Here is a 57671-nt window from a genome sequence, read left to right as displayed (position 1 = left end):
TCTCTTTACCGTGATGCTCCCAGGCGTACCGACGGGCCAGCTTGAACGCCGCTTCGTTGGCCTCGGCTCCGGAGTTGGCGAAGAACACGCGCTCGGCAAAGGTGAGGTCACACAGAGTTTTCGCCAGACGCAGGGCGGGTTCGTTAGTCATCACGTTGGACAGGTGCCAGATTTTCTCAGCCTGATCGTGCAACGCGCCCACCAGCCCCGGATGGGAATGGCCCAGGCAGGTCACTGCGATGCCGCCCTGGAGATCGATGAACTCGCGGCCTTCCTGATCCCAGATCCGGGAGCCCTCTCCTCGCACCGGAATGATGGAACCGGGAGCGTAGTTGGGCACCATGACTTCATCGAACAGTTCGCGGCTGACGGGTTCTTTATTCATAAATCTCTCTCGGGAAAGCGGCTAAGCAATTAAAAATAGTTGAGTGGCCGCACCAAACAAGTAAGTAGGTGTGCGGACTCTTGCACCATAATACGCCACTCACGGCATAAGAACATCCGGTTCCCCGATGGCAGGCAATTCGATCACCTGCTGCCGTTCGTGCCCGCCCTTTTTTCTGTCCATGAGGGCGCCGATCAGAAGTTTGTAGGAATCCAGGTCAAAGGTGACTGCCTGGCCACTGAGTGAGAGATCCGCCAGTTCCTCCTCTTCATGGAGGGTGGCTACATGCATCCAGTTATAAACCACCAGGATGTCCGTGCGCCCGGACCGCTCATCCCGCTCAACGATCCCGACCGGCCCTTTCCAGGGCCAGGTTTTCAGTCGCAGGCCGTGGAAGGCAATCTGCACCCTGAGGTTATAGCGCTCGACATTCTCGAGTTCCTCACAGGCGCCCTTGCAGCGCCCCAGTGCGCGCTGGAAACAAGGACCCTCGTGCTCCGGCTCCAGGCCGAGTAGCCGGTTGCACAATTCATTCTTGGCCGCGATGCCGCTCAATGCCCGCTCGGCATCCCGCTTGCTGCGAAACAACCCGAAATAGTCCCCCAACCGGTGGGGCTCGATTTCACGAACCAGGCGCGCCTGGAGATACCCCGCCTCGTTTTTCGACAGCTCAATGCTCACCAGATTCTTGGCCGCCCGGGAGCGACGGTTGAACAGAGGCTTCAGGGTCTTGATCTGCTTGAGTTCCAGCAGGAGCGCGCCAAGCTCGCCGGCAGTTTCCGTCCACTCAACACGGCGCAGACTCTCGGACATTCTTACACCACGGGCAGAGTTATGATCGCCGGAAAAGTGCGAGGCCACCCGCTGGGCAATATTGGTGCTTTTGCCCACATATAGAAGTACATCGTTTTCGCCGTAAAACCGATATACCCCAGGGCCCCGGGGCAGGTCCTGAAGCGTATCCGACGGAAGGTGGGAAGGAATACTCGGCCGTTGCAGCAGCTCTCGGAGAGCCTTATCTAACTTCCCGTCGCCTTTTTCCGAACGTGCATGCTCAAAGAACGCAAGCATGGCGGACACATCGCCCATGGCCCGGTGGCGCTGAACCCGGGCAAGGCCATGGCGGGCAATCAGCGCGTCCATGTTATGCCGCCGGAATTCCGGATACAGCCGCCGGGAAAGCTTTACCGTACACAACACCTTCGCTGAGAACAGGCGCCCCAGTCTGCGGAATTCGGATTTGATAAAACCGTAATCAAAGCGGGCATTGTGAGCGACAAACACCTTGCCCTTGAGTTGCTCCTCCAGCTCATCCGCCACCTCTTCAAACAACGGGGCATCGGCGACCATTTCATTGGAAATGCCGGTAAAGTTCTCGATAAACGGGGATATCCGCGTTTCCGGATTCAGCAGCGTCTGCCACTCACCCACCACCTCGCCGGCCTGCCAGAACCGGATACCAATCTCGGTAATCCGGTCCCGGGCTGAATTACCGCCGGTGGTTTCAATATCAAGAAACGCGAACGTGGCTGACTCAATAACTGTACTTTCGGACGTCATGGAACAACTTTACGCCTCATTGGCAACTGCAGATGTCTGTATATGAACGAAAAGCTGTTATAGACATTCGTCTAATTTCTGCATGAATTTATTTAAATTGTCACGAATTCGTAACTACCTTGTTTTTGGGTCCAACAACAAAAATGTGTAGAGACAACAACGATGCAAAGCAACAAACTGAGATTGACAAATCGACGAAGAAATTTCTAACGGCGGTCGCGCCGGTAACTTTGCCAAAATCACAAAAGGCGACGCTGACACAGCCGACGGCCATTTTGGCATGGACGCAAATACCAGCCGTGTCGGTCTTTCTGTGGTTAATCCGGAAGGGGTCAAAGTTGTTGTCGAATTCGACTTCAGCAATAGCGCCAGCCTTGATCCGCGCCTGCGCCACGCTTATGGCGAATACAACAATGTCAGAATTGGTCGGTACTGGTCCAACTGTAACTCCTGGGTCGGCAACACTGCTAACGTGGACTTCGATGGCGTTCCGGGTACTGCTGGTGCACAAGACCGTACCGAGCAAATCACCTACATGAGCGGCCCGTTCTCCGTTTCACTGGAGAATGCTATCGACTACGGCGGAGTAGTAGGCGTAGCTCCGGTTCTTACACTTCAACCCGACGGAACGCAACAGCTAGAGCCAACACCGGGCCAAGATAGAGGCACCGTCGCCAGCTCTCCTGCACTGACTGCAAAGTTTGAAGATTCACAGGGTGGATTTTCTTACGCAGCAGCCGTCATGGCCAAGCAAACAGCTTACGACACAGGTTCGGCCGATGATTCAGCCATCGGTTTTGCCGGTTTCCTGGCTGGTAAAATTGCCATTACCGATATGATCTCAATCCAGGGTGCGATCAACTATGCAGATGGCGCCAATGCGTATGTATATCGCGCGGGTAGCAACTTTGCCGGAGCAGACGCAGCAACCACGACTGAGCAGAACACGTCCATGTATATCAACTATATGTGGAGCCCGGTTGATAAGGTTAGCATGGGCGTACAGTTCGAGAATCTGGAAACTGAAAGCCAAGGCGGAGCCGACGGCGACGCAAATCGTCTCATGTACGTAGCACAATACAGCTTCTAATCCTTCCGTTAGAAGTTAGTTAACTCAGCAGAAACCCCGGCTCCGGCCGGGGTTTTTGTTTGTGCGAAAAAGCGATCAGGAAAGAGCCAGAACGACAAAGGCCGGTGCGGCTTTTCAGAACTGTAGAGGGCCAGGGATGGCCCGAAACAAGCGCACAGGGATGTGCTTGTAGCGTGTTCTGAAAAGCCGCACCGGCCTTTGTCGCGCCACCCAACCCTCAGGCTGGGTGACAACTAGCTTCCTATCACAGCAGAAGGGAACGAATATCCCCAAGAAGCTGACTGAGCACCGTGGTAAACCGGGCGGCATCCGCCCCGTTTACTGCACGGTGATCGTAAGACAGCGACAACGGCAGCATTAACCGGGGCTGGAACTCCTTGCCATCCCAAACCGGCTTCATCGCCGCCTTGGAAACCCCAAGTATCGCCACCTCCGGCGTATTCACGATCGGCGTAAATGCCGTGCCGCCAATACCACCCAGACTGGTGATGGTAAAACAGGCACCCTGCATCTCTGCCGGCTTCAACTGCTTGTCCCGGGCTTTCTGGGCAAGCTCGGCGCTCTCGGCAGCAAGCTCCCACAAGCCCTTCTTGTCCACATCCTTGATAACCGGCACCATCAGCCCGTTGGGCGTATCCACCGCAATCCCGATGTGAATGTACTTCTTGCGAACCACCTCCTTGCGCTCCATGTCCAGGGACACGTTGAACTGGGGCAGTTCTGCCAGCGCCGTGGCACAGGCCTTCAGCAGGAACGGCAACGGCGTCATTTTCACGCCCTTCTTCTCGCCGGCTGCCTTCTGGGCCTTGCGGAAATCCTCCATGTCGGTGATGTCCGCATCCTCGAACTGGGTGACGTGAGGCACGTTCAGCCAGCTGCGCTGCATGTTGTTGGCCGTAGCGAACATCATCCGCGACATGGCCTCACGCTTCACTTCACCAAACTGGCTGAAGTCTGGCAGCTTGACCCCGGGGATACCGGAGCCGGTGGCAACACCGCTACCCTGCTGAGCCTGCTTCAGCTGGCTCTTCACATAGGCGTGGACATCGTCCTTGATAATCCGGCTCTTCGGGCCAGAGCCCTTGATGCGGGCCAGATCGGCACCCAGCTCACGGGCCAGCTTGCGAACAGCAGGGCCAGCATGGACCTTCGCGCCAGGCGTGGGCGGCTCATAGGTTGCACCCTGAGGTTCAGGGGCAGACTCTACTTGCTGCTTTGGCTTCTCTTCGGACTCGGGCTCCGACTTCGCTTCCTTCGCCGGTTCTTCAGACGCCGGCTCGGAGTCGTCTTCCGATTCGCCGCCCTCTTCCTGAACGGTCATCTCCAGCAGCTCATGGCCCTCGGAGAGCTTGTCACCCTCGGACACCAGGATCTTGCCCACTTTGCCCGAGTACGGCGAGGGAATCTCCATGGTGGCCTTGTCCGATTCCACGGTAACCAGCGGATCGTCAGCCTCGATGGTATCGCCTTCGGCGACATTGATTTCGATTACCGGAACATTGTCGAAGCCATCCAGCGCAGGAACCTTCACGGTCTCCTTGCGTGAGCCACCGGAAGCCTTCTTCGGCGCCGGCTTGCTCTCTTCGGATTTCTCCTGCTCCTTGGCTTCGCTCTTTTCCTCAGCTTTTCCTTCCGGCTCTTTCTTGGAATCGTCAGAGCCACCACCATCGGCACTGGCTTCCATCATCCCTACGACGTCGCCTTCCTTGACCTTGTCGCCCACCTTAACGGTGATCTTGGTAATCTTGCCGGCTCCGGGCGACGGCAGCTCCACGGAGGCCTTGTCTGACTCTACGGTCAGAATCGGATCTTCTGCTTCAACCGAATCCCCTGCGCTGACGGTGATTTCGATAACCTCGACCTCATCCGCACCGCCGAGATCCGGAACCTTGATTTCCTGTTCACTCATGGCGGTCTCCTTAGCTCAGCACCGGGTTCGTTTTGTTGCGATCGATTCCGTACTTGCGCATGGCTTCGAGAACCACATCGTTCTTCACCTCACCGTCCTTGGCCAGAGCTGACAGCGCCGTGACTGTTACGTAGTAACGGTCGACTTCAAAGAAGCTGCGCAGCTTTTCCCGGGTGTCGCTGCGGCCAAAGCCGTCGGTGCCCAGGGTCAGGAAGGTTTTCGGGATGAACGCCCGGAGCTGCTCGGAGTGCAGCTTGATGTAATCGGTGGAAGAAACCACTGGCCCGGTCTGCTTCTCCAGACACTGGGTAACATACGCCTTCTTCGGCTTGTCATCTGGGTGCAGGCGGTTCCAGCGCTCTACGTGCAGGCCCTCACGGGCGAGCTCGTTGAAGCTGGTAACACTCCACACATCGGAGGCAACACCCCAGTCGTCTTTCAGCATCTGGGCGGCAGCGCGCACCTCGTTGAGGATAGCGCCCGCACCAAGCAACTGAACCCGAGGCGTCTTCTTGTTGCCCTTGGTTTCAACAGACTCGAACTTGTACATGCCCTTGATAATGCCGTCTTCGCAATCCTTGGGCATGGCAGGCTGTTCGTAGTTCTCGTTTTCGATGGTCAGGTAGTAGAAGACGTTCTGGTTGTCCTCGAACATCTCCTTCATACCCTTGCGGAGCACGACCGCCATTTCATAACCATAAGCCGGATCGTAGGCTTTACAGTTCGGAATGGTGTTGGCCAGCACGTGACTGTGGCCGTCCTGGTGCTGCAGGCCTTCGCCGTTCAGGGTGGTCCGGCCGGCGGTACCGCCGATCAGGAAACCACGGGCCTGGATGTCACCGGATGCCCACGCCAGATCGCCAACCCGCTGGAAACCGAACATGGAATAGAAGATGTAGAACGGAATCAACGGGAAGTTGTTGGTGCTGTAGGAGGTCGCTGCCGCCATCCACGCTGCCATGGAGCCGTCTTCGTTGATGCCTTCCTCAAGAATCTGGCCTTTCTTGTCTTCCCGGTAGTACATGATCTGGTCACGGTCTTCCGGCACATACTTCTGGCCCTCGGCGGTGTAGATGCCGAGCTGACGGAACATGCCTTCCATACCGAAGGTACGGGCTTCGTCGGGCACGATGGGTACCACACGCTTGCCGATGCGCTTGTCCTTGGTCAGAGCTGTCAGGATACGGACGAAGGCCATGGTGGTGGAGATCTTCCGGTCGCCGGAGCCCTCCAGTACCGCTTTGAAGATGTCCAGATCAGGAATCTGCAGCGGCTGGCAATCCTTGCGGCGCTTGGGATAGAAACCACCCAATTCCTGCCGGCGCTTCTTCATGTAGACGATTTCCGGGCTATCCGGCGCTGGCCGGTAGTAGGGAACGTCCTTGAGCTCCTCATCCTTCAGCGGCACTGCAAAGCGGTCGCGGAACGATTTAAGCTGCTCGATATCGAGCTTCTTCAGAGAGTGAGCGGTATTCTGCGCCTCGCCGGCCTCACCAAAGCCATAGCCTTTGATGGTATGAGCCAGTATGACGGTCGGACGCCCACCGTTCTTATTGATGGCATGATGGAAGGCTGCATAGATCTTGTAAGGATCATGGCCACCCCGGTTGAGCTTGTTGATCTCCTCATCCGACAGGTCCTCAACGAGCTTGGCTGTTTCGGGGTACTTGCCGAAGAAATTCTTACGGGTATAGGCCGGGCCATTACTCTTGAAGTTCTGAAGGTCGCCGTCACAGACCTCGTCCATGACGCGCTGCATCTTCCCTTCTTTGTCCCTCTCGAACAGGGGATCCCAGTGGCGACCCCAAACGACCTTCAACACGTTCCAGCCGGCACCGCGGAAGACACCCTCAAGTTCCTGGATAATCTTGCCATTACCACGGACTGGGCCGTCCAGACGCTGAAGGTTGCAGTTAACCACAAAGATCAGGTTGCTGAGGTTTTCCCGGCCGGCCATGGAGATAGACCCCAGGGTTTCCGGCTCGTCACACTCGCCGTCACCGACAAAGCACCAGACCTTGCGATCGCCCATCTCGATGAGCTCCCGGCTGTCCAGGTACTTCATTACGTGGGCCTGATAAATGGCCTGAATCGGGCCCAGACCCATGGAAACCGTGGGGAACTGCCAGTAATCCGGCATCAACCAGGGGTGCGGGTAAGACGAAAGGCCGGTGCCATCTACCTCTTCGCGGTACTTGTCGAGATCTTTTTCATCGAACCGGCCTTCAAGATAGGAACGTGCATAGATGCCCGGAGATGAGTGCCCCTGGAAATAAACCAGATCGGATTCGCGCTTTTCGTCGCCACCATGGAAGAAGTAGTTAAAGCCAACATCGTAGAGGGTCGCAGCCGACGAGAACGAGGAGACATGGCCGCCAAGATCTCCGGGACGCTGGTTGGCGCGCATAACCATGGCCATGGCATTCCAGCGGATCAGGGAGCGAATACGGCGCTCCATGAAGAGGTCGCCGGGCATCGGCGCCTGCTGGGACACAGGAATACTGTTCCGGAATGGCGTGGTAATGGAATATGGCAGTTCGGTTCCGTCACGGCTCGCCCGTTCAGAGAGCCTCTCAAGAATGTATTTGGCCCGGTCTACGCCTTCGTTCTCGATCAGAGATTCCAGCGCGTCCAGCCATTCACTGGTTTCAATGGGATCATCGTCCTGGTACATCAAACCCTCCCCTTGGCATCAAAAAGTGCAGCGCCGCCACGATCAGCAGCCGGGCGCGTTGCGGTGTCGATAAGCTGCGATGAAATGCAGTGTTTTGTTGTGGGTATGTCAGCCTGACAGGTGTACCGGCTCCCAGTACACAGAACCTGTACAAAGCATAGAACAGCTTTCACACTTTTCCTGCCCGATCGCACCCGATTTACGGGCTTTTGGCCCCACGAATGATCGGTATGCCGATGAAGCGCGCGGATCAGCCAACCCATTTTGTCGTCTTTTTACTACATTTTTAACGCTAAATTCAATTTACACCCTATCCAAATCCATTTCAGGGGCGCTCTTTGCGGTTACTTACGGAAGAATGACCGTTTTTGGACCATCAGACAACCAGACTGCGACCAATGTCGTAGCATTCTTATCAACCGGAAAATTGATTACCACGCTAAACGATATCCTCGCCGCAATTCGCTACACATTCGCCGCCGTTAGCGATTTTTGTTGAATATTCTGAGCCTTCAACTCTTCTACCCATCTAATTTACCGGAACTTTTTAATTAGACCTGAAAATAATCCCCCGTTTATGTATACTCGCCTGCCTGATTTTTAACCACCGAAAAGTGGTCGGACCACTTTTTCCGTCATTGGCACCAACAGAGGGCGATCTATGAACTCCATCGTCACCTTTCCGAACCGGATTCCCACTACCGAGTTCGAGGAACGGCGTTTCAAGGTCTACACAGACCGCCAGCTCGACAAGATTGAAGTTATTCAGAATCTCCCTGAGGAGACGCTGTTTGAAATGAAGGTGGTAGCCAGCGTGCTACCGTTCCGGGTCAACGAATATGTGATCAATGAACTGATCAACTGGGACAAGGTTCCCAACGACCCGATCTATCAGCTTGTCTTCCCCCAGAAAGGCATGTTGAAAGAAGAGCATTACGAGCGCATGGCAACAATGCACCGGGAAGGTGCCGACAAAAAAGAGATCCAGGCGGTTGCCAAGGAAATCCGGGATGAACTGAACCCGCACCCGGCAGGCCAGATGGAAATGAACATGCCGGAGCTCGACGGTGAGGTGCTGGACGGCGTTCAGCACAAGTACCGCGAAACAGTGCTGTTTTTCCCGGCCCAGGGTCAGACCTGCCACTCTTACTGCACCTTCTGTTTCCGCTGGGCACAGTTTGTCGGTGACAAGGACCTGAAAATGGCCAGCACCGAAGCCGAGAAGCTCCACGGCTACCTGCAGGAGCACACCGAGGTAACCGACCTGTTGGTGACCGGTGGTGATCCAATGGTCATGAAAACCAAGAACCTGGTGCAGTATCTCGAGCCACTGCTGCAGCCCGAGTTCGACCACATCCAGACCATCCGCATCGGCACCAAGGCCCTCACCTTCTGGCCCTACCGCTTTGTGACCGACAAGGATGCGGATGAGCTGATCGATCTGTTCGCTCGTCTCGTGGACGCCGGCAAGCACGTGGCCATCATGGCCCACTACAACCACTGGCAGGAAATCACCACCGAGATCGCCGAAGAGGCCATCCGACGTATCCGCGCCACCGGCGCCGAGATCCGAGCCCAGGGCCCGCTGATCAAGCACGTCAACGACGATGCCGACGCCTGGGCAAAACTGTGGAAGAAGGAAGTGCAGCTGGGCATCATCCCCTACTACATGTTTGTAGAGCGGGACACCGGTGCCAAAAACTACTTTGAAGTACCTCTCGCCGAAGCCTTCCACATCTATCGGGAAGCCATGAAAAAGGTCAGCGGCCTGGCCCGGACCGCCCGCGGCCCCTCCATGAGCGCCGGCCCCGGCAAGGTGGAGATTCAGGGTATAACTGAAATCAACGGCGAGAAGGTGTTCGTCCTGCGCTTCCTGCAGGGTCGTAATCCGGACTGGGTTCAGCGCCCGTTCTTCGCCAAGTACAGCGAGACGGCCACCTGGCTACACGAGCTGGAACCGGCCTTTGGCGAAGAGAAGTTCTTCTTTGAAGATGAGTATGAAGCCATGAAGAGGGGCAACGGCTAAAGGCCGGCCCTGGCGTGATAAAAAGCGGCCCCAGTGACGGGGCCGCTTTGCTTTTCAGCGATTGGAACGACGCGCTTTCCAGTTGGGAATAACCCAAAAGACCAGGGCTCCGAACACAGCCCCGATAATGCCAATCAACGCTACCTGCAGACCACCATTACCCAGAACCCCATCCTGGACGTTCTCCATCGCCAGCAAGCCGGCAATGAGGATCCATGGAGTGAGAAGAATAAGGGCGCTCAAAGCCAGAAATCGCTGAATTCGACGATCATCTTTTCGACTACGCATAATGACCTCTCCCAATAAATGAGCCTATGAATACTGCATCTATTAGTCATTGGATCAGGTTCGTTATTTTTGCCTCACAAACTTGGGCACAAACCCCTCTGGCTTGTCCCTGAGCCACTCAACAAACGTCCGCAACTCCTCCAGCTGCAGCAGCTTTTCCCGGGTGTTGAAGTACAGACCCAGTTCGTATTCCGAGCGAGCTTTATGAATGGCGTTATGACACGGCCTGCACACCCACAGGGTTCGGGTGATCAGATCTTCTTTGGTGAACAGTTTCTGGAAGCGCTTCTTCCGATGCAGGTGCTTGGGGATAAGGTGGTGCCGGGTGAGCCTGGCAACCGGGCGTTCGCAGAGTTCGCAATTGTCTGGCTGGGGTGGGAGCTTAAGCATTGTGTTTGCTTGAACGAGGGCCGGATGAAGACATTCACCCGGCCCCGGATTCAACCTCGGGTTCTGATCTCCCCGAGCAACCTAATCAGTGCATCAGGGTATAGAGCTTTCGCCGATAGGTCCGCACATCCGGGTTATTGTTACCCAGCTTGTCGAACAGCTCGATCAGCGTTGTCTTGGCCACTTCGTCCTTGTATTTACTGTCCACCTGCATCAAACGGATCAGAAGATCCATGGCCTCGGCGTTGTTCTCCTGTAATACGTGGTGGAGCGCCAACTGATGCAGAGCGTTCGGGTCTTTGGGATCCTGCTCCAGCGCCATTTCGAGATCCTTGATCGGTGGCAGCTCGGCAGACTGCCGGAGAAACTTCAGGCGGGCCGCCAACTGCTTTGCCTGGTGCTGCATCTTCTCCTCCGGCGGAAGGCTTTCCAGTACCTGTTCAGCCGTCTCAAGATCACCCATCTCCGCTTTCAGCTGGGCAAGATCAATCAGTACCTTCAGGTTCTCGGGATCCTCCTGGTTCATCTGCGACAGGATGGCCAGCGCTCCCTCAACATCGCCCTCTTCCCAGATCCGATGGGCCTTGTCATACGGATCCTCCTTTGGCGCTTCAACATGCTTGTCCAGAACCTTGCGGATTTCGTTTTCCGGCAGCGCACCGTTAAATCCATCCACCGCCTGGCCATTCTTGACCAGAATGACCGTTGGCAGACTGCGCACACCAAGGCTGGAGGTAAGCTGCTCTTGCTCGTCCGCGTTCACCTTGGCGAGCATGAACGCGCCCTGGTAATCCTCAGCGAGCTTTTCCAGCAAGGGCATCAACTGCTTGCACGGAGCGCACCACTCAGCCCAGACATCGACCAGAACGGGTGTGCTGGCAGAGGCTTCCATCACCTTCTGCTGAAAGTTTTCCATGGTAGCGTCAAAAATATACGGAGAGTTGCTCATGCAAGGCACCTGAAAAGTCGTATGAATCATCGGAAACTGCCAGAGACATGGGGCCAACTCCCGGAAATTCAAGCGCCAACAGCGCCAACCCAACTCCTTGAAATCACCGTATCTGCCGTTACATAGCTAATAAGCAACGCCCCGGGGCAACGACGCAGCAGCCCGTCCCGGGCAGATTCACAACCTTTCCGGATGGATACTCGCGGCATGAATGATGAGACGCAAAACGATTCACTAGAGGAATTCGAAGAGGACGTGACCGAATATATCGGCAAGGACGAGCACAGCAAGAGCCTTGCCCTGCCCCAGCAGATGATGCCCCGGCGCATGTACGTGCTGCCGGTTTCGAACCGTCCGTTTTTCCCGGCCCAGGTGCAGCCTGTGGTGGTCAACCAGAATCCGTGGCAGGAAACCCTGAAGCGGGTCGGCGAAACCGACCACAAGGTCATGGGTATCTGTTTTGTGGAAGAAGAGGATGCGGAGGCAGGCGTTCCTGCCAGCGAACAGCTGGAGACCGTCGGCTGCGCCGTGCGCGTACATCATGCCCAGAATGAAAGCGGCAAGGTTCAATTCATCGCCCAGGGGCTTCAACGCTTTCGGATTGTCCAGTGGTTGCGCCGCAAACCGCCTTACCTGGTTGAAGTGGAATATCCGGCAGAACCGGAAGAAGAGGCAGACGAACTCAAGGCCTACACCCTGGCCATTATCAGCGCGATCAAGGAGCTGCTGCGCACCAATCCGCTGTACGGCGAGGAGGTAAAACAGTACCTGTCCCGGTTCGGGCCGGATGACAGTTCTCCGCTTGCCGACTTTGGCGCCTCGATGACCAGCGCTCCGGGTAACGAATTGCAGGATGTGCTGGACACCGTTCCCCTGCTCCGCCGCATGGAAAAGGTCCTGCTCCTGATGCGCAAGGAACAGGAAGTCGCTCGGCTGCAGTCGGAAATCAGCGAGGAGGTTAACGCCAAGGTGCAGAAGCACCAGCGCGAGTTCTTCCTGAAGGAACAACTCAAGGTCATCCAGCGTGAGCTGGGCATGGCCAAGGACGACAAGACCGCAGACGTGGAGCGTTTCGAGCAGCGCATGGCAGAGCTGCAACCGCCCGAGGCTGTGCAGGAGCGTTTCCGGGATGAACTCGAAAAACTGCAGGTGCTGGAACAGGGCTCCCCGGAATATGGCGTTACCCGTAACTATCTGGACTGGCTGACCCAGGTTCCCTGGGGCGTTCACTCGGAAGATCACTTCGATCTGGCCGAAGCAAGGCGGATACTCGACCGCGATCACGACGGCCTCGACGATGTGAAAGACCGAATCATCGAATTTCTGGCGGAAGGAACGATCAAGGGCGAGGTCAGCGGTTCGATCCTCTTGCTGGTAGGCCCACCGGGCGTTGGCAAGACATCGATCGGCCATTCCGTGGCGGATGCACTGGGGCGGAAGTTCTATCGCTTCAGCGTTGGCGGCATGCGGGACGAAGCTGAAATCAAAGGCCATCGCCGCACTTATATCGGCGCCATGCCAGGCAAGTTTGTCCAGGCACTGAAAGATTCAAAAGTGGCGAACCCGGTCATCATGTTGGATGAAATCGACAAGATCGGTGCGTCCTTCCAGGGCGACCCGGCCTCTGCCCTGCTGGAGACACTGGACCCTGAACAGAACCGCGACTTCCTGGACCACTATCTGGATGTCCGCATGGACCTCTCAAAGGTTCTGTTCATCTGCACCGCGAACCAGCTGGACACGATTCCGCGGCCGCTGCTGGACCGCATGGATGTCATTCGTCTGTCCGGCTATATCGCGGAAGAGAAACTGGCCATCGCCAAGCACTTCCTGCTTCCCAGACTGCTGAAGCGGGCTGGGCTGCTGAAAAAGCAGCTCAACATCACGGACGCAGCGATCAAGCAGGTTATTGAGGGCTATGCGCGAGAGGCCGGCGTGCGGAGCCTGGAAAAACTCCTGCACAAGATACTCCGCAAGGGGATCGTGAAGCTGCTGGAAAACCCGGACCAGCCGGTCAAGGTGGGCGTGTCGGATCTGCAGAGTTATCTGGGGCAGCCTTCGTTCAAGAAAGAGAAATCCCTGAAAGGCACCGGCGTTGTCACTGGCCTGGCCTGGACCGCCATGGGCGGAGCCACCCTGAGCATCGAGGCCTCCAGGATTCACAGCGCACAACGCGGCTTTAAACTGACGGGCCAGCTGGGTGATGTCATGAAAGAGTCCGCAGAAATCGCCTACAGCTATGTGTCCTCAAACCTCAAGCGCTTCAAAGGCGACCCGACGTTCTTCGACAAGTCCTTCGTGCACTTGCACGTGCCCGAAGGCGCCACGCCGAAGGATGGCCCCAGCGCCGGTGTCACGATGGCCACCGCCCTGCTGTCGATCGCACGCGGAGAGGCGCCACAACAAAACATCGCCATGACCGGAGAGCTCACCCTGACCGGACAGGTGCTGCCGGTAGGCGGCATTCGAGAGAAGGTCATTGCGGCGCGTCGGCAGAAAATCAGTAACCTGATCCTGCCGGAAGCCAATCGGGGGGATTATGAGGAGCTGCCGCAGTACCTGAAGGAAGGCCTGGCGGTGAACTTTGCCAAGCATTACAGCGATGTTTTCCAGGTGTGCTTCGCCAATAAGCCGAGGAAAGGGTCTTCGGTGCACTAATGGCAGGAGAAAGCCTGGCTCATTGAGGTCAGGCTTTCTCCTTCCACCCGTCATCCTTCAGAACCGACCCAACGGTTAGCACCGGTGATGCATCAATATCATCCGCATCCATCATGTTGGCCACCCGCTGAAGCGAAGCCAGGATCATCGTTTGCTCCCATTCTGCCAGGCTCTGGAATTTCTGAATGAAATCCTCCTGCAACGGATTGGGCGCCCGGGCCAGAAGATCTGCACCTTCCTCGGTCAGGTGCGCGTGAACCTTACGTTTGTCCTGGGTGCTGCGTACCCGATAAACCAGTTTCCGATGCTCGAGGCGATCCAGGATGGTGGTTACCGTCGCCTGGCTGAGACTGACCTTTTCCGCAATGGTGCCGATAGTCACCTCGCCCAGATCCCGAATCGTTCTCATGATCAGCAGCTGGGGCCCCGTGAGCCCGGCATGCTTGCTGAGACGCTTCGAATGAAGGTCCGTCGCCCGGATAACCCGCCTGAGAGCTACCAGTACATCTTCATAACTGTTCACAGCAATACTCCGATTCGGTCATGGGAATTTCTTTATACCCCTAACTATTAGAGGTCTTTGCACCCATGATTGCAAGTCAGGGAGATTCCCGGCATTTCTTCGGCCTTCCACTATGCTAAGGTTTCCCACTTGTTCCACTTACGACAGACGGACGGAATGCGCCCGATGATCAAGTATTTCCTGCCTTTTCTTTTGATGACGACGTTCGCCGGTACCCTCTTCGCCCAGGATAAACTGGGGCCAGAGGGAGAACTCACCTCAGAAGACCTGAGAGAGAGCATCAAGACTCTGGAAAAGCCGATGTATACCCCTTTTATCGAGCTTTACCTGTTAGAAGAGAGCAAAGCGTTGCGCAAAGAAATGCAGAACACCCGCGCAGAACTGATCGAAAAGGTGGTAGACAAGGAACTGTCCGTTGCCGACAAAACCATGTCCTATGCCACCGATACCGTTACCTACTTCTTTTACTTGATCGCCGGCGCCACCTCCATTCTCGTGGTGATCGGCTGGAACTCCATCCGGGACATGCGCAATCAGCTGACCAGTCTGGCCGAAAAACGGGTCAACGAGCTGGTGATCGAGTATGAGCAACGGCTCGAGTTCATCGAGGACCAGCTCAAGCAGAAATCCGACATCATTCACCAGAACCAGGCCGAGATCGAGCGCACCAACGAAGTGCATTCCCTGTGGCTGAAAGCCAGCCAGGAAACCTCACAGCAGAACAAGATTTCCGCCTACGACCAGATTCTGGATCTTCGCCCGGATGATGTGGAAGCTCTGAGTTACAAGGCCGACGCTGTCCTGGAAATGCAGGAACCGTTGTGGGCCATCAGTCTCTGCCAACGCGCGCTGAAGCTTGCACCGGATAATGGCCACGCGCACTATCAGCTGGCATGCGCCTATGCGGAAATCGGCCGCTGGGAGGACGCAGTAAGCACCTTGAAGAAAGCTATTGAAATTTCCGAGGCATACCGCGACGATGCTTCCGTAGACGTGAGTTTTGATCAGCTCCGCGAACATGAGAGCTTCCGGGTGCTGGTCTCAGAGGATGAAGAAGACGGCAGGGACGCGTGACAACGTTCAGAGCGGCACGGGTTTTGCCTTTGCAGACTGGCCCGTGTTCCGGAGCAAACTCCAGAGCCATCTGCTTGACAAGCAGTGAGGTGTGGTGTTTTTTTAACTCTCTGAGAACACAAGAATAACCCTGAAATAAAACAGGACAGACTCAATGAGAACTTCAGTAAAAAAACTCGTAACCGCTGTTAGTACTTCCGTCGCCCTGATGGGTGCCGGCCACGCCGCCGCAGAAATCCAGATCGGTATCGCCGGCCCCATGACTGGCCCCGTTGCCCAGTATGGTGACATGCAATTCTCTGGCGCCCGCATGGCGATCGAGCAGATCAACGCCAATGGCGGTGTCATGGGCGAAGAGCTCGTTGCCGTTGAATACGACGACGTGTGTGACCCGAAGCAGGCCGTAACGGTTGCCAACAGCCTGGTCAACGATGGCGTTCGTTTTGTAATCGGCCACCTGTGCTCCAGCTCTACCCAGCCCGCATCTGACATCTACGAAGATGAAGGCATCCTGATGGTGACGCCGGCTTCCACCAGCCCGGAAATTACCGAGCGTGGCTATGAACTGGTGTTCCGTACGATCGGCCTCGACAGCATGCAGGGCCCGGTTGCCGCCAACTACATCGCCTCACAGAGTCCTGAGCGCGTGGCCATCGTTCACGACAAGCAGCAGTACGGTGAAGGTATTGCCACCGCGGTTCGTGACACCCTGAAGGACGCTGGCGTTGAAATCGCCATGTTCGAAGGCATCACCGCCGGTGACAAGGACTTCTCATCACTGGTCACCAAGCTCAAGCAAGCTGATGTGGACTACGTTTACTACGGCGGTTACCACCCGGAGCTGGGTCTGATCCTGCGCCAGGCTGACTCCGCTGGTCTGGATGCCCGTTTCATGGGCCCAGAGGGCGTGGGTAACAAGGACATCAATACTATCGCCGGCGAAGCAGCCGAAGGCCTCCTGGTAACCCTGCCACCGGCATTCGATCAGAAAGCTGAAAACCAGGCGCTCGTGAAGGCGTTCCAGGACAAAGGCGAGGATCCTTCCGGTCCGTTCGTTCTGACCTCCTACACCGCGGTTCAACTGGTGGCAGAAGGTATTGAAGCGGCCGACTCCACCGATCCGTTCGATGTTGCCGCTGCGCTGCGCGAAGGCACCTTCCAGACTCCGATCGGCACCGTTGAATACGACAAGGCCGGCGACATGAAGTCATTCGAGTTTGTTGTGTACGAATGGCATTCAGATGGAAGCAAAACTCCGGTAAACTAAGCCAAAATCGTTAACAAACGGTAATCATGAGAACACCTTCTCACCGCGATCCGGGAGAAGGTGTTTTTCTAGGCTCCTGTTGATCCTCCCCCACTTCCTGCCCGGATATCCCGGACACGGGGTGTGGTAGCGGAGGGAGCAGGCTTTCGGAGTCCCATAACAATGCAAGACCTCCTTTATTTCTCACAGCAGCTCATCAACGGGCTGACGATCGGGAGCACTTACGCCCTGATCGCCATCGGCTACACGATGGTTTACGGCATCATCGGCATGATCAACTTTGCCCATGGTGAAATCTATATGATCGGTGCCTACACGGCGCTGATTGCCATTACCGGCCTCGCCGCTCTTGGCATTGCCTGGTTGCCACTGATACTGATCGTCGCACTGCTGTGTGCCATGATCGTCTCCAGCTCCATGGGCTGGGCAGTGGAACGGGTGGCCTACCGGCCCGTGCGGGGGCGTCACCGCCTGATCCCGCTGATCTCCGCCATCGGCATGTCCATCTTCCTGCAGAACTACGTTCACCTGGCACAGGGATCCCGCAACATTGGTTTCCCGGCCCTGATTGACGGTGGTTTCAACTTCGGTTCCGGTGACGGTTTCCAGATGTCCCTGTCCTATATGCAGATCACCATCTTCATCACCACACTGATCTGTATGACAGCCCTGTCCCTGTTTATTTCCCGTTCACGGACTGGCCGCGCCTGCCGGGCCGTGTCACAGGACCTGGGTATGGCCAACCTGCTGGGCATCGACACCAACCGGATCATCTCGGCAACCTTTGTGATCGGTGCGGCACTGGCAGCCGTTGCCGGCCTGCTTCTGGGCATGTACTACGGTTCGGTTGATCCTCTGTTCGGCTTCATTGCCGGCTTGAAAGCCTTTACCGCAGCGGTACTTGGCGGCATTGGCAGCATACCCGGCGCGATGCTGGGAGGACTGATATTGGGCGTGGCAGAGAGCATGACCTCCGGCTACCTCAGCGGTGAGTACAAGGATGTGATCTCATTCAGCCTGCTGATTCTGATTCTGCTGTTCAAACCCACCGGCCTGCTCGGCAAACCGGAGGTTGAGAAGATCTGATGGCTGCTAACAATTTCAGACACGCACTTTTCTGCGCGTTCATTACACTGATCATTTCCTACCCGATCATTGGGTTCAATCTTGAGGCCCAGGGCATCAACGTGACCCTGACCGGCGCCGATGCCACCACCATCGTGATGGTATTGCTCGCGGCAGTGATCGTATTCCTGTTCCAGATGTTCCGGGAACAGATCATGGGAGGCCTGAAGAGCATTCCCCATCCTCTGCCCCAATCCAACAAAGAGCCGATGGCGGAAAACCGTCGGGCAAAGATTGAGTCCTGGGTACTGACCGGCATCGTGGTTCTTGCACTATTCTGGCCCTTCTTCGTGTCCCGCGGTTCCGTGGATCTGGCCACACTGGTGCTGATCTATGTGATGCTGGCCCTTGGCCTGAACGTCGTGGTCGGTCTGGCCGGACTTCTGGATCTTGGCTACGTGGCATTCTACGCCGTGGGCGCCTACACCTTTGCCCTGCTCTCCCAGTACACCGGCATTTCGTTCTGGCTGGCACTGCCTATCGGTGCTCTGCTTGCCGCCCTGTTCGGTCTGGTGCTGGGCTTTCCGGTACTCCGGTTGCGGGGGGATTATCTGGCCATCGTAACCCTCGGGTTTGGCGAGATCATCCGGATACTCCTGAACAACTGGACGACGCTGACTGGCGGCCCCAACGGCATTGGTGGCATCCCCGATCCAACCCTGTTCGGCATGGAATTCGGGCGCCGGGTGAAGGAAGAGGGCAACACCTCGTTCCACGAAACCTTCGGCATCGCCTACAGCGGTGAGCACAAGGTTATCTTCCTGTACCTCATTGCCCTGGTTCTGGCGGTATTCACCGCGCTCGTAATCCGTCGATTCATGCGGATGCCCGTGGGCCGGGCCTGGGAAGCACTGCGGGAAGACGAGATCGCTGCCCGCTCCCTGGGTCTCAGCCGCACCGCAGTGAAGCTGTCCGCCTTTACCATTGGCGCCTTCTTTGCCGGTTTTGCCGGCACTGTGTTCGCCTCCAAGCAGGGCTTCATCAGCCCGGAATCGTTTGTTTTCCTGGAGTCTGCCATCATCCTGGCGATCGTGGTTCTCGGCGGCATGGGTTCCCAGATCGGTGTGGTACTGGCGGCAATCGCTGTCACCATCCTGCCGGAACTGGCCCGTGAGTTCTCCGAATACCGCATGCTGATCTTCGGTGCCGCTATGGTGCTGATGATGGTCTGGCGTCCGCAGGGCCTGATGCCCATGCGCCGCATTCATATTGAACTCAAAAGGCAGGAGTGACAGACGATGCTTGAAGTACAGAATCTGTCCATGCGCTTTGGCGGCCTGCTGGCGGTAGACGAAGTGTCTCTGGACGTTCAGGAACACGAGATTGTGTCCATCATCGGCCCCAACGGGGCTGGAAAAACCACTGTATTCAACTGCATGAGCGGTTTTTACAAGCCCACGGGCGGCAAGATCCTGTTCGAGGGCAAGGAAGTACAGGGTAAACCCGACTACAAGATCTCCCGACTGGGTATGGTGCGCACTTTCCAGCATGTGCGGCTGTTCAGCCAGATGACGGTGGTGGAAAACCTGCTGGTGGCTCAACACCGCCACCTGAACACCAACCTGATTTCGGGCCTGATCAAAACCCCCAGTTACCGGACCAAAGAGCAGAAATCCCTGGATCGGGCCGCCTACTGGCTGGATCGGGTTGGCCTGCTGGATCTGGCCAACCGGGAAGCCGGCAACCTCGCCTACGGTCAGCAACGGCGTCTGGAGATTGCCCGCTGCATGGTCACCGAGCCCAAGCTGTTAATGCTCGACGAGCCGGCAGCCGGCCTCAACCCGGCGGAAACCAAGGAACTCAACCAGCTGATCATCAGCCTGAAAGAGGACTACAACGTTTCCGTAGTGCTGATTGAGCACGACATGAGCCTGGTAATGGATATTTCCGACCGCATCAACGTCATCAACCAGGGCCGCCCCCTGGCCAGTGGCACACCGGAAGAAATCCGCCAGAACGACGACGTGATCAAAGCCTATCTGGGCGAGGCCTGAGGTAAACACATGTTAGTACTAGAAGATGTCCATACCCACTACGGCAAGATCGAGGCCTTGCACGGGGTGTCTGTCGAAGTCAAAAAGGGTGAGATCGTCTCGCTGATCGGCGCCAACGGCGCCGGCAAGACCACGCTGCTGATGACCGTCTGCGGTAACCCCCGGGCCAGTTCAGGACGCATTTTCCTGGAGGGCCGGGAAATCACCAACGAATCCACGGCGCAGATCATGCGCTCCGGCATCGCCATTGTTCCGGAGGGGCGTCGGGTGTTCTCGGGCCTGACCGTGGAGGAAAACCTCCACATGGGTGGTTTCTTCAACACCAAGGCCGAAATCCGCAAGAGCCAGGAGCACGTCTACGAGCTCTTCCCGCGCCTCAAGGAACGTGAACATCAGCGTGCCGGCACCATGTCCGGCGGCGAGCAGCAAATGCTGGCTATCGGGCGGGCCCTGATGAGCAGGCCAGAGATGATCATCCTTGATGAACCATCACTGGGCCTGGCACCGCTGATTATCAAGCAGATCTTCGAGATCATCGGCCAGCTTCGCGAGGAAGGCATTACGGTTTTCCTCGTCGAGCAGAACGCCCACCAGGCCCTCAACCTGGCAGACCGGGGTTACGTGCTGGAAACCGGAAAGATTCGCCTGCACGACACGGGCAAGAATCTGCTCAACAACCCGGATGTCCAGAACGCCTATCTGGGCGGCTGATCCTGGATCCTTGCCTCGAAGCATAAAACCGGAGCATGCACGCTGCTCCGGTTTTTTTTTGGGCTAAATCAAATACTCACCAATCTTTAAACTTGCGTTGGCTGGATTTCAACTATACTCAGATCAACGGTCAACCTGTCTCCACAAGACCAGTCAGGGCCGTTTTCGCAATGCTGCTCCACGTCAGGAGCAGCATTGTGTATTGCGACGACAGCTTTAAACCACAGGAAGGAGTGGATAATGAAAAAACTGATCGCAGGTGCAATTCTTCTTGGTGCCTCTTCCATGGCCTTTGCCCAACCGGGCTGTGGCGTCGGTGCCATGATCTGGAAAGGACAATCCGGCATTGCCCCCCACGTACTCGCTGCAACCACCAACGGTACCTTTGGTAACCAGACGTTTGGTATGACCACAGGTACCCTTGGCTGCCAGACCAACCAGTCTGTTCAGTCCATGGCCATGTACATGGACAGCAACATCGACAAGGTGGCCCGGGACATGTCCCGCGGTTCCGGCGAGAACCTGGACACCCTGGCAGTACTTCTGGGTGTTGACGAAGCGGATCGCGATGCGTTCCGCAAGGTGCTGCAGGACAACTTTGCCACCATTTTCCCGGACTCTGACACCACCTCCGGCGAAGCCGTGGACGCCATCGTCGCGCTCCTGGAGCAAAACGAGTCACTCAGCAAATACGTAGCAGCCTGATCCAGGCTCCTTGAAGGGACTCTCATGCGCCAGGGACGGCGCATCGTTCCATTCTCTACCCTGTTCAACCCCGGATGCAGCACCAACCCATGGGCAACATGCTTCGCATTGGGCCAGCCCTGATCTGGCTTGCAGTCAGCCTGCCGACCCAGGCCAATTCGCCTGAACACGCAACCGAGCTCCATCTCGACCCTGCCTGGCTCACACTCATTCATTATCAACCCGACAGGTTTGGTAGCGGATATACCAGCCAGGCCGATGATCCGGCCTTTTTCCTGAGCGAAAATGGCAAGCACTCCCCCCGGGCAGAGCTCAAAGCCACCCTGGATGCTATCCAGATAGACGGGGAAGGCGACGACCACGCCCTCTGCCGCTTCCCGGCACGGGCGACCTGGCTCAGTCAGCAACTCGATCTGTCGCTACCGGAAATCGAGTGTCCCGGCTTCCAGGAATGGTCGGAAACATTGAACACCGAGACGGTGACCCTGGTGTTTGCCGCCTCTTACCTCAACAGCCCGTCTTCCATGTTCGGCCACACGTTTCTGCGCCTGGACCCACCCCAGGATGACGACGAAACCAACCTGCTGCTGGCCAACACAATCTCCTATGCCGCTGATGCCGCCGCCCACGACAGTGAACTGCTGTTCGCGTACAAGGGCATTTTCGGCGGCTATCCCGGCATCACTACGGTCCAGCCGTACTACGAGAAAATTCGGCTTTACTCCGACATCGAACATCGTGACCTGTGGGAGTACAAACTGAACCTTACCCAGGATGAAGTGGACCTGATGATTGCCCACGCCTGGGAAATACGGGATCGGAATTTTGATTATTACTTCTTCGATGAAAACTGCGCCTATCGCCTGTTGGCGCTGATAGACATTGCCCGCCCGGGCACGGACCTTTTGGGGGAAGTAAGCACTCACGCCATTCCGTCGGACACGGTTCGCTGGGTGGTCGACAAGGATCTGGTCAGCGAAGTCTACTACCGCCCCTCGGCTGCCACGTCGGTGGCCTACAGTCTCTCTAGCCTGCCCGACGATCAACAGACCCTTGCGGCAGCCGTCGCCAACGGATATGTAGCCGCTGATGGTAGCGAAGTGAAGTCACTGCCAGCCGAGCAAAGAGCACATGTTCTGGACGCCACCTACGATTATGTTCGATACAAGAGCGAGGCCGACGGCTGGCCCCGTGAAATCGCCGCACCACTCTCCCATGACCTGTTGAGAGAGCGCAGCCAGATCAGCGACGTCGCACCGCCCGAGGAACCACCCGAACCGGTAGTTCGGGATGATCAGGGCCACGACACCTTCCGACTGAGCCTCGGAGCAGGCCAGCAGGCACACAGGGAATTCACCCAGTTGACCCTGCGCCCGGCCTACCACGATGTGCTGGACCCGCCGGCCGGCTACCGTACCGGTGCCCAGCTGCAGTTCCTCCGACTCGACGCGCGCCTGTATACCGACAACGACGAACTTCAACTGGAACAGCTTACCGGCGTGGAAATCCGCTCCCTGAGCCCGCGGAACGCCTTTTTCTCGCCACTGTCCTGGCAGGTAGGTTTTGGTGGCCGCCGCACGGATACTGGCAACGATCGGGTCCTGACGCCCTATCTCGAGGGCGGAGCTGGCGGCAGCTGGCGCCTTGGCAACCAGACCCAGGCCTTTGCCATCGCCACCGCCGACCTTGAAATCGACGACGACCTGCGCCGAGGCTACGATGCTGCCCCCGGCGCCGACATCGGCCTGCTCCATCAGAACAACCAGTTCAGCCTGCTCGCCGGTGCCAAAACCAAGGCCTGGATCGTTAGCAGCCAACACCGCCAGGATCAGCTTTACGCCAAAGCCAACTGGCACATCGGCCGCGAGTTCAGTCTGTTTGCCGAGTTCACCCGGGAAGACCACTACGACAGGTATCAAAGCCTATGGCACGCCGGAATCCACGCGTATTTCTGACTGCCACCACGGCCCGGTTAAGCGGGCTTCTGGTTGCGCTTCTGCTGCTATCCGGTTGCAGCAGCGTTTTCTTTTACCCGGATCGGGTGACTTACATCACCCCGGACCGACTGAACCTCGAATACGAAGACATCTACCTCGACACGGCCGACGGCGAAACCCTCCATGGCTGGTGGCTGCCCGCAGAAGCCCCTGAGAACAACGCCAGGGGCACAGTCTATTTCCTGCATGGCAACGCCCAGAACGTCAGCAGCCACATCCTCAACGTAGCGTGGCTGCCCGAGAGAGGCTACAACGTCTTTACCATCGACTACCGGGGCTACGGCAAATCCACCGGTGACCCGGACATCGAAGGCGCGCTGCACGACGTGGAAACCGGCCTGCGCTGGCTGGCCAAAAAACCTGACGTGACCGACCGCCCCCTATACATCCTCGGCCAGAGCCTCGGCGGCGGTCTCGGAATCGCCCTGGCCAGTGAATGGACTCAGAGGGAGGAACAGCCCCGGCTGGACGGTGTAATCCTGGATGGTACCTTCTCCGGCTTTCGCAAGATCGCCCGGGAGAAATTAGGTGGGTTCTGGCTTACCTGGCCGTTGCAGATCCCGCTAAGCTGGACCATACCCGACGACTACGAAGGTGTGGATCATATTCCTAGGATCAGTCCGGTGCAGGTGATGGTAATCCACAGCGTTCGAGACGGGATTATTCCCTTTCATCATGGAGAGGCGCTGTTTGAGGCAGCACAGGAGCCCAAAGAGTTCTTGCAGACGGATACGCCTCACGGGGCGACGTTTGTTATTCCCGGGTACCGGAGAGAGGTGCTTCGCTTCATGAATGCTGGGCGATAGAGTGTGGGCGGCTGTTGGGTTTCCCTTTTCAAAAGTGTTGAGGGCCAAGGACGGCCCGAAACAAGCGCACATGGATGTGCTCGTAGCGTCTTTTGAAAAGGGAAACCCAACAGCCGCTTGCAACCAAGCCAAGCGCAAGAAAAAACCCGCCAATCCAGAGGAAAGGCGGGTTTTTATCAAGCCCGAAAACGATCAGGCAGAGAAATCGGTCGGCTGATCGCCTTCCTTGATTTCCTTCATGGACAGCTTCACGCGACCACGGTTGTCCACATCCAGCACCTTCACCAGAACTTCCTGACCTTCGCTCAGCTCGTCAGTCACGTTCTCGATGCGGCGATCAGAGATCTGGGAAATGTGCACCAGACCATCCTTGCCAGGCAGGATGTTAACGAAGGCACCGAAGTCTACAATGCGCTCTACGCGGCCCTTGTAGATAGCACCCACTTCGATCTCGGCCGTGATTTCCTTGACCCGGTTAACCGCCGCCTGGGCAGCTTCCTGGTTGTCGGCGTAGATCTTCACGTTGCCATCATCATCCAGATCGATGGAGGCGCCGGTCTCGTCACAGATCGCGCGGATAACAGAACCGCCCTTACCGATAACGTCGCGGATTTTCTCCGGATTGATCTTGATGGTGGTGATGCTCGGCGCACGGGCAGACAGCTCGGCACGCGGCTCGGAGATCACCTTGTTCATCTCGCCCAGGATATGCAGACGCGCAGCGTGAGCCTGCTCGAGAGCGATTTCCATGATCTCGTCGGTGATGCCGTTGATCTTGATATCCATCTGCAGGGCGGTCACGCCCTCCTGGGTACCGGCCACCTTGAAGTCCATGTCGCCCAGGTGATCTTCGTCACCCAGGATATCAGTCAGAACCGCGAACTTGTCGCCTTCCTTGACCAGACCCATGGCGATACCGGCAACCGGTGCCTTGATGGGTACACCCGCGTCCATCAGCGCCAGGCTGGAACCACAGACAGAGGCCATGGAGCTGGAACCGTTGGACTCGGTGATCTCGGAAACCGCACGGATCGCGTACGGGAATTCTTCCAGTGTCGGCATAACAGCCAGAACACCACGCTTGGCCAGACGACCGTGACCAACTTCGCGGCGGCCCGGGGTGCCTACACGGCCAGCTTCACCCACGGAGTACGGAGGGAAGTTGTAGTGGAACAGGAACGGGTCCTTGCGCTCGCCTTCCAGAGCATCAATGATCTGCACATCACGGGACGTACCCAGAGTGGTGGTCACGATGGCCTGGGTCTCGCCACGGGTAAACAGGGCGGAACCGTGTACGCTGGGCAGAACACCCACTTCAATTTCGATCGGACGGACAGTCTTGTTGTCACGACCATCGATTCGCGGCTTGCCATCAATGACCTGCTGGCGAACCACACTCTTCTCGATCTTGCCGAAGTACTTTTTGACTTCGTCTTCGGAAGGTTGGCCTTCCTCTTCACCGGCCAGTTTCTCAACGGCAGCGGCTTTTACTTCGCCAAGCCGCTCGTAGCGGGCCATCTTGTCACGGATGCCGTAGGCTTCCTCGATAGCACCGGCAAAGTCGGCCTTGATGGCATTCAGCAGCTCGGTGTTCTCGGCGGCCGGCTGCCAGTCCCAACGGGGCTTGCCGATTTCAGCAGCAAATTCCTTGATGGCGGTAACCGCTGTCTGCATTTCCTGATGACCATAAAGCACGCCGCCCAGCATCTGGTCTTCGGTCAGGCCTTTGGCTTCGGATTCAACCATCAGAACCGCGTCTTCAGTACCGGCAACGACCATATCCAGCAGGGAGGTCTGCAGTTCTTCAAACGTCGGGTTCAGGAAGTAACCGCGCTCGTTGGTGTAACCCACGCGGGACGCACCGATGGGGCCATCGAACGGAATACCGGAGATGGACAGAGCGGCAGAAGCCGCCAGCATCGCGGCAATATCCGGATCCTGGTTCTTGCTGGAGGACATGACCGTGGTGATGACCTGAACTTCGTTCATGAAGCCGTTCGGGAACAGCGGACGAATCGGACGGTCGATCAGGCGGGAGGTCAGCGTTTCCTTTTCGGAAGGACGACCTTCGCGCTTGAAGAAGCCACCGGGGATTTTGCCCACGGCGTAGGTCTTCTCGAAGTAGTTCACGGTCAGCGGGAAGAACGGCTGGCCGGGCTTGGCTTCTTTGGCGCCAACAACGGTGCCGAGAACGGAAATATCATCCACGGTGACCAGTACGGAACCGGTTGCCTGACGGGCAATACGGCCGGTCTCCAGAGTGACGGTTTTGCCGCCAAGCTCAAATGATTTCTTGAAAGGTTTCAGATCCACAAAAAACTCCTGGTCTATCTGTTCCAGATTGATTCGTTCCGGGCGCCCCTGCGCTCGAAACCATAGTTCTGCAGATGATGTGCTGTGGTCTGAAGAGCAACCCGTCTGAAAGCTAACAGGCTGTTGCAAAACCCCGGTCTGGGAGGCGGCAGTTCCGGAGGCCGCCAGGCCCGGGCTTTTCAACAACCTGCTATCAATTTCGGCTTTCCATTACGACAGGGAATCCTTCGAACACACAGACAATCCAACTGCAGTGGGAAAAAACACAACCAGCAGTCCCCGCGAGGAGGACTGCTGGTTGACGACTGCCGCCGGACGTACCGGCACAGCCCTCAGGTCGTAAAGACCCGGATTAGCGACGCAGACCCAGACGCTGGATGAGCTCCAGGTAACGATCGGCGTTCTTGCGCTTGAGGTAGTCCAGCAGCTTACGACGCTGGTTTACCATCCGGATCAGGCCGCGGCGGGAATGGTGATCCTGCTTGTTGGCCTTGAAGTGATCCTGCAGCTTGTTGATGTTCGCGCTCAGCAGTGCCACCTGAACTTCAGGGGAACCGGTATCGCCATCACCTTGCTGAAAATCCTTAACGATCTGTGCTTTCTCGTTGGCAGAAAGTGCCATAACTCACCTCATTGTTTGCGATGCTTTCGAATACGGCCGAACCGCGCATCTCTACAGCCCGGCTAGACAGCGACGCGCCTAACGCTTTCCGCTGCTTTTCACCAGTCGGCGTGGGACCAGATTGGTCTGCTCGCCTTCCGGGAATGCTTCTGCAAGCCCGACGAAGCTCTCGTTAGCGCTCTCATTCGCATAGAGACGCACGAACCCGTCGTAAGCCTGACCCGGTATTCTAACCGGTTGTCCGTTCAAGATCGATACCAGCGCCTGCCCCGCCAGACGGTGCTCGGGGAACATGGACAGCGCGGCATCCGGTGCCACGAGGAGACCATCAAGGCTTTCACCCCGCTCACGCATCGCCTCCAGATCACTCACAGCATGGGCATCGGCCAGGGTGAACCCGGACGCCATGGTACGGCGCAGCGCCGTCACATGGGCTCCGCAGCCCAGGGCTTCACCGATATCCTCAACCAGTGAGCGAATGTACGTACCCTTGGTGCAGCTGACCGCGATATCCAGTTCGTTCTCGCGAATATCCAGGAGCGTCAGTTCGTAAATGGTCACCGGTCTTGCCGGACGTTCCACCTCGATACCTTCGCGAGCATATTCGTAGAGCGGACGCCCTTTGTGCTTGAGCGCCGAGTACATGGAGGGAACCTGTTGGATATCACCCCGGAAACCGTCAAGTAACGGCTCCAACACCTCCGCGGTGAGACCGGCCGGTACCGGTTTCTCGGCAACGACGGCGCCCTCACTGTCACCGGTTTCGGTTCGGACTCCGAGCCGGGCGGTGGCAATGTAGGCCTTGTCGCTGTCGAGCATCATCTGGGAGAACTTGGTGGCCTCACCGAAGCACAGCGGCAGCACGCCCGTGGCCAGGGGATCAAGAGCACCGGTGTGGCCCGCCTTGGCGGCCCCGAACAGGCGCTTCACCTGCTGCAGGATGCCGTTGGAGGTAACACCTGCCGGCTTGTCGATAACGAGGATACCGTTAACGTCACGGCCTTTGCGTCTGCGGCTCAAGCGTTACGCTCCGGGTCATCCTGATCATCGTCGGTGCGGTCAACGGCCGGCTTGTCGCCGACCGCTTCCCGAATGAGGCTATCCATCTTGCGGCTGTATCCCTGCAGCGTATCGAAGTGGAAACGCAGCTGCGGCACAACCCGCAGCTTCATTGCGCGACCTACCTGGCCCCGCAGAAAGCCCGAGGCTTTGTTGAGCACCGCAATCGATTCCCGGACCTCCGGAGACTCTTCCGTCAGTTCTTCGGTGGAAAGCAGGGAAACATAGATATCGGCGTAGCCAAGATCACGACTGACCTTGACTGCGTTGACCGTGACCATACCCACCCGCGGGTCTTTGACTTCCCGCTGGATGAGCTGGGCCAGTTCCCGTTGCATCTGATCGCCGATGCGATCAATACGACTGAACTCTCTTGGCATCAGGCCCCCGTGGACTCAAGCTTGCGCTCGACCCGGACGCGATCGAAGACCTCGATCTGGTCGCCGACTTTCACGTCGTAACCCTTAACGCCAATACCGCATTCCATGCCGTTACGGACTTCAGGTACGTCGTCCTTGAAGCGACGCAGGGATTCCAGCTCGCCTTCAAAGATAACCACGTTGTCCCGCAGAACCCGGATCGGCTTGTTACGGTAAACCGTGCCTTCAGTAACCATGCAACCGGCCACCTGACCAAACTTCGGCGAACGGAACACATCACGCACGTCGGCGATGCCAACAATATCTTCGCGGAATTCCGGTGCCAGCATGCCAGTCAGGGCTGCTTTCACATCATCAATCAGGTTATAGATGATGCTGTAGTAGCGCAGATCCAGACCTTCCTGCTCAACCAGGCGCTTGGACGCTGTGTCGGCACGGACGTTGAAACCGAAGATAACCGCATTGGTTGCCATGGCCAGACTGACGTCGGTCTCGGCAATACCGCCAACACCGGACGACACGATCTTGACCTGGACCTCATCGTTACCCAAGTCCTGCAAGGCCTTGGTGATGGCTTCCAGCGAACCCCGAACGTCGGTCTTGAGCACAACATTGAGGGTTTTGACCTCGTCCTTGCCCATGTTCTCGAACAGGTTCTCAAGCTTGGCGGCCTGCTGACGCTGGAGACGCTGCTCCCGCTCGCGGCTCTGACGGAACTCGGCCAGCTCTTTGGCCTTCTTCTCGTCAGCAACGGCGAAGAACTCGTCACCGGCATCCGGTGTTCCGTTCAGACCGAGGATCTCGACCGGAATAGACGGGCCTGCTTCCTTGACCTGCTTACCGGCTTCATCGGTCATCGCACGGACCTTACCGAAGTAGGAACCGGCCACAACCATGTCGCCCTGACGCAGGGTACCGTTCTGTACCAGGACAGTCGCAACGGAACCGCGGCCACGCTCAAGGCTGGATTCTACGACCACGCCCTTGGCAGGCGCATCGGTTGCCGCCTCAAGCTCGAGCACTTCTGCCTGAAGCAACAACGCCTCCAGCAGATCTTCAATGCCCTCACCGGTGTGTGCTGAAACAGGCACGAACTGAACGTCACCGCCCCAGTCTTCCGGGATGACTTCCATGCCCGCCAACTCGGTCTTGACGCGATCGGGATCGGCCTCTTCCTTGTCCATCTTGTTGATGGCAACAACGATCGGCACCCCGGCGGAGCGCGCGTGCTGGACGGCTTCCTTGGTCTGTGGCATCACGCCATCATCGGCTGCCACCACCAGGACAACGATATCCGTGCACTGGGCCCCGCGGGCACGCATGGCGGTAAAGGCCGCATGGCCCGGGGTATCCAGGAAGGACACCATGCCGTGATCCGTTTCTACGTGATAAGCACCAATGTGCTGGGTAATACCACCAGACTCACCGGAGGCCACCTTGGTACGACGGATGTAGTCCAGCAGGGAGGTCTTACCGTGGTCAACGTGACCCATCACGCTCACAACCGGAGCCCGCTTGGTCTTTTCGCCGCCCTCGAAGGAGAATTCGCTCAGAACCTCTTCCTCGAACGCATCGTCGCTGACGGTCTTGGCTTTATGACCCAATTCCTCGGTCACCAGAACGGCAGTTTCCTGGTCCAGTGCCTGGTTGATGGTGGCCATGACGCCCATGCCCATCAGGGTCTTGATAACATCAGCCGATTTGACTGCCATACGCTGGGCAAGGTCACCGACAGATATCGTTTCCGGAATCTCTACTTCTCTGACCATTGGTTTGGTCGGCCTCTCGAAAGCATGACGCTTCTCTTTGGGTTTCTTTTTCGCACGCAGCGGCTTGCGCAGCGTGGTCTCTTCCTCATCCTCGGAGATAACCAGCGGCTCTTCCACCGGACGACTGCGAGGACCACGATGGCCTGCCTGCTTCTTCTTCGGCTTGCCCTCTTCGATCTCGTCGCCGCGCTCGCGAACTTTTTCTTTCTTTTTCTTCGGCTTGCGGTCCTTGCCATCGCCCTCGGGCGGAGGCATCGGCATATCTTCCGGAGCGGGAACCGGCTCGGGCTCAGGCTCCGGCTCTTTCTTCGGCTCGGCCTTCTCTGCCTGCTCCGGCTGCTCTGCAGTCGCTGCCTCTGCGGGCTTCTCTGCTTCCGGCTGCTGGGCCTGCTCGGCCGCTACCTTTGGCGCCTCTTCCACCGGTGCCTGCTCCGGCTGCTGCTCAGCTACCGGCTCTTCCGGTTTCGGCGCTTCAGCCTCAGGCTGCAATTCCGCCCGTTTGATGTAAGTACGGCGCTTGCGAACCTCAACATTGACGGTCTTTGCCTTGCCGGCCTTGAGCGTCGTAGTGGTCTTGCGCTTCAGGGTAATCTTGCGCGGTTCGGCGTCGGCCTCACCGTGGGTCTTTCTCAAATAGGCCAGCAACTGCTGCTTCTCATCGCTGGAGACAGAATCATTCTCGGAGCGGGCTTTCAGGCCAGCCTCCACAATCTGCTTCAGCAAACGATCCACGGGAGCGCCTACATCTTCGGCCAGTTGTTTTACCGTTACTTCAGCCATACTGGTCCTCCTCCCGAATTAAGCCTGGTCTTCAAACCAGGGGGCACGTGCAGTCATGATAAGCTGACCGGCACGCTCTTCATCCATACCTTCAATCTCGAGCAGGTCGCCAACCGACTGCTCTGCCAGATCTTCCATGGTGCGCACACCCATGCCGGCCAGCTTGAAGGCCAGGCTACGGTCCATGCCATCCATTCCCAGAAGATCCTCTGCCGGCTCAGCGCCTTCGAGCGCTTCCTCGCTTGCCAGGGCCTGGTTCAGCAGGACATCCTTGGCGCGACGGCGCAGCTCGGTGACGGTTTCCTCGTCAAAACCTTCGATCGCCAGCATCTCTTCCATTGGCACATAGGCCACCTCTTCAATGGAGGTAAACCCTTCCTCGATCAGTACACCGGCAAATTCTTCATCAACGTCCAGATTGCCAGTGAAATGCTCGACAAGCCGGCTGTATTCCTGCTCCTGACGCTCACCGGCTTCTTCCTCGGTCATCACGTTCAGGGTCCAGCCTGTCAGATCGGTGGCCAGGCGAACGTTCTGACCGTTACGGCCGATTGCCTGGGCCAGGTTGTCTTCCGCCACAGCCACTTCCATGGTGTGCCGGTCTTCATCCATAACGATGGACGCCACTTCTGCAGGCGCCATGGCATTGATCACCAGCTGGGCCGGGTTGTCGTCCCACAACACGATATCAACGCGCTCACCGCCCAGCTCATTGGACACGGCCTGAACCCGGGAGCCACGCATACCAACACAGGCGCCAACGGGATCAATACGGCGATCGTTGGTCTTCACCGCAATCTTGGCCCGGGAACCGGGATCACGAGCAGCACCGCGGATCTCGATCAGATCTTCAGCAATCTCCGGCACTTCGATGCGGAACAGCTCGATCAGCATCTGCGGAGAGGTGCGACTGAGAATCAACTGGGGACCGCGGTGATCCGTACGGATCTCCAGCAGCAGCGAACGCACCCTGTCACCCATCCGGAACGTCTCGCGGGGGATCAGGAATTCGCGGGGCAGCAGCGCCTCGGCATTGGCGCCCAGATCGACAATCACGTTGTCGCGAGTAACCTTCTTGACGGTACCCGACACCAGCTCACCAACGCGGTCGCGGTAGCTGTCCACAATCTTGGTGCGTTCAGCTTCACGAACCTTCTGGAAGATAATCTGCTTGGCAGCCTGGGCGCCAATGCGGCCAAAGGCTTCGGATTCGATTTTCTCCTCGTGGATATCGCCAGGCTTCAGGGCCGGGTCGATTTCCTCGGCTTCCTGCAGGGTGAGCTCAGTGCCCAGCGCAGGAACGGCATCGTTATCCACCACCAGCCAGCGGCGGAAGGTTTCGTATTCGCCGGTTTTCCGGTCGATTGATACGCGGATATCCGCCTCTTCGTCTTCAAAGCGTTTTTTGGCAGCGGTGGCCAGTGCCAGCTCGATCGCTTCAAAAATCACATCCTTCTCGACACCTTTCTCGTTCGAGACGGATTCAACCACCAGCAAGATCTCTTTACTCATTGGATTGCCCTGCCCTTAAAATCAACTGTGCGTCCACGGACTTTATTCAAATCGTTCACTCAAATACCGGCACGATGTGGGCTTTTTCAATGCTGTCGAATGGCAGCAGATACTCGTGATCATCAACGACCACAACCACATCATCACCTTCCACGCCTTTGATCAGCCCCTGAAACTTCCGGCGACCTTCAAATGCCATCCGGAGACGAATCTGAACCTGATGACCAACAAAGGCCTCGTATTGCTCTAGACGAAACAGCGGGCGATCCATCCCCGGGGATGAGACCTCCAGTGTGTATTCGGTCTGGATGGGATCTTCCACATCCATCACACCGCTGATCTGGCGACTGACTTTCTCACAGTCGTCGACTCCGATGCCGTTTTCGGCATCGTCAATAAACACCCGTAACAGGGAATGATGGCCCTGCGAGCGGAATTCAATGCCCCAGAACTCATACCCCAGACCTTCCACCACGGGCTGAAGAATGTCTTCCAGTTGCTTAAGCTTGGCTGACAAGTTGTGCCTTCTCCGTTATCAATTTACCGGCCCCAAAAACAAAAAAAGGGCTGTTTTATCAGCCCTTTTTATGCACCAGGGCCCTTTGCGCCAGGCCCCTTAATCAAAAAGCCCCTGACAATGGGGCCTTTTGTTGCAAGAACTCGCAGGAAGCAAACCGGTGTACCGCTTCCTGCTGACAGACACCTGGCCTGCCAGAAACCCGCCAGCACCAAGCGGCAGGTCCCAATATCCGCCGGAGTATAGAGACGCCGGACAGACTGGTCAAGGACTGACCAAAAAAAACGGCCTGGAAACTCCAAGCCGTTTTTCTTCTAATATGGTGCCCGGGGCCGGACTCGAACCGGCACGGCTTTCGCCACTACCCCCTCAAGATAGCGTGTCTACCAGTTTCACCACCCGGGCAACATTCTTACTCGAGTTCAGGGAGATCAGACTCCCCACCCTCGGCTTCGCTGGCTGCGGCTTCGCCATTGTCAGCAGCGGTATCAGCAGGGGCTGCGCTGCTGGATTCCTGAACAACAGGAATACCGGCTTCGCCTGCCACTTCGGCACGCTGCTTGGCAAAAATCGCCAGCGAGAAACTTGTTACAAAAAATACCACTGCGAGCAGAGTCGTGAAGCGGGTGAGAAAGCTACCGCTACCCTGACTACCAAACACAGTCTGCGATGCACCACCACCAAAGGCAGCGCCGGCATCTGCGCCTTTGCCCTGCTGGATCAGCACCAGACCCACCAGCGCCACCGCGATCACCACGTGCACAACGACTACCAGCGTTTCTACCCAATCCATAACGACTCTCGCGAACCTTTAAATTCAGGTACCCGCCGGAACACTCCGGCAAATACTTACAAAATCTTCTGCTTTGAGCGACGCTCCGCCGATCAAACCGCCGTCAATATCCGGCTCGGCAAAAAGAGCGGCTGCATTATCCGCTTTTACACTGCCCCCGTAAAGGAGGGAAATCTCATTGGCCGGCGCGCCCATCTCTGAAAGCACCTGCCGAATCGACGCATGCATTGCCTGCGCGTCCTGTGCCGTAGCGGTTTTACCTGTTCCGATCGCCCAGACAGGCTCATAGGCAACCACTACACGCTGCCACTGCTCGCTTGTGACCGTCGCAAGGCCGGCCTTTACCTGGGCGGCAACAACGGTCTCGGCCTTACCAGCCTCACGCTCTTCCAGGGTTTCACCAACACAAACCATGGCCTGGAGCCCGGAAGCGAGAATGCGACCGACTTTTTCGGCCACTGCAGCGTCTGTCTCAGCGAAGAGCTGGCGACGTTCGGAATGACCGACCAAGACGTATTGACAGCCCTGATCCAACGCCATGTCCGCGGAAATCTCACCGGTGTAGGCTCCGGACGCCCATTGCGCCACGTTCTGAACACCGACCGACAGTACATCGCCTGCGCTGGCAACTACGCCCGGGACGTAAATAGCGGGAGGAATGATAACAACCTCAACGCCATTATCAAGAGAGGCCGCCTGGGATCGCACATCGCTTACCAGCGTTTGTGCCAGGTCTTTTGACCCGTTCATTTTCCAGTTTCCGGCTACAATCTTCCGACGCATAACAGTTCCCGAACGTTAGGGAGGGCGAACTATACAGCACTCCCTCCCGGCAGACAACCGCCTGAAAACACAAAATTAAGCGGTGGATTTCTCCACAACTTTTGCCAGTTCCTCGACTACCCGAAGAATCTCGCTGGCGTCCTGCCCCTCCGCCATCACACGGATCAGCGGCTCTGTGCCAGAAGCCCTCAACAGAATCCTGCCGGAACTGCCCAGCTCGGTTTCGGCCTTGCGCACCGCAGCTACGATATCATCACGACTGAACGGATCGAAACGCTGCGCCACCCGAACGTTGATCATTTTCTGGGGGAGCTTGCTCATCCCCTTCCGCAGATCCGCAAGGGTTTTCCCGGACTTCCACACTGAAAGAAGGACCTGCAGCGCCGAAACAATACCATCACCGGTACTGGTGCAGTCGCGGATAACCATGTGGCCAGAGCCTTCGCCACCGAGCACCCAGTTGTTGGCGAGCAGCCGCTCCATCACGTAACGGTCGCCGACTTTTGCACGCTCGAACTCGATTCCGATTTCATTCAAAGCAAGCTCGACACCCAGATTGGTCATCAGCGTACCGACCACACCGCCTTTCAGGCGATCCTCGGCAAAGCGTTGGGACGCGATGACGTAGAGCAGCTCATCGCCGTCGACCTCGGATCCGTCCCGATCCACCATCAGAACCCGATCGCCATCCCCATCGAATGCGATCCCCAGATCAGCGTTTTTTTCGATCACTGCTGCCTTGAGCGCCTGCAGATGAGTGGAGCCAACGTTAAGGTTGATATTGAGCCCATCGGGATCGCCACCGATAACCGAAACCTTGGCCCCAAGCTCCCGAAATACCTTGGGGGCCACGTGATAGGTGGCGCCATGGGCACAGTCCAATACGATATTCATGCCGTCGAGCGTAAACTCATTGGGCACAGTGCTCTTGCAGAATTCCACATACCGGCCCGGCGCGTCGTCAACGCGGGAGGCCTTGCCCAGCTCAGTCGGGCCACAAACCTCAATGGGCTTGTCCAGCCAGCGCTCGATCTCGGCTTCAAGAGCATCGTCCAGCTTGGTGCCGGCCGCTGAGAAGAACTTGATGCCGTTGTCGTGGTGGGGATTGTGGGAGGCGCTGATCACAATGCCGGCCGAAGCGCGGAAAGTGCGAGTCAGGTAAGCGATTGCCGGCGTTGGCATCGGACCAAGCAGCTTTACATCCACACCCGCCGCCGCAAGGCCAGCCTCAAGGGCCGACTCAAACATGTAACCGGACAGGCGAGTATCCTTGCCGATCAGTACGCTGTTGCGCTGACCATCGCGCTTGAAGGCCTGGCCCGCAGCCCAGCCAAGTTTCAGCATGAATTCCGGCGTTATCGGAAACTCACCCACGTGCCCGCGAATACCGTCCGTACCAAAGTACTTTCTCTCGGACATTAACCTGCCTCCTTCACTGCCGCCACCACACGGATAGCGTCCACTGTTTCCCTGACATCGTGCACACGAATAATACTGGCACCCTTCATGGCCGCTATTGTCGCGGCCGCAAGGCTCGCAGGCAACCTTTCATTCACCTCACGGCCAGTGATATGGCCCAACATGGACTTCCTGGAAACGCCAACCAGCAGGGGATGCCCGAGGATGTGCATCTGCTCAAGGGAGGCCAGCAACTGCAGGTTGTGCTCAAGGCTTTTCCCAAAACCGAAGCCGGGATCCAGCAGGATGTTTTCAGGGCGAATTCCGGCCTGCTCCGCAACGCGGATGCGCTCGGTCAGAAAAGCACTGACTTCCCGACGCACATTCCGGTACTCGGGACGATCCTGCATGGTATCCGGCTCCCCCTGGATGTGCATGATGCAAACCGGTATGCCCGCTTTTGCAGCCACTTCCGGAGCACCGTCACGCTGCAGGGCCCGCACATCATTGATCAGGCCGGCCCCGAGTTTTGCCGTTTCAGCCATCACTTCCGGCGCACTGGTGTCTACCGAGATAACCGCGTCGAACTCCCGGGCTGCAGCCTCAACCACCGGGCAGACCCGGTCCAGCTCTTCCTGCAACGACACGGGCGTGGCACCCGGGCGCGTGGATTCGCCACCGATGTCGATAAACGTGGCGCCATCGGCAACCATCTGCCTGGCCCGGACGAGAGCCGCATCCGGCCGGTTATATTGGCCACCATCGGAAAACGAATCCGGTGTTACATTCAGAACGCCCATCACGTGGCAGCGGGACATATCCAGTTCCCGCCCGGCAAAATTCATTTTCATGGCAAACCTTTTTTCACAATGACAAAAACAAACGCCGCCCGGAATCCGGGCGGCGCAGGGAACTACACTCTTTTTATAACCAAAAGCTGCTAGCCGTCAGTGTTCTCCGGCCGGCCGGCCAACGCCGGGATGACGACCGTCATCGGAAGCCTTTGGCTCCGGCGCCGTCTCAGGCTCGTCGGCCTTGACGCCACCAGCGGGACCACTGTCTCCCCAACCTTTCGGCGGGCGAGGTGTGCGGCCTTCCATGATGTCATCAATCTGGTGACGATCGATGGTTTCGTACTTCATCAACGCGTCGGCCATCATGTCGAGCTTGTCCCGGTTATCGACCAGAATCTGCTTGGCTTTTTCGTAGCAGCTGTCGATGATGTTGCGAACTTCCTCATCAATGCGCTGGGCCGTTTCCGGTGAGTACACCGTCTGGGACTGACCCGCAGACCGGCCGAGGAACGGCTCTTCGCTGTCGGTATCATACTGCAACGGACCCAGCTTCTCGGACAGACCCCAACGGGTCACCATGTTGCGGGCCAGACTGGTCGCCCGCTCGATGTCATTCGACGCACCGGTCGTCACACCATCAAAGCCCAGCGTCAGTTCTTCCGCGATGCGGCCACCGAACAGACTGCAGATCGAGCTGATCAGGAAGCGCTTGCTATGGCTGTACTTGTCTTCCTCGGGGAGGAACATGGTGACACCCAGAGCGCGGCCGCGCGGAATGATGCTCACCTTGTACACCGGATCGTGCTCCGGCATCAGACGACCCACAATAGCGTGGCCAGACTCGTGGTAAGCCGTATTCCGCTTTTCTTTCTCGCTCATCACCATGGACTTGCGCTCGGCGCCCATCATGATCTTGTCTTTGGCAAGCTCGAACTCTTCCATGGACACGAGACGCTGGTTGCGACGGGCCGCGAAGAGCGCCGCCTCGTTGACCAGGTTTGCGAGGTCCGCACCGGAGAATCCGGGCGTGCCACGAGCGATCAGAACCGGCTCTACGCCATCCGCCAGGGGCACTTTTTTCATGTGCACCTTGAGGATCTGCTCACGACCAATGATGTCTGGCAGGCCAACAACAACCTGACGGTCGAAACGGCCCGGGCGCAACAGTGCCGGGTCGAGAACGTCGGGACGGTTAGTAGCGGCAATTACGATAACGCCTTCATTACCCTCAAAACCGTCCATCTCAACGAGCAGCTGGTTGAGCGTCTGTTCACGCTCGTCATGACCGCCACCCATGCCGGCGCCACGGTGGCGACCAACAGCATCGATCTCGTCGATGAAGATAATGCAGGGGCTTTGCTTCTTGGCCTGTTCGAACATGTCACGAACCCGGGAAGCACCCACGCCCACGAACATTTCGACAAAGTCAGAACCGGAGATGGAGAAGAAGGGCACCTTGGCTTCGCCGGCAATAGCCTTGGCGAGCAGGGTTTTACCCGTACCCGGCTGACCAACCATCAGGACACCTTTGGGGATGCTGCCGCCAAGACGCTGGAATTTGCTGGGATCTCGCAGGAAATCCACCAGTTCCTTAACATCTTCCTTGGCTTCATCAACACCGGCCACGTCCGCGAAGGTGGTCTTGATCTGGTCTTCGCTCATCAGACGCGCTTTACTCTTGCCGAACGACATGGGGCCTTTGCCGCCACCGCCGCCCTGCATCTGGCGCATGAAGAACACAAACAGTGCGATGATGATCAGTATCGGAAACGCGGCTACCAGAAGCTGTGTCCACAGGCTCTGGCGCTCAGGCTCCTTACCGATAACCTCAACGTTGTTCGCGAGCAGATCGTCCATCAGCTTGTTGTCAGACACTTGAGGACGGATTGTCTGGAACTGGGAGCCGTCACCACGGGTACCCTGAACCTGCAACCCATCGATTGTGACCTGACGGACCTGGCCTTCCTGGACCATCTCCACAAACTGGGAATAGTTGACTTGTTGGCCGGTGGTGGTGGGAGAAAAGTTCTGAAACACCATCAGCAGCACGGCGGCTATAATTAGCCAGAGAACCAGATTTTTTGCCATATCGTTCAAGGATCATCACCTGTGAATTGTAGGGTTAACCTTTCTCAAAGCACCCTTTTCTGACACCTTACACCAATTGTACGCCCGTCCACCAGAAACGGCCCATCCGTATCGGCCACACGCAGCACACAGTTTTTTAATGAAAAGTCGCCTTAACCTTCATATTGGGCGCCATATCTGAAATTACAACAGCAACCCTCAATACGCCCCCAATTCCGCGAACCTTTTGACCCTTGCCACCCGGGTTGGTTCCTTCTGCTTGCTGCCCCCACGTCGATACGTGTTAACGGCCATTCTTACAGCGGAACGATCTGTTACAATTCGTCGATTATACGTTCAAGTCAGCCTTTCCGCCGCTGACCTTTTGTTAATTGCACCAATAAAGAGATTACATCATGAGTCTTTCACCGGAACAGCGCCGGGAATACCGGGCGATTGCCCACAACCTCAAGCCCGTCATCATTGTTGGCGACAAAGGCCTTTCCGAGGGACTGCAGGAAGAACTCGAGCGCGCACTGAATGATCATGAGCTGATCAAGATCAAGGTGGCGAGCCAAGACCGGGAAACCCGGCACGAGGCGATCACCGCGCTGTGCGAATCCTCTGGCGCCGAGCTCGTCCAGACCATCGGCAAGATCGCCGTCATACTGCGCCGGGCCAAAAAGCCGAACCCCAAGCTCTCCAACCTGTTGCGCCACAAACACTGATCCGCCCGGAACCCAGAAACAGAAAAGCCGGCTCGGGAAAACCCCAGCCGGCTTTTTTCGTTCAGCACAGACGAGATCAGATGTACTCGACCTGCTCAATCTCGTATTCCACGGTACCGGAAGGCACGCGAATGGCGACCACATCGCCCTCGCTCTTGCCTACCAGCGCCCGCGCAATCGGTGAGGAAATCGACAGCTTGCCTGCCTTGATATCCGCCTCATCCTCACCAACGATCTTGTAGATCACCTGTTCGTCCGTATCCATGTTAAGCAGGTGTACCGTGGTGCCGAAGATCACCTTGCCGGTATTCTCGATGGTGGTCACATCGATTACCTGAGCGGCTGAAAGCTTGCCCTCGATTTCCTGGATACGGCCTTCAATAAAGCTCTGCTGCTCGCGGGCAGCATGATATTCAGCGTTCTCTTTCAGGTCGCCGTGCTCCCGGGCATCGGCAATCGCCGCAATAACCCGGGGACGATCCTCGGACTTCAGCTTCTGAAGCTCCTCGCGGAGGCGGGTCTCGCCCGCCTTTGTCATCGGTACTCTGTCAGCCATAGTCTCACTTTCCTGCGTGAAGATCCTGGAGGCGGCGTACAGTGCGCTCCGGGCCGAACTTGATGGCCCGGCAGAAGGCTTCGCCGCCCGCCAGTGTTGTTGTGTAGGTTACCTTGGTCTGCAACGCCGACTGGCGGATCTGGGCCGAGTCGGAAATGGCCTTGCGACCTTCAGTGGTATTGATGATCAGCTGAACCTGTCCGTTCTTGATGGCGTCCACAATATGCGGACGGCCTTCACGGACCTTGTTCACCCGATCAACCTCGATTCCGGCCTCTTTCAGGGCCTTGGCGGTGCCGGTGGTAGCCACAAGCTTGAAGCCGGCTTCGACCAGATCCCGGGCCACTTTTGCGGCGCCGGGCTTGTCAACATCCCGCACAGACATGAACGCAGTGCCCTTGGCCGGCAGACGCTCACCAACAGCCAACGCGGCTTTGGCGAAGGCTTCGTCGAAGCTGTCACCCAGGCCCATGACCTCACCGGTCGATTTCATTTCCGGCCCAAGGATCGGATCCACCGCCGGGAACTTGTTGAACGGGAACACCGACTCTTTCACCGCATAATAGCTGGGGATGATTTCCTGGGTGAACTCCAGCTCTTTGAGGGTCTTGCCAGCCATCACCCGGGCCGCCACCTTGGCCAGGGACACACCGATGGCCTTGGACACGAACGGCACGGTACGCGAGGCCCGCGGGTTTACCTCGATCACGTAGATCTCGCCGTCCTGCCAGGCCAGCTGCACGTTCATCAGACCGACCACATCCAGCTCGATGGCCATCTTCTTGACGGCATCGCGCATTTCGTCCTGAACCTGCTGGGACAGGGTGTACGGCGGCAGCGAGCAGGCGGAGTCACCGGAGTGAACGCCGGCCTGCTCGATATGCTGCATGATGCCACCAATGACCACGTCTTTACCGTCGGAGATGGCGTCGATGTCCACCTCAATGGCGGCGTTCAGGAAGTGGTCGAGCAGCACCGGGCTGTCGTTCGAGACCAGCACTGCGTTGCGCATGTAGCGAACCAGTTCTTCCTCGTCGTAGACGATTTCCATGGCACGACCGCCCAGCACGTAAGACGGACGCACAACCAGCGGGTAGCCGATCTCTCTGGCTGCCAGGATGCCTTCCTCGTGGCTGCGCACGGTAGCGTTTTCCGGCTGCTTCAGGCCCAGGCGGGTGATCATCTGCTGGAACCGTTCCCGGTCCTCGGCACGGTCAATGGCGTCCGGGCTGGTGCCGATGATCGGCACACCGGCCGCTTCCAGGCCACGGGCCAGTTTCAGCGGGGTCTGGCCGCCGTACTGCACAATCACGCCCTTGGGCTTCTCGACGTGAATGATTTCCAGCACGTCTTCCAGGGTGATCGGCTCGAAGTACAACCGGTCGGAGGTGTCGTAGTCGGTGGACACGGTCTCCGGGTTGCAGTTGATCATGATGGTTTCGTAGCCGTCTTCACGCATGGCCAGGGCCGCATGCACACAGCAGTAATCGAACTCAATGCCCTGGCCGATCCGGTTGGGGCCACCACCGATCACCACGATCTTCTCGCGGTCGCTGGCGTCCGACTCGCACTCTTCCTCATAGGTGGAGTACATGTACGCGGTGTCGGAGGCAAACTCGGCGGCGCAGGTATCCACGCGCTTGTACACCGGGCGGATATCCAGATCGTGGCGCAGCTTGCGCAGGCTTACCTCGGAGATGCCCAGCAGTTTCGCCAGGCGGGCATCGGAGAAGCCCTTGCGCTTGAGACGGAACAGGGTGGCCTGGTCAATGTCGGCCTTGCCGGCACTCTTCAGCGCCTGCTCTTCCCTGATCAGGTCCTCGATCTGCACCAGGTACCAGGGATCCACGTGGGTATGCTCGTGCAGGTCCTCCACCGTCATGCCAGCCCGGAAAGCGTCGCCGATGTACCAGATGCGGTCGGCACCGGGCACGTTCAGTTCGCGGGTCAGGGTTTCCTGGGAATTCTCGGAATCCAGGTCTTCGAGTTTCTCGTCAAAGCCTTCGGAACCCACTTCCAGGCCGCGCAGGGCTTTCTGCAGGGATTCCTGGAAGGTGCGGCCAATGGCCATGACCTCACCCACGGATTTCATCTGGGTGGTCAGGCGGGCGTCGGCCTGGGGGAATTTCTCGAAGGTGAACCGGGGGATCTTGGTGACCACGTAGTCGATGGACGGCTCGAACGAAGCCGGGGTGACGCCGCCGGTGATTTCGTTGCGCAGCTCGTCCAGGGTGTAGCCCACTGCCAGCTTGGCCGCGACCTTGGCGATCGGGAAGCCGGTGGCCTTGGAGGCCAGCGCCGAAGAGCGGGACACCCGGGGGTTCATCTCGATGACGACCATGCGGCCGGTGTCCGGATTCATGCCGAACTGCACGTTGGAGCCGCCGGTTTCCACACCGATCTCACGCAGGACTGCCAACGAGGCGTTCCGCATGATCTGGTATTCCTTGTCGGTGAGGGTCTGGGCCGGGGCCACGGTGATGGAGTCACCGGTGTGCACACCCATGGCATCGAAGTTCTCGATGGCGCAGACGATGATGCAGTTGTCGTTTTTATCCCGGACAACTTCCATCTCGTACTCTTTCCAGCCGATCAGGGATTCGTCAATCAGCAGTTCGTTGGTCGGGGACAGGTCCAGACCACGAGTACAGATTTCCTCGAACTCGTCGCGGTTGTAGGCGATACCGCCGCCGGAGCCGCCCATGGTGAAAGACGGGCGGATGATGCACGGGAAGCCGATGTCGTCAGCCACTTTCCAGGCTTCTTCCATAGAGTGGGCAATCGTGGCCCGCGGGCACTCGAGGCCGATCTTCTTCATGGCCTTGTCGAAGCGGTCACGGTCTTCGGCTTTATCAATGGTGTCGGCGTTGGCGCCGATCATTTCCACGCCGTGCTTTTCCAGAATGCCGTGGCGCTCAAGGTCCAGGGCGCAGTTCAGCGCGGTCTGGCCGCCCATGGTGGGCAACAGCGCATCCGGCTGCTCTTTCTCGATGATCTTCTCGACGGTCTTCCAGGTGATCGGCTCGATGTAGGTGGCATCGGCCATGACCGGGTCGGTCATGATGGTTGCCGGATTGGAGTTAACCAGAATAACCCGGTAACCCTCTTCGCGCAGCGCCTTGCAGGCCTGGGCTCCGGAGTAATCAAACTCGCACGCCTGCCCGATCACGATGGGGCCGGCGCCCAGGATCAGGATGCTTTGGATGTCGGTACGTTTTGGCATGTCTTGGTAAACCTGTCAGCAACTTTTGAATTCTGGCAGCGCAACACGCGGCGCCCGTGAGCTTTCCGTAGCGATCGGTCTCAGGCCGATCGCGCCTCCATCAGGCGGATAAACTCGTCAAACAGCGGGGCCACATCATGGGGGCCGGGGCTGGCTTCCGGGTGGCCCTGGAAGCTGTAGGCCGGCTTGTCGGTCCGGCGAATGCCCTGCAGGGTGCCGTCAAACAGGGACTTGTGAGTCGCCTCGACATTGGCCGGCAGAGTTGCCTCATCCACGGCAAACCCGTGGTTCTGGCTGGTGATCATCACGGTGCCGGTGGCGATATCCTGAACCGGATGGTTGGCTCCGTGGTGGCCATGCCCCATCTTCATGGTCTTGGCACCGCTGGCCAGGGCCAGCAACTGGTGCCCCAGACAGATACCAAACACCGGAATCTCGGTTTCCAGCACTTCCTTGATGGCGGTGATGGCGTAATCACAGGGCTCGGGGTCCCCGGGACCATTGGACAGGAACACACCGTCCGGGTTCATCGCCAGAACCTCGGAGGCCGGAGTCTGCGCCGGCACCACGGTGATGTCGCAGCCCCGGGAGGCGAGCATGCGCAGGATGTTCAGCTTGACGCCGTAATCCCAGGCAACCACCTTGAACCGTGATTCCTCACGCTCACCGTAACCCTCGCCCAGGGTCCACTCCGTCTCTTTCCAGGACCAGATCTTGTCGGAGGTAACCTCTTTTGCCAGATCCATACCCTTGAGGCCCGGGAAGGCTTTTGCCAGTTCCAGAGCCCGCTCGGCAGTGGCGTTTTCACCGGCAACGATGGCACCGTTCTGGGAGCCTTTGTCCCGGAGGATGCGGGTCAGACGGCGAGTATCGATGTCGGCGATCCCAACAATGTTGTTGCTTCGCAGGTAATCGTCCAGAGTTCCCTTGCTACGCCAGCTGCTGGCCAGCAGAGGCAGATCGCGGATAATCAGGCCGGCGGCCTGGATGCGGTCTGACTCAATGTCTTCTTCGTTCACACCGGTGTTACCGATATGCGGGTAGGTCAGGGTCACGATCTGGCGGGAGTAGGACGGGTCGGTCAGGATTTCCTGGTAGCCGGTCATGGCGGTGTTGAACACCACTTCGCCGCTGGTTTCTCCGTCAGCGCCGATGGCTGTGCCGTAGAACAGGCTTCCGTCTGCGAGTGCAAGGATTGCTGGTGTGCTCAAGGCTTGTATCCTCATCGAGTGGCGTATCGGTTCGTCACGAACAGGAACGCAAGCGCAAATTCAGGTTGCAAAAAAGCGAGACGGAGTCTTAACTCGGTCCCGCTTTTTCAGAATCTTTGTGCAAAGGTACGCTTGGTGCAGTCAAACCGCCTTATTGTAAAAAATATGGCGCTTTGTGTCCACGAGAAATGGCCTCACTTGAGGTCCAGCACGTCCTGCATATCATAAAGCCCGGCCGGCTTATCCTTCAGCCATAAAGCGGCCCGCATGGCACCCTTGGCAAAGGTCATCCGGCTGCTGGCCTTGTGGGTCACCTCGATACGCTCACCCTCGGTGGCGAACAAGACGGTGTGATCACCCACCACATCCCCCGCCCGAATCGTTTCGAAACCGATTTCCTTGCGGGTTCGCTCGCCGGTGAAGCCCTCACGACCATAGACGGCACACTCTTTCAGGTCACGACCGAGGGCATCGGCGACGACTTCACCCATGCGCAGGGCCGTTCCCGAGGGCGCGTCTTTCTTGTGGCGGTGATGGGCTTCGATAATCTCCACGTCGTAGTCGTCACCCAGGGTTGCGGCGGCGGTGCGCAGCAGGTTGAGGACGACGTTAACGCCCACGCTCATGTTGGGCGCAAACACTACGGGCGTGGACTCGGCGGCCAGAGCCAGTTGCTGCTTTTCGGCGTCGGACATGCCGGTAGTGCCGATCACGAGCATCTTGCCGTTGGCCTTGCAGAACTCGGCGTTTTCCAGAGTCAGGTCCGGGAAGGTGAAGTCGATAAGCACATCGAAATCATCCTTCACATCGGCCAGGCTGCCGGCCATTTTGACGCCGGTTTTGCCGATCCCGGTCATTTCGCCGGCATCGGCGCCGATCAGGCTACTGCCGGGCTCGACCACGGCGGCACCCAGCTCGAGACCCTCGGTGCCGTCAACGGCTTCAATCAGGACTTTTCCCATGCGCCCGGCGGCGCCGATGATTGCTACCCTCATGCTCGCGTTCCTTCTTGTCGCGCCGATCAGAATTTCATTTCGTCGAAGAAGCTTTTCACGCCTTCAAACCAGGAGGTCTTCTTCGGGCCGTGCTCTGTGCCGTTACTGGCGTCCAGAGTTTTCTGGAACTCTTCCAGCAGCTCTTTCTGGCGCTTGGTCAGATTCACCGGCGTTTCCACGATCACACGGCACAGCAAGTCACCAGCAGGACCACCACGAACCGGGCTGACACCCTTGTTACGAAGGCGGAACAGCTTGCCGGTCTGGGTCTCCGGTGGAATCTTCAGTTTCACCCGGCCATCCAGTGTCGGCACCTCGAGCTCTCCACCCAGTGAGGCATCAACGATGCTGATGGGAACTTCGCAATAGAGGTTGCGGCCATCGCGGGTAAAGATGGAATGTTCCCGCACGGCTATCTGCACATACAGATCTCCGGGAGGACCACCATCGACGCCCATCTCGCCTTCACCGGAAAGGCGAATGCGGTCACCGGTGTCAACGCCGGGCGGCACCTTGACCGACAGTGTTTTCTCTTCCTGAACCCTGCCCTGACCGTGACAGGCCTTACAGGGGTTCTTGATGATCTGGCCGGAGCCCCGACAGGTCGGACAGGCCTGCTGTACGGTAAAGAAGCCCTGCTGCATGCGCACCTGCCCCATACCCTTACAGGTACTGCAGGTTTCCGGGCGGGAGCCTTTCTCGGCGCCGCTGCCGTCGCATACTTCACATTCGCGATGCCCCGGGATCTTGATCTGGACCGTCTTGCCTTTCACGGCCTCTTCCAGATCCAGCTCCAGGGTGTAGCGCAGGTCCGCACCCCGGGTGTTGCGGCCACGACCGCCGCCACCAAAGATGTCGCCGAATACATCGCCGAAGATATCCGAGAAGCTGGCACCGCCGCCTCCGAATCCGCCGCCACCGGCCTGGCCGTCAACGCCGGCGTGGCCGAACTGGTCGTAGGCAGCCCGCTTGGACGGCTCTGCCAGTACTTCGTAGGCTTCGCTGGCCTCCTTGAACTTGTTCTCGGCTTCGGTGTCGTCCGGGTTACGGTCGGGGTGGTACTTCATGGCGAGCTTTCGGTAGGCTCGCTTGATTTCCTTCTCGTCCGCGTCCCGGGAAATCCCGAGAATCTCGTAATAATCGCGCTTGGCCATGCTTTTAAAACCCTGTTTTTAAACGCGGAAAACGCGGGGATCTCCCCGCGTTTTCCAACTACCTGATGTACGTCAGATTTATCGCTTGTCGTCGTCTTTGACTTCTTCGAACTCAGCGTCGACAGCATCGTCAGACTTCTGGCCCTGGGCTTCTTCCTGCCCACCGGCCTGCTGGGTCTGATCCGCCTGATCTGCATACATCTTCTGGGCCAGCTCGGAAGAGACCTCGGTCAACTTCTGAGTCTTGGCTTCGATGTCTTCCTTGTCGGAACCTTCCAGAGCGGTTTCGAGCTCCTTGATGGACGCTTCGATGGACTCTTTCTCGCTGTCGCTGACCTTGTCACCGGCTTCGTTCAATGTCTTGCGAACGGCGTGAACCATCGCGTCGCCCTGGTTGCGAACCTGGACAAGCTCTTCGAACTTGCGATCTTCCTCGGCGTTGGCCTCGGCGTCCTGCACCATCTTCTCGATTTCGTCATCGTTCAGACCGGAAGAGGCCTTGATCACGATCGACTGCTCTTTACCGGTCGCCTTGTCTTTGGCAGACACGTTCAGGATACCGTTAGCGTCGATATCGAAGGTAACTTCAATCTGCGGCACACCACGCGCTGCCGGCGGAATATCAGCCAGATCGAAACGGCCCAGCGATTTGTTCTGGGCAGCCTGCTTACGCTCACCCTGAACCACGTGGATGGTTACCGCGGTCTGGTTGTCGTCCGCTGTGGAGAACGTCTGCGACTTCTTGGTCGGAATCGTGGTGTTCTTGTCGATCAGCGGAGTTGCCACACCGCCCATGGTTTCGATACCCAGGGTCAGCGGGGTTACGTCCAGCAGCAGAACGTCTTTCACATCACCGGAGAGAACGGCCGCCTGGATGGCAGCACCCATCGCCACAGCTTCGTCCGGGTTAACGTCCTTGCGAGCTTCTTTGCCGAAGAACTCTTTCACTTTTTCCTGCACCAGCGGCATGCGGGTCTGACCGCCGACCAGGATAACCTCGTCGACTTCGCCTGCCTTCATGCCTGCGTCCTGCAGCGCCACTTTACACGGCTCGAGGCTGCGCTGAACCAGGTCTTCTACCAGAGATTCCAGCTTGGCACGGGTCAGCTTCACATTCATGTGCTTGGGACCAGACGCGTCTGCGGTGATGTACGGCAGGTTAACGTCGGTCTGCTGGCTGCTGGAAAGCTCGATCTTGGCCTTCTCGCCCGCTTCCTTCAGACGCTGCATCGCCAGGGAATCGCCGCGCAGGTCGATACCGCTGTCTTTCTTGAACTGGTCTGCCAGGTACTCGATGATCTTCAGGTCGAAGTCTTCACCACCGAGGAAGGTGTCACCGTTGGTGGCCAGAACCTCGAACTGGTGCTCACCGTCAACATCGGCAATTTCGATGATGGACAGGTCGAAGGTACCACCGCCCAGGTCATATACCGCCACGGTACGATCGCCGCTCTTCTTGTCCAGGCCATAAGCCAGGGCTGCTGCGGTCGGCTCGTTGATGATCCGCTTAACTTCCAGACCGGCGATCTTGCCTGCATCTTTGGTAGCCTGACGCTGGCTGTCGTTAAAGTAGGCCGGAACAGTGATGACGGCTTCGGTCACTTTTTCGCCCAGGTAGTCTTCTGCAGTCTTCTTCATCTTCTTGAGAACTTCTGCAGACACCTGCGGCGGCGCCATTTTCTCGCCCTTCACTTCAACCCAGGCATCACCGTTGTCTGCCTTGGCAATCTTGTAGGGCACCATCTTGATGTCTTTCTGGACTACATCGTCTTCAAAACGACGACCGATCAGACGCTTGATGGCGTACAGGGTGTTGTTCGGGTTGGTAACCGCCTGGCGCTTGGCTGACTGGCCAACCAGGGTCTCACCATCGTCGGTGTAGGCGATGATGGACGGGGTGGTGCGATCACCCTCGGCGTTCTCGATTACCTTCACCTTGTCGCCATCCATGATGGCTACACAAGAGTTGGTCGTTCCCAGGTCGATACCGATAATCTTGCTCATTGAGTCACTCCAATTCTTCTGAATGCTTTCCAGGAGGCCATTTGCCTCCGCTTTCGCTATTTACTGGCTATATTGGCGCTTTAATCGGCTTTTCAAGCCTGCTCATCAATTTTTGGTGCATCTTCCGCTTTCGCGACCACCACCATGGCCGGCCGCACAACACGACCATTCAGCAGATACCCTTTCTGAACCACGGCTACCACGCTGTTCGGCTCGGCATCCGGCGCAGGCACCATGGACATGGCCTCGTGATGCTGGGGATCGAACGGTTCGCCCACCGGGTTGATCTGCTCAACGTTGAATTTCTTCAGGCTGGACATGAAAAGACTCAGGGTCATTTCCACGCCTTCACGAATTGAGGCAACCAGTTCGCCGGACTCATCGTGACCCTCGGTGCTCTCGACCGCCTTCTCAAGGCTGTCAGCTACCGGCAGCAGCTCCTTGACGAACTTTTCCAGGGCAAACTTGTGCGCCTTCTCAACGTCGATCTCGGCCCGACGGCGCACGTTCTGCATTTCCGCCTGGGAGCGCAGCATCTGCTCCTGGAATTCCTGAACCTGAGCCTGGAGCGCTTCCACTTCGGAGGTTTCGTTGTCGCCGGCTTCGCCCTCAGCGGCCTGGGCCTCCTCTTTCGCAGCCTCGAGGGCTTCGTTCAGTTCCTCGTGCTCGTTGCGGTTCTCGTCAGTGCTCATGGCTACTCCTGCTTCATCTAAAGCGGCCCGCTGTCAGTGGCCGGTTAAACATGGGCTCCGGCCGCCTCGAGCCGGAAAATGTCGTTGCGAACGGATATGGGGCCCGCTCTCCAGGTTTCAACCACCAAAGCCTGCAATCCTGAAGAAAATACCTCCCTCAGGTTTGCAAACCACAAAAACCCTGTATATATTCACAGTCACTGTATACATCCACAGTGTTTTGCCGGTTTCAGGAACAACGCGGAGGTTATCTGCATGCTGACTCAACTTACGGTTTCCAATTACGCCATCGCTGAACGGGTGGAACTCCAGTTCAGCAAGGGCATGACCGCATTGACCGGCGAGACCGGCGCCGGAAAATCCATCGTTCTGGACGCCCTCGGCCTGGCCATGGGTGGCAGAGCCGATGCCGGCGCCGTCCGGCATGGCGCCAAACGCGCCGACATCACAGCGACCTTCGACGTATCCGGCATTCCTGAGGCAACCGAATGGTTGGCAGAACACGAGCTGGATGACGACAACGATTGCATCCTGCGCCGGGTCATCAGCAAGGATGGCCGCTCTCGCGCCTACATCAATGGCCAACCCTGCCCCCTGAACCACCTCAAGGAGCTTGGCGGTGTGTTGATGGATATTCACAGCCAGCATCAGCACCAGTCTCTTTTGCGCAAGGAAACCCACCGCAAGCTGGTGGACGAGTTCGCCGGCGTTGAGACCCTGGCCGCTGAAACACGGGAAGCCTGGAAATCCTGGAACCAGATCCGCCAGCGGCTGACCGAACGCCAGCAGAATGCCGATGAAGCAGAGGCCAAACTCCAGCTCTTGCGGTATCAGGTGGAAGAACTGGATCGTCTGGCCCTGGAAGCGGGCGAGCAGGAAAACCTGGAACAGGAGCAGGCGCAGCTCAGCCAGGCGGATACGGTTCTGCACAACAGCCATCAGGCCGCCCTGCTTTGCACCGAAGATGAAACCAGCGCAGTGGATCTGGTGCGCCAGGCGTTACAGCAGCTGGAGCAGCTTCCGGTGGACGTTCCTGCACTGGCGGACACGATCCAGATGCTGAACGAAGCCCAGATCCAGATCAGTGAGGCCGGCGACAACCTTCGCCATTTCGTCGAGGACTACGAGGCCGATCCGGCTCGACTGGCGGAAGTGGAAGAACGGCTGAGCGCGATCTACCAGATGGCCCGCAAACACCGGATCACACCGGAAGAATTACCGGAACTGCATCAGCGCCTGAGTGCCGAGCTGGCCGAGCTGGACGGTGGTGAAGGCAGCCTGGAGCAGCTGGCCACAGAGCTGGACAGCCAGCGCGGACGCTTCGATGAGCTGGCCGCGGAGCTGTCAGAGGCCCGCGCCAGGGCCGCCGCCGAACTGGATCAGCGGGTCGCGGCGGAGCTCGCCCAGTTAAGCATGCCCAACATGCAGTTCATTACACACCTGAACCGCAGCAACGGTGGGGAGCCGGCGCCCCACGGACTGGAAGAGATTGAATTCCTGGTCAGCGCCAACCCGGGGCAGCCTGCGCGGCCACTGGCCAAAGTAGCCTCCGGCGGCGAACTGTCGCGGATCAGCCTTGCCATCCAGGTGGTGGTTGCCCAGACATCAACCACACCCACACTGGTCTTCGATGAAGTGGATGTCGGCATTGGTGGCGGCACGGCCGAGGTGGTTGGCCGACTGTTACGGACTCTTGGCGGCAACGGGCAGGTGCTCTGCGTCACCCACCTGCCGCAAGTGGCCGCCCAGTGTCATCAGCACCTGTTTGTCAGCAAGTTCACCGAGCAGGATGCCACCTTCTCGAAAATCGAGACGCTGGACGATCAGGGCAGAATCAGTGAAGTGGCGAGAATGCTGGGAGGCGTGGACATGACCGAACATACGATCGCTCATGCCAGGGAAATGTTTTCAAAGGGGCAGGCAACCCATCACTGAACTGCGAGCAACGATCCACTACCCCTCTCGATCCTGAGAGCTGTTGGGGCGGGCCAAAAACCCGCCCCTTTTTTCGTTCCTTCAGCCAACGACCCGAGCCGGGCTCAGGACTTGATCGGCTTTACGTACAGAATCAGGCTGTGGTCGACGATTTCGTAACCGTGCTCTTCGGCAATCTTCTTTTGTCGCTCTTCAATGACCTCGTCGACAAACTCGACTACCTCACCCGTCTGGGTGCACACCATATGGTCGTGGTGGTCGTCTCCAGCCATCTCGAACACGGCATGGCCGCCCTCAAAATTATGGCGCAGTACCAGCCCTGCTGCTTCAAACTGCGTCAGCACCCGGTAGACTGTTGCCAGCCCCACGTCATCGCCTTGCTCCAGAAGCTTCTTGTATACATCTTCGGCACTGAGGTGATGCTCCTCCGCGGTCTCCAGAATATTGAAGATTTTGACCCGCGGCAGAGTCACTTTCAGACCGACTTTTCGTAATTCGGCGTTTTCGGATGACATGTTACTATTCACTCTTTGGTGTGCCTCACGGCTTCCGGTATGATGAAGCCGCCATTGAACGGTTAACCCGTGTCACACCTGCCTCTGGCAGGCGATTTCAAGATAGAGGATTTCCCCCGGCGATGCAAAAGCTCACAGCTCTCATTCTCACTTTCGTTCTATCCGGTTGCGTTTTCCCGGGCGTCTACAAAATCAACGTCCAGCAGGGAAACATCGTTACCGATGAGGAGCTGACGCAGCTGACCGAGGGCATGCCACGCAGCCAGGTGCACGCCGTGATGGGAACACCGCTCATGCTCAACCCGGTTGACCCCTCCCGCGAATACTACGTGTATACCTTCCAGAGAGAAGGCGGGGACATCCAGGAACAGCGCATTATCGTGTACTACGAGAACGACCAGTACGCCTATTACGAGGCACAACTGCTGGAAGAAACGCCGGCCTACTGAGCCTGACCTTTCTTTTTCGCCCGATTCAGTCGCGCCTGCTTCGGATCGATCTTCAGCGGGCGATACAGTTCCACCCGGTCACCTTCACGCAGTTCATGGGCGGCCGGGTCCTTGATCACCTTCCCGAACACGCCCATATCAATCGTATCCGGATCGATCTCCGGAAAAATATCACTGATCCCAGACAGCTTGGCCGCTTCCAGGGCAGTTGTGCCCTCGGGCACATTTACCGGCACAATTTCCTGCCGGTCAGGCCGGGCATAGGCCACTTCCACCTGAATCATGCACCCTCCTTCCGGTAAAGCTCATCAGCGCGCCGGCAAAAGGCATCCACCATCGTATTGGCCGCCTGACTGAATACCGGCCCGAAGGTCATCCTTGAAAGCGATCCGGAGAATTCGAACTCCAGGGTCAGGATCACCTTGCAGGCGTTCTCGTCCAGGGATTTGAAATGCCATCGACCGGTCAGGTTGCGAAAAGGGCCATCCACCAGGTTCATCTCGATCGCCTCAGGCATCAGCAACTGATTCCGGGTTGTGAGCGTGTGCCGCACCCCACCCTTGGCGATTTCTAGCGACGCTGTCACCTGCTCGGGCTGGCGCTCATGAATCTCCGCGCCAGCGCACCAGGGGAGAAACTCCGGGTAACGGGCGATGTCATTCACCAGGTGAAACATGCGCTCGGCGGAGTGCATAACCAAAGCTGTTTTATCAATCTGATGGGGCATTGGAACCGGTTGTCCTGCTTGCAAACACGCTGTGAAAAGGTTGCAGACTTCTGGAGAGGAAGACAGCCTCAATCACACGCTATCATAAAGGATATCGTCCTGTTTTGGGGCTTTTTCGCCTGACTTACCACCACTTTCCTCCACCCCCGGCGGCTTCTGGTCTGACACGGGCGCTGTCTTCTCGGCCTCGGCGGCTTTCTCCTCCGGCTCGGCCGGCGTAGCGGCAAAAGGCCGATCTCTCGCTGGCACTTCCCCGTCGTCCGAGACCATGGCAGCGGGCTGATCGCACCAGGCTGCAACATTACCGTTGCTGCACAGGTTAGCCAGTGAAAAGGCCGTGTACTGGATCCCTATCCACGCAACAACGAGGGGCAGCACCAGGCGCATCACCCAGAACCAGATGCTGGCGAACAGTCTTGGCGTTGCGCCGAGCATGGTACCCGAAAGGTGCCGGGTCAGGCACCAGCCGGTAAACAGCGCAATCAAGATGGCCACGAGCGGAATCAGCAGGCCACCGGTGATCAGCTCCAGCCAGCGGAACATGGTGGCGCCGCCCATCCGCTCCTCGGCCCAGACATTAAACGACAGCAGAGACGCGAGCCCGGCCAGCCACACCGACAGACCAATCAGCAGCACCGACAGTGCCCTGGGCGCCCCGGTCCACTCACGAAACCAGCCCACGATGGGCTCCAGCAGATTCAGGGATGTGGTCCAGACAATCAGCACCACTAGCAGAAAAATAGCGGCGATCACGAACTGGCTCGCGGGCAACTGGGCCAGCGTGACCGGCATGGAAACAAAGAGCAGGCTGAAGCCCCGTTCACCGTCAAAGCTGTTGCCGTCTGTTGCGATCGCGAAGATCATCAGGCCAGCCAGGATCGCCACCAGGGTATCCATCAGCACCACGGCCAGAATCGAACGCTTCAGACGGGTTTGAGGCGTGGTGTACGAGCCCAGTATCGCCCAGACACCCATACCGAGCCCGAGCGTAAAAAAGGCATGAAACAATGCGGCTTTCAGGCTTTCCCAGGAAAGGTCCTCGGGATGCATGGCCAGAATATGGTTGATGGCCCCGTCGATCCGACCATGCCAGGCAGCCAGGGCGAACAGCACGAGCATCAGCACGAGGGCGCCCGGCACAACCACCCTCAGGGCCCTTTCCAGCCCCCTCACTACGCCCTGCGCCGAGACCCAAAGTACCAGTAGCAGAAAGAAGATATGCCAGGCCATGAATACCCGGTACTGCCTGGGGTCGGACACCAGCCCCGCCAGAATCCCGGTTGCCTCTGCCTCACCGGCGCCGGAGAAACGGCCAAGTGCGCCGAAGAACACGTAAGCCAGAGCAATGGATCCGAAGACTGCCGTAAAAGAGAGCACCAGAAAGGCGGCCAGTATGCTGAGCCGGCCAACCGCCATCCAGGCCCGGGACTGCCTGGCACTGCGAATCAACCCGTCCATGGCCAATACAATGCCGTGCCGGGAATACCGGCCAACAGCCGCTTCAGTCACCATCAGTGGCAGGGTCACCAGCAGCAGACAGGCGAGGTAAAGCAGGATGAACAAGCCACCACCATGCAGACTGGCCAGATAAGGGAACTGCCACAGGTTGGCAAGACCCACGGTAGCGCCCACCGCGGCCCAGAAGAAGGTTGATTTTCGGGTAAAGGACCCGATATGTGTCTGATACGGCGTAGGCATTCGCGTCCCTGAGGCCACTCAACAGGTCGGGGAGAAAGTCTGGGCCAGTATTGTAGCTGAAGGATCCCGTCGCGCACGAACCAGACACCGCCACAACGCCGAATTCGTGACCGGTCCGCCACTGTTGGGCTACAATGCGCCTTTTTCCGGCTGCAGCAACGCCGGCCCGTTCATTCGTCCGACCCCGGATTCATTGATTCATGAGCAAGAAAAAACCCGGAACGCCGAGCAATACCATTGCGCTGAACAAAAAGGCGAAGCACGAGTATCACATTGAGGAACGCTTTGAAGCGGGTCTCTCCCTGCTGGGCTGGGAAGTGAAGTCCCTGCGTGCGGGCAAGGCCCAGCTGGTGGACGCCTATGTGCTGCTCAAGGACGGCGAAGCCTGGTTGCTCGGCTCTCACATTACCCCGTTGATTGCGGCGTCCACCCACGTGATCGCAGACCCCACGCGCACCCGCAAGCTGCTGCTGCACGCCAAGGAAATTGCCAAGATCGTGGGCAAGGTCAACCAGGCCGGCTACACCTGCATTCCGCTGGCGTTGTACTGGAAAAACAACAAGGTCAAATGCGAAATCGCCCTGGTAAAAGGCAAGAAGCTGTTCGACAAGCGCGCCACCGAGAAAGAACGCGACTGGAACCGCCAGAAGCAACGCATCCTGCGCGAAACCAACGTTTGATCCTGCCCGCCACCAATTAACAAATACCTGACGCCGGTCATGGCCGGCGTGAACGGGTATGTCGCATACTCACTCTCTTTGTTCAGAATTCCATCGGGCCTATACTCGGGAACTCTGGTGCATGGCAAAGGGAGCCGCTTATGTCACCCAAACAGATACCAATGTCCGCCGTAGACCGCGCATGGCTACGCATGGACTCGCCCCAGAACCCCATGATGATCTGCGGGGTATGGACACTGGAACGCCCCGTATCGATGAACCGCCTCAGGCACACGCTCGAGGAGCGGTTTCTCTGCTTCAACCGCTTCCGGCAACGGGTGATCGACACTGGCGACCGGGCGTACTGGCAGGACGATCCCCTGTTCGACCTGGACAACCATCTGCACCGCATCGCCCTGCCGGGCAAGGCCGATAAGGCAGAGCTCCAGAAGCTGGTCAGTGACATGAACAGCACGTCGCTGGATTTCCGGCAACCGCTCTGGCAAATGCACTACATCGACAATTACGGGGACGGCGGCGCGCTACTCATCCGCATTCACCACTGCATCGCCGATGGCATCTCGCTGGTTCGTGTGATGCTGTCACTGACCGACAAAACGCCGGAACCCCGGCTGGGCAAAGTGGCCCGCAAGCGTCGCTCCAAACCCGGCAGGAAATCGGCCATCCAGAACTTTCTGCACCGTGCCGTGGATAGCGCGCAGACAGCCACCAACCAAGCCAGACTGTTTATCCAGTCCGTCCGTGAGGAGCCCAACTACCCGTTAAAACTGGCCACCACCGCCAGCGGTGTCGCCCTTGACCTCCTGAAACTGGGCCTGGCGCCCGGCGAACCCAAAACCGGACTGAAAGAGCCGTTATCCGGGCGCAAGCAAGTGGCCTGGGCCGATCCCCTCGACCTTGCCGAGGTAAAGGCCTGTGCCAAGGCTCTGGGGGGCACCATCAACGATGCCCTCCTTTGCACCGTTACAGGCGCCTTGCAGAGACATTTTGCCGCCCACAAAGAAACCATCCCCGAGTGCGGCATTCGGGTCGCCGTACCGTTCAATCTGCGGCCTCTTGATCAGCCCATCGAAACCCTCGGCAACAAGTTCGGGCTCGTACTGGTTACCCTGCCGGTGGAAGTGAGGGACCCGCTCATGTGCTTCCGCCAGGTGCAGGAGAACATGAACCGGCTCAAACAGTCCTATCAGGCCCAGGTTACCTACAGCCTGCTTGATATCTTCGGGCGCGGCCCCGATGTTATCGAACGAAGGGCCTTGGATCTGCTCAGCAACAAGGCCTCGGCGGTACTGACCAACGTGCCCGGCCCGAAAGAGCCCCTGTATCTGGCGGGCAGCAAGCTGACCCAGCCCATGTTCTGGGTTCCCCAGAGCGGCAGCATCGGTATCGGCATGAGTATTCTCAGTTATGCCGGCACCGTGCAATTCGGCATCACCGTGGACAAGGCGATTCACGCGGATCCGGACGCCGTGATGGGCTACTTCCGGGAAAGCTTCGAGGCCCTGAGCCACGAGGCCCTGGCAGGCCGACATGACGCCATTGAGCGCAAGGCCAGCTAGGGTTCTAGGTACATCTACAGCCCCGAAAGCACAAAACTGCAACAAAGAAACCTTGAAGTCCGGCAAACCGGACACATATACTGAAGGTAAGGGGACGACATGGCTTCGACGCCGGTGGCGAACCCTTGAGTGCATGTCGAGATGGCAGCCAATCTCGTTAATCCAAAGCTGCAACGCAATAGTCGCAAACGACGAAAACTACGCACTAGCAGCGTAAGCTGCTAGTCGTCCTGACCGGGTCGCCCGTAGCCCGGAAGCAACATCTCAGGACGTCATCGCTTACGGGATGCTCCGTTACCCAGAGTTCACTGGTTAACGGCTAAGATTTAAAGAACTCGGTTCTTGCACCCTGACTCTCGGGTCGCTTGAACTTAAATCAATAGAGAGACGCTAAACATGTAGACCTCAAGGCTGAGTACTGGCGGACGCGGGTTCAATTCCCGCCGTCTCCACCAAACAACCAAGAGAAAGCCCCTGATTTCAGGGGCTTTTTTTGGTGCGCCCGGCACGGGCGCACTCCTGGAGGTGCAAGTCCTCCCGTGAGCTGGCCACAGCGAACGAAGTGAAGCGCAACTGCGGAAGGGTGACCGACCGTGGGGAGGAAGCGTGGAGCGTAAACCGTGAGCC

At 57.9% G+C, this 57671-nt stretch carries 49 protein-coding genes, 1 tRNA gene and 1 other RNA gene (1 of these 51 running past the window's edge); 19 read left to right on the top strand and 32 right to left on the bottom strand.

The annotated features are described in order from the left end of the window. Together AC13DD_RS07300 and AC13DD_RS07295 are read right to left on the bottom strand one after the other, a co-directional pair. Positions 1-385: the beginning of an aspartate aminotransferase family protein gene (locus AC13DD_RS07300; protein WP_014578271.1), read on the bottom strand. The gene continues 830 nt to the left of window position 1, outside the view; the window shows 385 of its 1215 coding nt (coding positions 1-385); the start codon lies at positions 383-385; its stop codon lies off the left edge, out of view. Positions 386-484: 99 nt separating this feature from the next. After that, positions 485-1945: an exonuclease domain-containing protein gene (locus AC13DD_RS07295; RefSeq protein WP_104270741.1), complete on the bottom strand. Its 1461-nt coding sequence runs from the start codon at positions 1943-1945 to the stop codon at positions 485-487. Positions 1946-2225: 280 nt separating this feature from the next. Here AC13DD_RS07295 and AC13DD_RS07290 point away from each other — a divergent pair, with 280 nt between their 5' ends. Next, positions 2226-3035 (top strand): porin, encoded by an 810-nt coding sequence (locus AC13DD_RS07290; protein WP_104270742.1) that lies wholly within the window; start codon positions 2226-2228, stop codon positions 3033-3035. A gap of 244 nt (positions 3036-3279) precedes the next feature. Here AC13DD_RS07290 and aceF read toward each other — a convergent pair whose 3' ends face one another. Next, on the bottom strand, positions 3280-4944 hold the full coding sequence (gene aceF / locus AC13DD_RS07285; protein ID WP_104270743.1) for a dihydrolipoyllysine-residue acetyltransferase: 1665 nt from the start codon (positions 4942-4944) through the stop codon (positions 3280-3282). 10 nt (positions 4945-4954) lie between these two features. Continuing rightward, entirely contained in the window at positions 4955-7618 is a 2664-nt protein-coding gene (gene aceE / locus AC13DD_RS07280; RefSeq protein ID WP_053113028.1) for a pyruvate dehydrogenase (acetyl-transferring), homodimeric type, read from the bottom strand. A 661-nt stretch (positions 7619-8279) separates the two neighbouring features. Between aceE and AC13DD_RS07275 the strand changes: the two genes are divergently transcribed. Next, positions 8280-9644 (top strand): KamA family radical SAM protein, encoded by a 1365-nt coding sequence (locus tag AC13DD_RS07275; protein ID WP_053113029.1) that lies wholly within the window; start codon positions 8280-8282, stop codon positions 9642-9644. 54 nt (positions 9645-9698) lie between these two features. On the opposite strand, the gene AC13DD_RS07270 is transcribed toward AC13DD_RS07275, so the two are convergent. From AC13DD_RS07270 to trxA, 3 genes are all read right to left on the bottom strand, one after another. After that, on the bottom strand, positions 9699-9932 hold the full coding sequence (locus AC13DD_RS07270; RefSeq protein WP_014578277.1) for a hypothetical protein: 234 nt from the start codon (positions 9930-9932) through the stop codon (positions 9699-9701). Between the two features lie 63 nt (positions 9933-9995). Next, complete coding sequence (locus AC13DD_RS07265; protein WP_014578278.1) at positions 9996-10322, bottom strand: hypothetical protein; 327 nt, start codon at positions 10320-10322, stop codon at positions 9996-9998. Between the two features lie 85 nt (positions 10323-10407). Next, a complete protein-coding gene (trxA, locus tag AC13DD_RS07260; RefSeq protein ID WP_014578279.1) occupies positions 10408-11271 on the bottom strand; it encodes a thioredoxin in 864 nt (287 codons plus the stop codon). 207 nt (positions 11272-11478) lie between these two features. On the opposite strand from trxA, the gene lon reads away from it, so the two are divergent. Beyond that, positions 11479-13929: an endopeptidase La gene (gene lon, locus AC13DD_RS07255; protein WP_273045361.1), complete on the top strand. Its 2451-nt coding sequence runs from the start codon at positions 11479-11481 to the stop codon at positions 13927-13929. A gap of 28 nt (positions 13930-13957) precedes the next feature. On the opposite strand, the gene AC13DD_RS07250 is transcribed toward lon, so the two are convergent. Beyond that, positions 13958-14452 carry a MarR family winged helix-turn-helix transcriptional regulator gene (locus AC13DD_RS07250; protein WP_008171562.1) on the bottom strand — a complete coding sequence of 165 codons (495 nt, stop codon included), beginning with the start codon at positions 14450-14452 and terminating at the stop codon, positions 13958-13960. A 165-nt stretch (positions 14453-14617) separates the two neighbouring features. Here AC13DD_RS07250 and AC13DD_RS07245 point away from each other — a divergent pair, with 165 nt between their 5' ends. From AC13DD_RS07245 to AC13DD_RS07200, 10 genes are all read left to right on the top strand, one after another. Further along, entirely contained in the window at positions 14618-15526 is a 909-nt protein-coding gene (locus AC13DD_RS07245; protein WP_053113031.1) for a tetratricopeptide repeat protein, read from the top strand. 154 nt (positions 15527-15680) lie between these two features. Beyond that, on the top strand, positions 15681-16793 hold the full coding sequence (locus AC13DD_RS07240; RefSeq protein ID WP_053113032.1) for a branched-chain amino acid ABC transporter substrate-binding protein: 1113 nt from the start codon (positions 15681-15683) through the stop codon (positions 16791-16793). Positions 16794-16955: 162 nt separating this feature from the next. Continuing rightward, entirely contained in the window at positions 16956-17879 is a 924-nt protein-coding gene (gene livH / locus AC13DD_RS07235; RefSeq protein WP_014578284.1) for a high-affinity branched-chain amino acid ABC transporter permease LivH, read from the top strand. Further along, positions 17879-19150, top strand: coding sequence for a high-affinity branched-chain amino acid ABC transporter permease LivM (locus tag AC13DD_RS07230; protein ID WP_008171555.1), 1272 nt, complete (start codon positions 17879-17881; stop codon positions 19148-19150). Before livH ends, AC13DD_RS07230 begins: the two co-directional genes overlap by 1 nt. A gap of 6 nt (positions 19151-19156) precedes the next feature. Then, complete coding sequence (livG, locus tag AC13DD_RS07225) at positions 19157-19912, top strand: high-affinity branched-chain amino acid ABC transporter ATP-binding protein LivG (protein ID WP_008171552.1); 756 nt, start codon at positions 19157-19159, stop codon at positions 19910-19912. Positions 19913-19921: 9 nt separating this feature from the next. Next, on the top strand, positions 19922-20623 hold the full coding sequence (locus tag AC13DD_RS07220) for an ABC transporter ATP-binding protein (protein ID WP_008171549.1): 702 nt from the start codon (positions 19922-19924) through the stop codon (positions 20621-20623). 240 nt (positions 20624-20863) lie between these two features. Beyond that, on the top strand, positions 20864-21328 hold the full coding sequence (locus AC13DD_RS07215; protein ID WP_008171548.1) for a DUF3015 domain-containing protein: 465 nt from the start codon (positions 20864-20866) through the stop codon (positions 21326-21328). 89 nt (positions 21329-21417) lie between these two features. Next, positions 21418-23283, top strand: a complete 1866-nt coding sequence (locus AC13DD_RS07210; protein WP_008171546.1) for an Lnb N-terminal periplasmic domain-containing protein — start codon at positions 21418-21420, stop codon at positions 23281-23283. Beyond that, positions 23253-24131, top strand: coding sequence for an alpha/beta hydrolase (locus AC13DD_RS07205; protein ID WP_008171545.1), 879 nt, complete (start codon positions 23253-23255; stop codon positions 24129-24131). Before AC13DD_RS07210 ends, AC13DD_RS07205 begins: the two co-directional genes overlap by 31 nt. Beyond that, positions 24118-24348: a hypothetical protein gene (locus AC13DD_RS07200; protein ID WP_008171543.1), complete on the top strand. Its 231-nt coding sequence runs from the start codon at positions 24118-24120 to the stop codon at positions 24346-24348. Before AC13DD_RS07205 ends, AC13DD_RS07200 begins: the two co-directional genes overlap by 14 nt. On the opposite strand, the gene pnp is transcribed toward AC13DD_RS07200, so the two are convergent. The 13 genes from pnp to ftsH all read right to left on the bottom strand — a co-directional run bounded on the left by pnp (position 24324) and on the right by ftsH (position 38948). After that, the gene (pnp, locus tag AC13DD_RS07195) at positions 24324-26438 is read right to left on the bottom strand and encodes a polyribonucleotide nucleotidyltransferase (RefSeq protein ID WP_227497770.1); all 2115 of its coding nucleotides are present in this window, start codon (positions 26436-26438) and stop codon (positions 24324-24326) included. The genes AC13DD_RS07200 and pnp overlap by 25 nt on opposite strands. 358 nt (positions 26439-26796) lie before the next feature. Further along, positions 26797-27066, bottom strand: coding sequence for a 30S ribosomal protein S15 (rpsO, locus tag AC13DD_RS07190; protein WP_008171539.1), 270 nt, complete (start codon positions 27064-27066; stop codon positions 26797-26799). 78 nt (positions 27067-27144) lie between these two features. Then, complete coding sequence (gene truB / locus AC13DD_RS07185) at positions 27145-28086, bottom strand: tRNA pseudouridine(55) synthase TruB (RefSeq protein WP_014578291.1); 942 nt, start codon at positions 28084-28086, stop codon at positions 27145-27147. Then, complete coding sequence (rbfA, locus tag AC13DD_RS07180; RefSeq protein ID WP_008171536.1) at positions 28083-28505, bottom strand: 30S ribosome-binding factor RbfA; 423 nt, start codon at positions 28503-28505, stop codon at positions 28083-28085. Before rbfA ends, truB begins: the two co-directional genes overlap by 4 nt. Beyond that, positions 28505-31054 (bottom strand): translation initiation factor IF-2, encoded by a 2550-nt coding sequence (infB, locus tag AC13DD_RS07175; RefSeq protein WP_092033276.1) that lies wholly within the window; start codon positions 31052-31054, stop codon positions 28505-28507. Before infB ends, rbfA begins: the two co-directional genes overlap by 1 nt. Before the next feature lie 18 nt (positions 31055-31072). Further along, a complete protein-coding gene (gene nusA, locus AC13DD_RS07170) occupies positions 31073-32566 on the bottom strand; it encodes a transcription termination factor NusA (protein ID WP_014578293.1) in 1494 nt (497 codons plus the stop codon). 55 nt (positions 32567-32621) lie between these two features. Next, positions 32622-33083 (bottom strand): ribosome maturation factor RimP, encoded by a 462-nt coding sequence (gene rimP, locus AC13DD_RS07165; protein ID WP_008171533.1) that lies wholly within the window; start codon positions 33081-33083, stop codon positions 32622-32624. Positions 33084-33403: 320 nt separating this feature from the next. Continuing rightward, a tRNA-Leu gene (locus tag AC13DD_RS07160) sits at positions 33404-33488 on the bottom strand. 7 nt (positions 33489-33495) lie between these two features. Then, positions 33496-33876, bottom strand: coding sequence for a preprotein translocase subunit SecG (gene secG / locus AC13DD_RS07155; RefSeq protein WP_008171532.1), 381 nt, complete (start codon positions 33874-33876; stop codon positions 33496-33498). Positions 33877-33900: 24 nt separating this feature from the next. Next, entirely contained in the window at positions 33901-34659 is a 759-nt protein-coding gene (gene tpiA / locus AC13DD_RS07150) for a triose-phosphate isomerase (RefSeq protein ID WP_075267595.1), read from the bottom strand. A gap of 75 nt (positions 34660-34734) precedes the next feature. After that, positions 34735-36078, bottom strand: coding sequence for a phosphoglucosamine mutase (glmM, locus tag AC13DD_RS07145; RefSeq protein ID WP_008171529.1), 1344 nt, complete (start codon positions 36076-36078; stop codon positions 34735-34737). Continuing rightward, positions 36078-36908: a dihydropteroate synthase gene (gene folP, locus AC13DD_RS07140; protein ID WP_482931027.1), complete on the bottom strand. Its 831-nt coding sequence runs from the start codon at positions 36906-36908 to the stop codon at positions 36078-36080. The genes glmM and folP overlap by 1 nt, the downstream gene beginning before the upstream one ends. 96 nt (positions 36909-37004) lie before the next feature. Beyond that, entirely contained in the window at positions 37005-38948 is a 1944-nt protein-coding gene (gene ftsH / locus AC13DD_RS07135; protein ID WP_169702170.1) for an ATP-dependent zinc metalloprotease FtsH, read from the bottom strand. Between the two features lie 386 nt (positions 38949-39334). On the opposite strand from ftsH, the gene yhbY reads away from it, so the two are divergent. Then, a complete protein-coding gene (yhbY, locus tag AC13DD_RS07130; protein WP_008171523.1) occupies positions 39335-39646 on the top strand; it encodes a ribosome assembly RNA-binding protein YhbY in 312 nt (103 codons plus the stop codon). A 76-nt stretch (positions 39647-39722) separates the two neighbouring features. Here yhbY and greA read toward each other — a convergent pair whose 3' ends face one another. The 7 genes from greA to grpE form a co-directional block, all read right to left on the bottom strand. Then, positions 39723-40202: a transcription elongation factor GreA gene (greA, locus tag AC13DD_RS07125; protein ID WP_075267597.1), complete on the bottom strand. Its 480-nt coding sequence runs from the start codon at positions 40200-40202 to the stop codon at positions 39723-39725. Between the two features lie 4 nt (positions 40203-40206). Further along, entirely contained in the window at positions 40207-43425 is a 3219-nt protein-coding gene (gene carB / locus AC13DD_RS07120; RefSeq protein ID WP_273068901.1) for a carbamoyl-phosphate synthase large subunit, read from the bottom strand. A gap of 80 nt (positions 43426-43505) precedes the next feature. Continuing rightward, entirely contained in the window at positions 43506-44636 is a 1131-nt protein-coding gene (gene carA / locus AC13DD_RS07115) for a glutamine-hydrolyzing carbamoyl-phosphate synthase small subunit (RefSeq protein ID WP_008171520.1), read from the bottom strand. A 194-nt stretch (positions 44637-44830) separates the two neighbouring features. Then, entirely contained in the window at positions 44831-45631 is an 801-nt protein-coding gene (gene dapB / locus AC13DD_RS07110) for a 4-hydroxy-tetrahydrodipicolinate reductase (RefSeq protein ID WP_008171519.1), read from the bottom strand. 26 nt (positions 45632-45657) lie between these two features. Next, positions 45658-46785 carry a molecular chaperone DnaJ gene (gene dnaJ, locus AC13DD_RS07105; protein WP_014578300.1) on the bottom strand — a complete coding sequence of 376 codons (1128 nt, stop codon included), beginning with the start codon at positions 46783-46785 and terminating at the stop codon, positions 45658-45660. 78 nt (positions 46786-46863) lie between these two features. Further along, entirely contained in the window at positions 46864-48789 is a 1926-nt protein-coding gene (gene dnaK / locus AC13DD_RS07100; RefSeq protein ID WP_014578301.1) for a molecular chaperone DnaK, read from the bottom strand. Between the two features lie 92 nt (positions 48790-48881). Continuing rightward, complete coding sequence (gene grpE / locus AC13DD_RS07095; protein WP_062786371.1) at positions 48882-49481, bottom strand: nucleotide exchange factor GrpE; 600 nt, start codon at positions 49479-49481, stop codon at positions 48882-48884. 255 nt (positions 49482-49736) lie between these two features. On the opposite strand from grpE, the gene recN reads away from it, so the two are divergent. Continuing rightward, complete coding sequence (recN, locus tag AC13DD_RS07090; RefSeq protein WP_424007173.1) at positions 49737-51416, top strand: DNA repair protein RecN; 1680 nt, start codon at positions 49737-49739, stop codon at positions 51414-51416. 104 nt (positions 51417-51520) lie between these two features. Here recN and fur read toward each other — a convergent pair whose 3' ends face one another. Then, the gene (gene fur / locus AC13DD_RS07085) at positions 51521-51931 is read right to left on the bottom strand and encodes a ferric iron uptake transcriptional regulator (RefSeq protein WP_008171512.1); all 411 of its coding nucleotides are present in this window, start codon (positions 51929-51931) and stop codon (positions 51521-51523) included. Between the two features lie 122 nt (positions 51932-52053). Here fur and AC13DD_RS07080 point away from each other — a divergent pair, with 122 nt between their 5' ends. Next, positions 52054-52380 (top strand): outer membrane protein assembly factor BamE, encoded by a 327-nt coding sequence (locus tag AC13DD_RS07080; RefSeq protein WP_053113044.1) that lies wholly within the window; start codon positions 52054-52056, stop codon positions 52378-52380. On the opposite strand, the gene AC13DD_RS07075 is transcribed toward AC13DD_RS07080, so the two are convergent. The 3 genes from AC13DD_RS07075 to AC13DD_RS07065 form a co-directional block, all read right to left on the bottom strand. Further along, positions 52374-52664, bottom strand: a complete 291-nt coding sequence (locus AC13DD_RS07075) for an RnfH family protein (protein ID WP_053113045.1) — start codon at positions 52662-52664, stop codon at positions 52374-52376. The two genes, AC13DD_RS07080 and AC13DD_RS07075, sit on opposite strands and share 7 nt — an antisense overlap. Beyond that, on the bottom strand, positions 52661-53107 hold the full coding sequence (locus tag AC13DD_RS07070) for a type II toxin-antitoxin system RatA family toxin (RefSeq protein ID WP_008171509.1): 447 nt from the start codon (positions 53105-53107) through the stop codon (positions 52661-52663). Before AC13DD_RS07070 ends, AC13DD_RS07075 begins: the two co-directional genes overlap by 4 nt. 72 nt (positions 53108-53179) lie before the next feature. Beyond that, a complete protein-coding gene (locus tag AC13DD_RS07065; protein WP_474545790.1) occupies positions 53180-54805 on the bottom strand; it encodes a sodium-dependent transporter in 1626 nt (541 codons plus the stop codon). A gap of 200 nt (positions 54806-55005) precedes the next feature. Between AC13DD_RS07065 and smpB the strand changes: the two genes are divergently transcribed. The 3 genes from smpB to ssrA all read left to right on the top strand — a co-directional run bounded on the left by smpB (position 55006) and on the right by ssrA (position 57499). Then, positions 55006-55485 carry an SsrA-binding protein SmpB gene (gene smpB / locus AC13DD_RS07060; protein WP_008171507.1) on the top strand — a complete coding sequence of 160 codons (480 nt, stop codon included), beginning with the start codon at positions 55006-55008 and terminating at the stop codon, positions 55483-55485. Between the two features lie 140 nt (positions 55486-55625). Beyond that, positions 55626-57044, top strand: coding sequence for a WS/DGAT/MGAT family O-acyltransferase (locus tag AC13DD_RS07055; RefSeq protein WP_053113047.1), 1419 nt, complete (start codon positions 55626-55628; stop codon positions 57042-57044). A gap of 90 nt (positions 57045-57134) precedes the next feature. Beyond that, positions 57135-57499, top strand: a transfer-messenger RNA (tmRNA) gene (ssrA, locus tag AC13DD_RS07050). Positions 57500-57671 lie beyond the last annotated feature (172 nt).

It is taken from the genome of Marinobacter sp. L-13, assembly GCF_056857715.1.
The sequence above is the reverse complement of the archived record's forward strand: the minus strand, read 5'-3'. Positions and strand labels throughout refer to the sequence as shown.

Excerpts from the sequence above, each read along its gene's own strand:
- AC13DD_RS07295 (WP_104270741.1), bottom strand. The coding sequence starts at position 1,945 with ATGACGTCCGAAAGTACAGTTATTGAGTCAGCCACGTTCGCGTTTCTT.
- AC13DD_RS07290 (WP_104270742.1), top strand. The coding sequence starts at position 2,226 with ATGGACGCAAATACCAGCCGTGTCGGTCTTTCTGTGGTTAATCCGGAA.
- aceF (WP_104270743.1), bottom strand. The coding sequence starts at position 4,944 with ATGAGTGAACAGGAAATCAAGGTTCCGGATCTCGGCGGTGCGGATGAG.
- aceE (WP_053113028.1), bottom strand. The coding sequence starts at position 7,618 with ATGTACCAGGACGATGATCCCATTGAAACCAGTGAATGGCTGGACGCG.
- AC13DD_RS07275 (WP_053113029.1), top strand. The coding sequence starts at position 8,280 with ATGAACTCCATCGTCACCTTTCCGAACCGGATTCCCACTACCGAGTTC.
- AC13DD_RS07270 (WP_014578277.1), bottom strand. The coding sequence starts at position 9,932 with ATGCGTAGTCGAAAAGATGATCGTCGAATTCAGCGATTTCTGGCTTTG.
- AC13DD_RS07265 (WP_014578278.1), bottom strand. The coding sequence starts at position 10,322 with ATGCTTAAGCTCCCACCCCAGCCAGACAATTGCGAACTCTGCGAACGC.
- trxA (WP_014578279.1), bottom strand. The coding sequence starts at position 11,271 with ATGAGCAACTCTCCGTATATTTTTGACGCTACCATGGAAAACTTTCAG.
- lon (WP_273045361.1), top strand. The coding sequence starts at position 11,479 with ATGAATGATGAGACGCAAAACGATTCACTAGAGGAATTCGAAGAGGAC.
- AC13DD_RS07245 (WP_053113031.1), top strand. The coding sequence starts at position 14,618 with ATGATCAAGTATTTCCTGCCTTTTCTTTTGATGACGACGTTCGCCGGT.
- AC13DD_RS07240 (WP_053113032.1), top strand. The coding sequence starts at position 15,681 with ATGAGAACTTCAGTAAAAAAACTCGTAACCGCTGTTAGTACTTCCGTC.
- livH (WP_014578284.1), top strand. The coding sequence starts at position 16,956 with ATGCAAGACCTCCTTTATTTCTCACAGCAGCTCATCAACGGGCTGACG.
- AC13DD_RS07230 (WP_008171555.1), top strand. The coding sequence starts at position 17,879 with ATGGCTGCTAACAATTTCAGACACGCACTTTTCTGCGCGTTCATTACA.
- livG (WP_008171552.1), top strand. The coding sequence starts at position 19,157 with ATGCTTGAAGTACAGAATCTGTCCATGCGCTTTGGCGGCCTGCTGGCG.
- AC13DD_RS07220 (WP_008171549.1), top strand. The coding sequence starts at position 19,922 with ATGTTAGTACTAGAAGATGTCCATACCCACTACGGCAAGATCGAGGCC.
- AC13DD_RS07215 (WP_008171548.1), top strand. The coding sequence starts at position 20,864 with ATGAAAAAACTGATCGCAGGTGCAATTCTTCTTGGTGCCTCTTCCATG.
- AC13DD_RS07210 (WP_008171546.1), top strand. The coding sequence starts at position 21,418 with ATGGGCAACATGCTTCGCATTGGGCCAGCCCTGATCTGGCTTGCAGTC.
- AC13DD_RS07205 (WP_008171545.1), top strand. The coding sequence starts at position 23,253 with ATGGCACGCCGGAATCCACGCGTATTTCTGACTGCCACCACGGCCCGG.
- AC13DD_RS07200 (WP_008171543.1), top strand. The coding sequence starts at position 24,118 with ATGCTGGGCGATAGAGTGTGGGCGGCTGTTGGGTTTCCCTTTTCAAAA.
- rpsO (WP_008171539.1), bottom strand. The coding sequence starts at position 27,066 with ATGGCACTTTCTGCCAACGAGAAAGCACAGATCGTTAAGGATTTTCAG.
- rbfA (WP_008171536.1), bottom strand. The coding sequence starts at position 28,505 with ATGCCAAGAGAGTTCAGTCGTATTGATCGCATCGGCGATCAGATGCAA.
- infB (WP_092033276.1), bottom strand. The coding sequence starts at position 31,054 with ATGGCTGAAGTAACGGTAAAACAACTGGCCGAAGATGTAGGCGCTCCC.
- nusA (WP_014578293.1), bottom strand. The coding sequence starts at position 32,566 with ATGAGTAAAGAGATCTTGCTGGTGGTTGAATCCGTCTCGAACGAGAAA.
- secG (WP_008171532.1), bottom strand. The coding sequence starts at position 33,876 with ATGGATTGGGTAGAAACGCTGGTAGTCGTTGTGCACGTGGTGATCGCG.
- tpiA (WP_075267595.1), bottom strand. The coding sequence starts at position 34,659 with ATGCGTCGGAAGATTGTAGCCGGAAACTGGAAAATGAACGGGTCAAAA.
- glmM (WP_008171529.1), bottom strand. The coding sequence starts at position 36,078 with ATGTCCGAGAGAAAGTACTTTGGTACGGACGGTATTCGCGGGCACGTG.
- folP (WP_482931027.1), bottom strand. The coding sequence starts at position 36,908 with ATGAAAATGAATTTTGCCGGGCGGGAACTGGATATGTCCCGCTGCCAC.
- yhbY (WP_008171523.1), top strand. The coding sequence starts at position 39,335 with ATGAGTCTTTCACCGGAACAGCGCCGGGAATACCGGGCGATTGCCCAC.
- greA (WP_075267597.1), bottom strand. The coding sequence starts at position 40,202 with ATGGCTGACAGAGTACCGATGACAAAGGCGGGCGAGACCCGCCTCCGC.
- carB (WP_273068901.1), bottom strand. The coding sequence starts at position 43,425 with ATGCCAAAACGTACCGACATCCAAAGCATCCTGATCCTGGGCGCCGGC.
- dapB (WP_008171519.1), bottom strand. The coding sequence starts at position 45,631 with ATGAGGGTAGCAATCATCGGCGCCGCCGGGCGCATGGGAAAAGTCCTG.
- dnaJ (WP_014578300.1), bottom strand. The coding sequence starts at position 46,785 with ATGGCCAAGCGCGATTATTACGAGATTCTCGGGATTTCCCGGGACGCG.
- dnaK (WP_014578301.1), bottom strand. The coding sequence starts at position 48,789 with ATGAGCAAGATTATCGGTATCGACCTGGGAACGACCAACTCTTGTGTA.
- grpE (WP_062786371.1), bottom strand. The coding sequence starts at position 49,481 with ATGAGCACTGACGAGAACCGCAACGAGCACGAGGAACTGAACGAAGCC.
- recN (WP_424007173.1), top strand. The coding sequence starts at position 49,737 with ATGCTGACTCAACTTACGGTTTCCAATTACGCCATCGCTGAACGGGTG.
- fur (WP_008171512.1), bottom strand. The coding sequence starts at position 51,931 with ATGTCATCCGAAAACGCCGAATTACGAAAAGTCGGTCTGAAAGTGACT.
- AC13DD_RS07080 (WP_053113044.1), top strand. The coding sequence starts at position 52,054 with ATGCAAAAGCTCACAGCTCTCATTCTCACTTTCGTTCTATCCGGTTGC.
- AC13DD_RS07075 (WP_053113045.1), bottom strand. The coding sequence starts at position 52,664 with ATGATTCAGGTGGAAGTGGCCTATGCCCGGCCTGACCGGCAGGAAATT.
- AC13DD_RS07070 (WP_008171509.1), bottom strand. The coding sequence starts at position 53,107 with ATGCCCCATCAGATTGATAAAACAGCTTTGGTTATGCACTCCGCCGAG.
- AC13DD_RS07065 (WP_474545790.1), bottom strand. The coding sequence starts at position 54,805 with ATGCCTACGCCGTATCAGACACATATCGGGTCCTTTACCCGAAAATCA.
- smpB (WP_008171507.1), top strand. The coding sequence starts at position 55,006 with ATGAGCAAGAAAAAACCCGGAACGCCGAGCAATACCATTGCGCTGAAC.
- AC13DD_RS07055 (WP_053113047.1), top strand. The coding sequence starts at position 55,626 with ATGTCACCCAAACAGATACCAATGTCCGCCGTAGACCGCGCATGGCTA.